Origin of the sequence: Nocardioides sp. JS614 (assembly GCF_000015265.1) — a bacterium.
Lineage (GTDB): Bacteria > Actinomycetota > Actinomycetes > Propionibacteriales > Nocardioidaceae > Nocardioides.
In genome coordinates, this window is the sequence record NC_008699.1 from 4343893 (window position 1) to 4399501 (window position 55609).

The 55609-nt window shown below is 72.5% G+C and carries 56 protein-coding genes (2 of these 56 running past the window's edge); 19 read left to right on the plus strand and 37 right to left on the minus strand.

Annotated features, from left to right (window positions below; all coding sequences use genetic code 11):
• The 6 genes in view from NOCA_RS22275 to NOCA_RS22300 are tightly spaced (at most 4 nt apart) and all read right to left on the minus strand, a layout consistent with a single transcriptional unit that may run on beyond the window.
• On the minus strand, positions 1-80 hold the 5' portion of the coding sequence (locus NOCA_RS22275; protein WP_011757538.1) for an ABC transporter ATP-binding protein. Its footprint begins 646 nt before the window's first position; only the first 80 of its 726 coding nucleotides appear in the window; its start codon is at positions 78-80; its stop codon lies beyond the left edge, outside the window.
• A complete protein-coding gene (locus NOCA_RS22280) occupies positions 77-820 on the minus strand; it encodes an ABC transporter ATP-binding protein (RefSeq protein WP_011757539.1) in 744 nt (247 codons plus the stop codon). Before NOCA_RS22280 ends, NOCA_RS22275 begins: the two co-directional genes overlap by 4 nt.
• Positions 817-1782 carry a branched-chain amino acid ABC transporter permease gene (locus tag NOCA_RS22285; RefSeq protein ID WP_011757540.1) on the minus strand — a complete coding sequence of 322 codons (966 nt, stop codon included), beginning with the start codon at positions 1780-1782 and terminating at the stop codon, positions 817-819. The genes NOCA_RS22280 and NOCA_RS22285 overlap by 4 nt, the downstream gene beginning before the upstream one ends.
• Positions 1779-2642 (minus strand): branched-chain amino acid ABC transporter permease, encoded by an 864-nt coding sequence (locus NOCA_RS22290; protein ID WP_011757541.1) that lies wholly within the window; start codon positions 2640-2642, stop codon positions 1779-1781. The genes NOCA_RS22285 and NOCA_RS22290 overlap by 4 nt, the downstream gene beginning before the upstream one ends.
• The gene (locus NOCA_RS22295; protein WP_011757542.1) at positions 2639-4138 is read right to left on the minus strand and encodes a class I adenylate-forming enzyme family protein; all 1500 of its coding nucleotides are present in this window, start codon (positions 4136-4138) and stop codon (positions 2639-2641) included. The genes NOCA_RS22290 and NOCA_RS22295 overlap by 4 nt, the downstream gene beginning before the upstream one ends.
• 4 nt (positions 4139-4142) lie before the next feature.
• The gene (locus NOCA_RS22300; protein WP_011757543.1) at positions 4143-5318 is read right to left on the minus strand and encodes an ABC transporter substrate-binding protein; all 1176 of its coding nucleotides are present in this window, start codon (positions 5316-5318) and stop codon (positions 4143-4145) included.
• Between the two features lie 244 nt (positions 5319-5562).
• Here NOCA_RS22300 and NOCA_RS22305 point away from each other — a divergent pair, with 244 nt between their 5' ends.
• Genes NOCA_RS22305 through NOCA_RS22345 form a run of 9 tightly spaced genes read left to right on the plus strand, consistent with a single transcriptional unit; the run spans position 5563 to position 14392 of the window.
• Positions 5563-6789, plus strand: a complete 1227-nt coding sequence (locus NOCA_RS22305; RefSeq protein WP_011757544.1) for a beta-ketoacyl-[acyl-carrier-protein] synthase family protein — start codon at positions 5563-5565, stop codon at positions 6787-6789.
• The gene (locus NOCA_RS22310; RefSeq protein WP_011757545.1) at positions 6786-7187 is read left to right on the plus strand and encodes a nuclear transport factor 2 family protein; all 402 of its coding nucleotides are present in this window, start codon (positions 6786-6788) and stop codon (positions 7185-7187) included. Before NOCA_RS22305 ends, NOCA_RS22310 begins: the two co-directional genes overlap by 4 nt.
• 39 nt (positions 7188-7226) lie before the next feature.
• A complete protein-coding gene (locus NOCA_RS22315; protein WP_011757546.1) occupies positions 7227-8159 on the plus strand; it encodes an SDR family oxidoreductase in 933 nt (310 codons plus the stop codon).
• A 46-nt stretch (positions 8160-8205) separates the two neighbouring features.
• Positions 8206-9888 carry an AMP-binding protein gene (locus NOCA_RS22320; protein ID WP_011757547.1) on the plus strand — a complete coding sequence of 561 codons (1683 nt, stop codon included), beginning with the start codon at positions 8206-8208 and terminating at the stop codon, positions 9886-9888.
• Positions 9885-10730 carry a branched-chain amino acid ABC transporter permease gene (locus NOCA_RS22325; protein WP_011757548.1) on the plus strand — a complete coding sequence of 282 codons (846 nt, stop codon included), beginning with the start codon at positions 9885-9887 and terminating at the stop codon, positions 10728-10730. Before NOCA_RS22320 ends, NOCA_RS22325 begins: the two co-directional genes overlap by 4 nt.
• Positions 10727-11785 (plus strand): branched-chain amino acid ABC transporter permease, encoded by a 1059-nt coding sequence (locus tag NOCA_RS22330; protein WP_011757549.1) that lies wholly within the window; start codon positions 10727-10729, stop codon positions 11783-11785. Before NOCA_RS22325 ends, NOCA_RS22330 begins: the two co-directional genes overlap by 4 nt.
• Positions 11782-12546: an ABC transporter ATP-binding protein gene (locus NOCA_RS22335; RefSeq protein ID WP_011757550.1), complete on the plus strand. Its 765-nt coding sequence runs from the start codon at positions 11782-11784 to the stop codon at positions 12544-12546. The genes NOCA_RS22330 and NOCA_RS22335 overlap by 4 nt, the downstream gene beginning before the upstream one ends.
• Positions 12543-13250: an ATP-binding cassette domain-containing protein gene (locus tag NOCA_RS22340; RefSeq protein WP_011757551.1), complete on the plus strand. Its 708-nt coding sequence runs from the start codon at positions 12543-12545 to the stop codon at positions 13248-13250. The genes NOCA_RS22335 and NOCA_RS22340 overlap by 4 nt, the downstream gene beginning before the upstream one ends.
• Positions 13247-14392 (plus strand): CaiB/BaiF CoA transferase family protein, encoded by a 1146-nt coding sequence (locus NOCA_RS22345; protein ID WP_011757552.1) that lies wholly within the window; start codon positions 13247-13249, stop codon positions 14390-14392. The genes NOCA_RS22340 and NOCA_RS22345 overlap by 4 nt, the downstream gene beginning before the upstream one ends.
• A 147-nt stretch (positions 14393-14539) precedes the next feature.
• Here the strand turns inward: NOCA_RS22345 and NOCA_RS22350 are convergent, their stop codons facing one another.
• From NOCA_RS22350 to NOCA_RS22395, 10 genes are all read right to left on the minus strand, one after another.
• Positions 14540-15742 carry an ABC transporter substrate-binding protein gene (locus NOCA_RS22350; RefSeq protein WP_011757553.1) on the minus strand — a complete coding sequence of 401 codons (1203 nt, stop codon included), beginning with the start codon at positions 15740-15742 and terminating at the stop codon, positions 14540-14542.
• An 80-nt stretch (positions 15743-15822) separates the two neighbouring features.
• Entirely contained in the window at positions 15823-16881 is a 1059-nt protein-coding gene (locus NOCA_RS22355) for an acyl-CoA dehydrogenase family protein (protein ID WP_011757554.1), read from the minus strand.
• The gene (locus tag NOCA_RS22360) at positions 16878-17954 is read right to left on the minus strand and encodes a phosphotransferase family protein (RefSeq protein WP_011757555.1); all 1077 of its coding nucleotides are present in this window, start codon (positions 17952-17954) and stop codon (positions 16878-16880) included. Before NOCA_RS22360 ends, NOCA_RS22355 begins: the two co-directional genes overlap by 4 nt.
• Positions 17951-19264: an acyl-CoA dehydrogenase family protein gene (locus NOCA_RS22365; RefSeq protein ID WP_011757556.1), complete on the minus strand. Its 1314-nt coding sequence runs from the start codon at positions 19262-19264 to the stop codon at positions 17951-17953. Before NOCA_RS22365 ends, NOCA_RS22360 begins: the two co-directional genes overlap by 4 nt.
• 51 nt (positions 19265-19315) lie before the next feature.
• The gene (locus NOCA_RS22370; RefSeq protein ID WP_011757557.1) at positions 19316-20464 is read right to left on the minus strand and encodes a thiolase family protein; all 1149 of its coding nucleotides are present in this window, start codon (positions 20462-20464) and stop codon (positions 19316-19318) included.
• A gap of 2 nt (positions 20465-20466) precedes the next feature.
• Entirely contained in the window at positions 20467-20916 is a 450-nt protein-coding gene (locus NOCA_RS22375; protein ID WP_011757558.1) for a Zn-ribbon domain-containing OB-fold protein, read from the minus strand.
• 29 nt (positions 20917-20945) lie between these two features.
• Entirely contained in the window at positions 20946-21776 is an 831-nt protein-coding gene (locus tag NOCA_RS22380) for an SDR family NAD(P)-dependent oxidoreductase (protein ID WP_443189691.1), read from the minus strand.
• Positions 21755-22996, minus strand: coding sequence for an acyl-CoA dehydrogenase family protein (locus NOCA_RS22385; RefSeq protein WP_011757560.1), 1242 nt, complete (start codon positions 22994-22996; stop codon positions 21755-21757). Before NOCA_RS22385 ends, NOCA_RS22380 begins: the two co-directional genes overlap by 22 nt.
• Positions 22993-23460: a MaoC family dehydratase gene (locus NOCA_RS22390; RefSeq protein WP_011757561.1), complete on the minus strand. Its 468-nt coding sequence runs from the start codon at positions 23458-23460 to the stop codon at positions 22993-22995. Before NOCA_RS22390 ends, NOCA_RS22385 begins: the two co-directional genes overlap by 4 nt.
• Positions 23457-25025 (minus strand): acyl-CoA carboxylase subunit beta, encoded by a 1569-nt coding sequence (locus tag NOCA_RS22395; protein WP_011757562.1) that lies wholly within the window; start codon positions 25023-25025, stop codon positions 23457-23459. Before NOCA_RS22395 ends, NOCA_RS22390 begins: the two co-directional genes overlap by 4 nt.
• A gap of 121 nt (positions 25026-25146) precedes the next feature.
• Here NOCA_RS22395 and NOCA_RS22400 point away from each other — a divergent pair, with 121 nt between their 5' ends.
• Genes NOCA_RS22400 through NOCA_RS22415 form a run of 4 tightly spaced genes read left to right on the plus strand, consistent with a single transcriptional unit; the run spans position 25147 to position 29101 of the window.
• On the plus strand, positions 25147-26811 hold the full coding sequence (locus NOCA_RS22400; protein WP_011757563.1) for an AMP-binding protein: 1665 nt from the start codon (positions 25147-25149) through the stop codon (positions 26809-26811).
• Entirely contained in the window at positions 26808-27782 is a 975-nt protein-coding gene (locus NOCA_RS22405; RefSeq protein WP_011757564.1) for an NAD(P)H-dependent flavin oxidoreductase, read from the plus strand. The genes NOCA_RS22400 and NOCA_RS22405 overlap by 4 nt, the downstream gene beginning before the upstream one ends.
• Entirely contained in the window at positions 27775-28572 is a 798-nt protein-coding gene (locus NOCA_RS22410; RefSeq protein WP_011757565.1) for an enoyl-CoA hydratase, read from the plus strand. The genes NOCA_RS22405 and NOCA_RS22410 overlap by 8 nt, the downstream gene beginning before the upstream one ends.
• Complete coding sequence (locus tag NOCA_RS22415) at positions 28562-29101, plus strand: thioesterase family protein (protein WP_011757566.1); 540 nt, start codon at positions 28562-28564, stop codon at positions 29099-29101. The genes NOCA_RS22410 and NOCA_RS22415 overlap by 11 nt, the downstream gene beginning before the upstream one ends.
• Here the strand turns inward: NOCA_RS22415 and NOCA_RS22420 are convergent.
• Positions 29082-29831, minus strand: coding sequence for an enoyl-CoA hydratase/isomerase family protein (locus NOCA_RS22420; RefSeq protein ID WP_011757567.1), 750 nt, complete (start codon positions 29829-29831; stop codon positions 29082-29084). The genes NOCA_RS22415 and NOCA_RS22420 overlap by 20 nt on opposite strands.
• A complete protein-coding gene (locus NOCA_RS22425; protein WP_238383388.1) occupies positions 29831-31036 on the minus strand; it encodes a thiolase family protein in 1206 nt (401 codons plus the stop codon). The genes NOCA_RS22420 and NOCA_RS22425 overlap by 1 nt, the downstream gene beginning before the upstream one ends.
• Before the next feature lie 98 nt (positions 31037-31134).
• Between NOCA_RS22425 and icmF the strand changes: the two genes are divergently transcribed.
• Positions 31135-34266, plus strand: coding sequence for a fused isobutyryl-CoA mutase/GTPase IcmF (icmF, locus tag NOCA_RS22430; RefSeq protein WP_011757569.1), 3132 nt, complete (start codon positions 31135-31137; stop codon positions 34264-34266).
• A gap of 18 nt (positions 34267-34284) precedes the next feature.
• On the opposite strand, the gene NOCA_RS22435 is transcribed toward icmF, so the two are convergent.
• Genes NOCA_RS22435 through NOCA_RS22455 form a run of 5 tightly spaced genes read right to left on the minus strand, consistent with a single transcriptional unit; the run spans position 34285 to position 39423 of the window.
• A complete protein-coding gene (locus NOCA_RS22435) occupies positions 34285-34749 on the minus strand; it encodes a nucleoside deaminase (RefSeq protein ID WP_011757570.1) in 465 nt (154 codons plus the stop codon).
• A gap of 36 nt (positions 34750-34785) precedes the next feature.
• Positions 34786-35685, minus strand: a complete 900-nt coding sequence (locus NOCA_RS22440) for an ABC transporter permease (protein ID WP_011757571.1) — start codon at positions 35683-35685, stop codon at positions 34786-34788.
• Entirely contained in the window at positions 35682-36782 is a 1101-nt protein-coding gene (locus tag NOCA_RS22445) for an ABC transporter permease (RefSeq protein WP_011757572.1), read from the minus strand. The genes NOCA_RS22440 and NOCA_RS22445 overlap by 4 nt, the downstream gene beginning before the upstream one ends.
• Positions 36779-38323, minus strand: a complete 1545-nt coding sequence (locus NOCA_RS22450; RefSeq protein WP_041546826.1) for an ABC transporter ATP-binding protein — start codon at positions 38321-38323, stop codon at positions 36779-36781. Before NOCA_RS22450 ends, NOCA_RS22445 begins: the two co-directional genes overlap by 4 nt.
• 26 nt (positions 38324-38349) lie before the next feature.
• The gene (locus tag NOCA_RS22455; protein WP_011757574.1) at positions 38350-39423 is read right to left on the minus strand and encodes a BMP family protein; all 1074 of its coding nucleotides are present in this window, start codon (positions 39421-39423) and stop codon (positions 38350-38352) included.
• Positions 39424-39567: 144 nt separating this feature from the next.
• Between NOCA_RS22455 and NOCA_RS22460 the strand changes: the two genes are divergently transcribed.
• Positions 39568-41097, plus strand: a complete 1530-nt coding sequence (locus NOCA_RS22460) for a PucR family transcriptional regulator (RefSeq protein WP_011757575.1) — start codon at positions 39568-39570, stop codon at positions 41095-41097.
• Positions 41098-41174: 77 nt separating this feature from the next.
• Entirely contained in the window at positions 41175-41687 is a 513-nt protein-coding gene (locus NOCA_RS22465; RefSeq protein WP_011757576.1) for a thioesterase family protein, read from the plus strand.
• Positions 41688-41786: 99 nt separating this feature from the next.
• Here NOCA_RS22465 and NOCA_RS22470 read toward each other — a convergent pair whose 3' ends face one another.
• The 7 genes from NOCA_RS22470 to NOCA_RS22500 all read right to left on the minus strand — a co-directional run bounded on the left by NOCA_RS22470 (position 41787) and on the right by NOCA_RS22500 (position 48739).
• Positions 41787-42416: a hypothetical protein gene (locus NOCA_RS22470; RefSeq protein ID WP_140404025.1), complete on the minus strand. Its 630-nt coding sequence runs from the start codon at positions 42414-42416 to the stop codon at positions 41787-41789.
• Between the two features lie 61 nt (positions 42417-42477).
• A complete protein-coding gene (locus NOCA_RS22475) occupies positions 42478-43083 on the minus strand; it encodes an LLM class flavin-dependent oxidoreductase (protein WP_011757578.1) in 606 nt (201 codons plus the stop codon).
• Between the two features lie 95 nt (positions 43084-43178).
• A complete protein-coding gene (locus NOCA_RS22480) occupies positions 43179-45770 on the minus strand; it encodes a M12 family metallo-peptidase (protein WP_011757579.1) in 2592 nt (863 codons plus the stop codon).
• Positions 45771-45820: 50 nt separating this feature from the next.
• Entirely contained in the window at positions 45821-46513 is a 693-nt protein-coding gene (locus NOCA_RS22485) for a pyrimidine reductase family protein (RefSeq protein ID WP_011757580.1), read from the minus strand.
• Positions 46510-47016 carry a hypothetical protein gene (locus NOCA_RS22490; RefSeq protein ID WP_011757581.1) on the minus strand — a complete coding sequence of 169 codons (507 nt, stop codon included), beginning with the start codon at positions 47014-47016 and terminating at the stop codon, positions 46510-46512. Before NOCA_RS22490 ends, NOCA_RS22485 begins: the two co-directional genes overlap by 4 nt.
• Positions 47013-47876 carry a dihydropteroate synthase gene (gene folP, locus NOCA_RS22495; RefSeq protein ID WP_011757582.1) on the minus strand — a complete coding sequence of 288 codons (864 nt, stop codon included), beginning with the start codon at positions 47874-47876 and terminating at the stop codon, positions 47013-47015. The genes NOCA_RS22490 and folP overlap by 4 nt, the downstream gene beginning before the upstream one ends.
• Positions 47873-48739 carry a glucosyl-3-phosphoglycerate synthase gene (locus NOCA_RS22500; protein WP_041546827.1) on the minus strand — a complete coding sequence of 289 codons (867 nt, stop codon included), beginning with the start codon at positions 48737-48739 and terminating at the stop codon, positions 47873-47875. The genes folP and NOCA_RS22500 overlap by 4 nt, the downstream gene beginning before the upstream one ends.
• A gap of 66 nt (positions 48740-48805) precedes the next feature.
• Here NOCA_RS22500 and NOCA_RS22505 point away from each other — a divergent pair, with 66 nt between their 5' ends.
• A complete protein-coding gene (locus tag NOCA_RS22505) occupies positions 48806-49423 on the plus strand; it encodes a TetR/AcrR family transcriptional regulator (protein WP_011757584.1) in 618 nt (205 codons plus the stop codon).
• A 3-nt stretch (positions 49424-49426) separates the two neighbouring features.
• Here NOCA_RS22505 and NOCA_RS22510 read toward each other — a convergent pair whose 3' ends face one another.
• The 3 genes from NOCA_RS22510 to galE form a co-directional block, all read right to left on the minus strand.
• Complete coding sequence (locus NOCA_RS22510; RefSeq protein WP_011757585.1) at positions 49427-50257, minus strand: DUF559 domain-containing protein; 831 nt, start codon at positions 50255-50257, stop codon at positions 49427-49429.
• A gap of 152 nt (positions 50258-50409) precedes the next feature.
• Entirely contained in the window at positions 50410-51189 is a 780-nt protein-coding gene (locus tag NOCA_RS22515; RefSeq protein ID WP_011757586.1) for an N-acetylmuramoyl-L-alanine amidase family protein, read from the minus strand.
• Entirely contained in the window at positions 51189-52193 is a 1005-nt protein-coding gene (gene galE / locus NOCA_RS22520; protein ID WP_011757587.1) for a UDP-glucose 4-epimerase GalE, read from the minus strand. The genes NOCA_RS22515 and galE overlap by 1 nt, the downstream gene beginning before the upstream one ends.
• Before the next feature lie 83 nt (positions 52194-52276).
• Here galE and NOCA_RS27690 point away from each other — a divergent pair, with 83 nt between their 5' ends.
• Together NOCA_RS27690 and NOCA_RS22525 are read left to right on the plus strand one after the other, a co-directional pair.
• Positions 52277-52438 carry a hypothetical protein gene (locus NOCA_RS27690; protein WP_158305694.1) on the plus strand — a complete coding sequence of 54 codons (162 nt, stop codon included), beginning with the start codon at positions 52277-52279 and terminating at the stop codon, positions 52436-52438.
• Positions 52439-52531: 93 nt separating this feature from the next.
• Positions 52532-52972 (plus strand): TY-Chap domain-containing protein, encoded by a 441-nt coding sequence (locus NOCA_RS22525; RefSeq protein WP_011757588.1) that lies wholly within the window; start codon positions 52532-52534, stop codon positions 52970-52972.
• A 69-nt stretch (positions 52973-53041) separates the two neighbouring features.
• Here the strand turns inward: NOCA_RS22525 and NOCA_RS22530 are convergent, their stop codons facing one another.
• The 4 genes in view from NOCA_RS22530 to NOCA_RS22545 are tightly spaced (at most 12 nt apart) and all read right to left on the minus strand, a layout consistent with a single transcriptional unit that may run on beyond the window.
• Entirely contained in the window at positions 53042-53707 is a 666-nt protein-coding gene (locus tag NOCA_RS22530; protein ID WP_011757589.1) for a hypothetical protein, read from the minus strand.
• Positions 53697-54164: a hypothetical protein gene (locus NOCA_RS22535; protein ID WP_041546829.1), complete on the minus strand. Its 468-nt coding sequence runs from the start codon at positions 54162-54164 to the stop codon at positions 53697-53699. The genes NOCA_RS22530 and NOCA_RS22535 overlap by 11 nt, the downstream gene beginning before the upstream one ends.
• Positions 54154-54504: a hypothetical protein gene (locus NOCA_RS22540; protein ID WP_140404063.1), complete on the minus strand. Its 351-nt coding sequence runs from the start codon at positions 54502-54504 to the stop codon at positions 54154-54156. The genes NOCA_RS22535 and NOCA_RS22540 overlap by 11 nt, the downstream gene beginning before the upstream one ends.
• 12 nt (positions 54505-54516) lie before the next feature.
• A protein-coding gene (locus NOCA_RS22545; RefSeq protein WP_011757592.1) for a hypothetical protein crosses the window boundary here: on the minus strand, positions 54517-55609 show its 3' portion. The gene runs 122 nt beyond the window's last position; 1093 of the gene's 1215 nt are visible here — the last part of the coding sequence; the start codon falls outside the window, past its right edge; it ends in the stop codon at positions 54517-54519.

Genomic DNA, 55609 nt, shown 5'->3' on the forward strand with positions numbered 1-55609 from the left:
CGGCCGTACCGCACGGCGAGGTCGCGCACGGCGAGTGCTGCGGACGTCCGCCGCTCGACTGCGGCTGTGTCAGCGGTCATGTCAGGTAGTCCTCCACGAGGTCGGGGCGCGCCGCGAGCTCCTCCGGGGTGGCCTCGGCGATCTTGCGACCGGCGTCGAGGACGACGAGCCGGTCGACGAGAGCCCGGGTCCGGCCGATGTCGTGCTCGATCAGGCAGATGGTGGTGCCGGCCGCGTGCACCCGACGGATCATCTCGACGACGTGGTCGCGGTCCTCGGTGGCCAGGCCGGCGAGCGGCTCGTCGAGGAGCAGCACCGTGGGCTCGCGCACCACCGCGATGGCGATGCCGACCAGCTTGCGGGTGGCCAACGAGCAGTCCTTGACCGGGGTCTGCCACGAGTCCGTCAGCCCGAGCATCGCGGCCACCCGGGCGACCCGGTCCGGTGCCCGTCCGCGGGTCGCGAGCTCCATGTTGTCAGCGACGCTCAGGTCACCGAAGCCGCCGACGTTCTGGAACGTCCGCACCAGGCCCCGACGGGCGATCCGGTGCGGCTTGACCCCGTTGATCGGCCGGCCCTGCAGCCGGACGTCGCCCTCGGTGGTCGGCATGAAGCCGCTGGCGACGTTGAACAGCGTGGTCTTCCCGGCGCCGTTCGGGCCGATGATGCCCACGCAGTCCCCGCGCCGGACCGTGAGGTCGATGTCGGCGAGGACCTCGACGCCGCCGAGTCGAACGGTGATGCCGTGCAGCTCGAGGACGGGCTCGACGGAGGGTACGACGGAGGGCTCGACGACCGGGCCGGTGGTGGACGTACTCATGCGGGAATCCTGGGACGGGCGAGGAGGGCACGGGCCCGTCGGGCGAGGCCGGCGATGCCGCCGGGCTCGATCAGCGCGATCAGGGCGAGAGCGCCGCCGACGAAGGCGATCCGTGCCGCCGGCTCGATCTCGAGGTAGAGCGGCAGGATCATCAGCAGCAGGACGCCGGCCAGCGCACCGCCGACCGACCGGATGCCGCCGACGATGAGCAGGCTGAGCAGGAAGATCGACTCGCCGGTCGCCATGGAGTCCGGTCCGATGTAGCCGACCATCGGTGCCCACGCGACACCGACGGCGGCCGCCAGTCCGGAGCTGATGCCGAAGACCACGGTCTTGTAGGCGACCGGGTTGATGCCGAGGCCGCGGGTGGCGTTCTCGTCGTCGCGGATCGCGGTGAGGCGGAGCCCCAGGTGGGAGCTCCGGATCCAGATCACGACCAGCAGCACGAGGACGAAGACGGCGACGAGCCACAGCGAGAAGTAGCGGTAGATGGTGAAGCCGAACGGCATGTCCTCGCCTACTCCCCACGAGACCGTCAGCCCCTCCGTGCCGCCCAGGAGATCCGGTGACTTGGCGACGACGCGCACCATCAGCTCGCCGATCGCGAACGTGACGATCGCGAACGACATCCCGGCCGTCCGCCCGACCACGGGCAGGCCGATCACGGCCGCGAACAGACCGCAACCGACCATGGCCACCAGGCCGGCGATCGGGAGCGGCCAGCCCGCGGTCTGGTTCAGCACGACCGAGGCGTACGCGCCGGCTCCGAAGAACGCCGCGTGACCGGCGGGCAGCAGGTTGAGGTTGCCGACCATGAGGTCGAGGCTCAGCACCAGGGCGCCGTACGCCAGGAAGGTGTTGAACAGGACGACCCGGTTGTCGGGGACGTTGAACGCGAGGACCAGGAGCACCACGGCGCAGGCGAAGGCGAGCGCGGAACGGCGCAGGGCGATGGCTCTCATCCGGCTCGGACCTGCTTCCGGTTGAAGATGCCCTGCGGCATCAGGAGCAGCACGACGATCATCGCCGTGAACGTGTAGACGCTGGTCATCGACGGGTCGGCGTACCGAGCGGTGAACGCCTCGACGAGGCCGAGCAGCAGGGAGGCGACCAGGACGCCCATGGGCGAGCCGAGTCCTCCGATGATCGCGACCACGAACCCGGTCAGCAGGTAGCTCATCCCGATCGTGGGGGTGACCGGCGTGACCGAGGCGATGCAGATACCCGCGATCGCGGCGAGGGCCCCGGCGACCAGGAAGGCGTAGAGGCCTACCCGACGGGCGGAGAGCCCGAGCGTGGACGCGGCGAACCGCTCGTCGCCGGTGGCCCGCAGGGCCAGTCCGACCCAGGTTCGCTTCAGCGCGATCGCGGCGACCACCACGATCGTCGCGGTCAGCAGGATCACGACGATCCGCGCCCAGGCGATCTGGTTGTCGCCGGGCAGCCCGAGGGTGCCCTCGATCCGGGGACCGGTGCGCGGGATGGCCGAGAACATCTGGAGGAAGAGGTTCTCGCTGAACAGCAGCAGGCCGAGCGAGACGGCCAGCCCCTGTAGGTGGTCGCCGATCGTGAAGACGAAGCCGAGGAGGTAGATGACGGCGGAGACGCCGACCGCCACGGCGACGGCCAGCGGGATCGCGAGCGCCGTCGGGAGCAGGACCACGAACCCGATCAGCGAGTACGCGCCGATCGTCACGAACTCGCCGTGGGCGAAGTTCAGGATGTGGGTCACGCCGAAGGTGATCGTCAGGCCCAGGCCGACGAGCGTGTAGAGGCCCGCCTGCATGAGGCCGAGCAGGAGGGTCAGCAGGAGGTCGCTCACCCCGTCGCCTCCAGGACCCGCTTGACCTCGAACCGCTGGAGCTTGCCCATCGAGTTCCGGGGGAGCGCGTCGACGATCGCCAGGTCGCGCGGGACCTTGTACGAGGCGAGGTGCTCGCGGCAGAACACGCGCAGGCCGTCGAGGTCCAGGTCGGCGCCGGTCTCGAGGACCACGACGGCGACGATCTCCTCGCCCCACTGCCGACTCGGGCGGCCGATCACGACGCACTCGTCGACGGCGGGGTGCTGGCCCACGACCTTCTCGACCTCGGCGGCGTAGACGTTCTCCCCGCCGCTGATGATCATGCCGTGCTTGCGGTCGATGATGATCAGGCGACCGGCCTCGTCGAACGTCCCGATGTCGCCCGAGAGGATCCACGGTCCGCGGCGGGTGTTCGCCCCCGCGGTCGCCGGCGAGAGGTAGCCGATCGAGGCCGCGAGGGTGCGGATTCCGACCTCACCCCGCTCGCCCGGCGCGCACGGCTTGCCGTCGTCGTCGAACACGGCGACGTCTGACCCGACGGTGTTGTAGCCGACCGTGCCGCGGCGGACGGTCTCGCGGGTCTTGACCTCCATCGTCGCGAAGCCCGCCTCGGTCCACCCGTAGGTCTCCTGGATGGTCGCGTTCGGGAACATGTCGAATGCCGCCTCGACCAGCTCGACCGCGGCCGCGGCTCCCGAGGTCATGATCGAACGCGCCGCCGGCATCGGCTGCCGGCCACGGGCGACCCACTCGTCGTGGATCATCTGGGTCATCGACGGCACCAGGAACGCGAACGTCGAGCGCTCGGCGAACTCCTCGTAGGCGGTGGCCGCCGAGAACGACGGCATGATCCGGACCTCGCCACCCATCAGCCAGGTGGCCAGCGCGAAGCTCGAGTAGGACATGTGGAACAGCGGGCCGGGGACGAGCGTCCGCTCGTCCCACTGGATCCGCAGCTGCCACCCCCAGCGCATCGTGTTGACCACCCAGTCGTCGTTGCGCACGGCGGCGCCCTTGGGCAGGCCCGTGGTGCCGGACGTGTAGAACACGACGGCCACCCGGCTGCCCCGCTCGGGATCGGCGATCAGGTCGCGGTCGCGGCTGCCCGCCACGACCGTGTCCGCGTCGACCACGCGCACGCCGGCGTCGGCGATCCGCCGCGCGACCTCGACGTACTCGCCGGCGGCCAGGATGGTTCGCGCCTCCGAGTCCGCCAGGATGTGCTGGAGCTCGCGGTCGGCGAGCCGGTTGTTGAGCGGCACCGCGCCGACCCCGCCGCGCTGGCACGCCAGGTAGGCGGCCAGCGCGTCGAGGCTGTTCGGCAGCAGGGTCGCGACCATCGGTCCGTGGACGCCGGCCTCCGTGTCGGAGACCGCGTCAGCCAGGTCGCCGATCCGGTCCCAGAGCTCGGCGAACGAGTACGTCGTCGTCTCCTCGCCGAGCACCGTCGCCGCCACCTGGTCGGGGCGACTGCGGGCGACCATGCCGACCATGTCGGCCAGCGTGTAGTCCATTGGGTCACCGCCCCCCGAACGACACGACCTCGCCTTGCCCGTCCCGGAGGATGCCCAGGCCCATCGGGCTGGTGTTCAACCCGGCATCGTCGAAGGAGAGCTGGACCACGCCGTCGTACGACGAACCGCGGAGCGCGGCCGAGATCGCCTCGACGTCCGTGGTGGTGCCGGCCTTCTCCATCGCCTGGATCAGCATTCCGACGTAGTCGTAGTGGACGAACGGGAAGTAGGTCATCTGGCCGTCCGGGACGTCGTACGCGTCGGTGAACTTGGCGATGAACTGCTCCTGCTCCTCGTCGGCCGGGTACAGCGGGTCGGCACCGAGCACCAGCCAGGTATAGGCGTCGAGCCCGTCCTCGCGGGCGACGCCGGGCTGCGCCGAGATGCCCCGGGTGATGTAGACCTGTGGGAGTCCGGCCTCCGCGGCGGCGTCCATGATCGCCGCAGCCGTGCTGTCGTTGTTGTAGCCGATGAAGATGCCCTGGACGTCGTCGTCGATGCGCTGCACGATCGGCGCGAAGTTGGTCGACGTCGGGTCGTAGAACTCGGTCTGCGAGACGGTGATGCCGTTGTCGGCGAACGACGCGGCGTAGCCCTCGGCGAGCGCCTTCCCGGTGTCGTCGTCGGTCATCAGCATCGCGATGTCCTGCACGTCGCCGAGCTGTTCGGCGGCCGCCGGGATGTAGCCGTCATTGACCATCGTCTGGTCGTTCGGCGACAGCCGGAAGAACGGGCCGTCCTTGCCGGCGTAGGCGTCCATGCCGGTCGAGACCGACAGCATCATCACGTTGCCGGCGCGCTCGACCGCGGTCGCGGCCGGCGGGACTGCGGCGGCCATGTCGGGCCCGAAGACGAACTTGGCGCCGAAGCCGGCGATCAGGTCCTGGGCGAGCGAGGCCGACTTGTTCGGGTCGCTCGCGAGATCCACGGCCTTGTAGTCGATCGTGCAGTCCTTGCCGTCGACCTGGAAGCCCTCCTTGTTGGCGTCCTTGATCGCGAGCTCGATCGCACGCTCGCCGTCACCGCCGAAGGCCGCGGCGGCGCCGGTCTGGCTGAAGATCGAGCCGATCTTGACGACGCAGTCGCCGCCGGAGGCACTGTCGGCGTTGGCGCCGCAGGCGGTCAGGGATCCGAGGACGAACACGCCGGCCACGGCGAGAGAGAAAGGCGATCGAGACACGATGGGCTCCTGCTGAGGCGTTGGTCGTGCGCCGGGCACGCACGGCTGGGACCCAGATCACACCATCAATATGATTCCGACGTCAACTTCAATTCAGTATTGAAGCTGACGTCAACTTCTACTACGGTTCGGGGACCGCTCGGGCCACCGGCACCCCGCCGGCACCACGCGGGCACCAGGTCGGATGTCGGCGCGATGATGGACGGCACCGAGGAACCCCACGACACGGACGGAGACGGACGGCATGAGCCGAGAGCACGCCGGGGTCGCGATCACGGGGATCGGCGCGATCACCCCCGTGGGCGCGAGCCCCGAGGAGTTCACCCGCGCCCTGGATGAGGGCCGCACGGCCATCTCGCCCGCGCCCTGGGCCGACGCCGAGGCGCCCACCTCCTGGGCGGCCATGATCGCCGACTTCGACCCGCTGGACTGGATGGATCCCCGCCTCGTCGACGGCACCGACCGGTTCGCGCAGTACGCGCTGGCCGCGGCCCAGCAGGCCGTCGAGGACCACGGCGAGCCGCTCGAGCCGGGCACCGGCGTGGTGATCGGTACGACGATGGCGGGCGTCACCTCGCTGACTGAGGCGCAGCGCCAGCTGGACCTCGTCGGCCCCGAGGCGGTCCACCGCAAGCTCAACATCCGGGCCTGGCCGAACATGGCCGCGGGCCAGATCGCGATCCGGTACGCCCTGCACGGGCCGCTGCTCACGGTGTCGACCGCCTGCGCGTCGAGCATCGACGCCCTCGGCACCGCCATGGGCATGATCCAGACCGGACGCGCCGACGTCGTGATCGCCGGCGGCACCGAGCGTGGCCTGTGCGAGGTGCTGCACCACTCGCAGGCCAGCTACGGGATGACGAACCCGGTCACCGACCCGATGCTCGCGACGATGCCGTTCGACCGGCGGCGCAGCGGGCTGGTCGAGGGCGAAGGCGCAGCGGTGTTCGTGCTCGAGAGCCTCGAGCGCGCCACCGCACGCGGCGCGCGCATCCACGGCGTGCTGGCCGGCTACGGCTCGCTCTCCGACGGCTCGCACCCCTCCTCCCCCGACCCGAGCGGCGCCTACGAGGCGCAGGCGATGCGGGACGCGCAGCGGATGGCCGGCGTGACCCCGGACGACGTGGTCGGGCTGGTGGCGCACGCGACCAGCACCCCGAAGGGCGACACCGTCGAGATCAGCGCGATCAACCAGGTCTTCGGCGAGCGCGACGACTCGCTCCACGTCACCTCGATCAAGGGCAGCGTCGGCCACACCGGCGCCGCGTCGGGAGGCATGGGACTGGTGCTCGCGCTGCACGCCATCGCGACCGGCCGGCTCGCCCACATCCCGACCACGCACGAGGTCGAGGAGGGCGCCCGCTTCCACATCGTGACGCAGAAGCCCGCGATCGCCGACTTCCGCACCGTCCAGGTCAACGCCTTCGGCTTCGGCGGGCAGAACGCCTCGATCGTGGTGACGCGGCCATGAGCGCGACCGTGGACGGCACCCGCCGGGACGCCGTGGCCCGCTGCGCCGCGCAGTGGTCCCGCTGCTCCCAGGCCGGCGACTTCGACGGCATGCTCGCCCTCACCGCCCCCGGCATGACCGCGTGGCAGACCGGTGGTCAACCGCCCCGGCTGTTCATCGACGCGCTCGCCGACATCCGCGCGATGCGCGAGCGGATGGGGCCGTGGGAATACCTGTACCCGCGCCTGATCGTCGACGAGCGCGGCTTCTGCGAGCAGCACGTCGTCCGGTTCACCCGTCCGGACGGCAGCGTGCGCGACTTCACCGCCTGCGTCGTGGCCGAGGTGGACGAGCGGGGCCTCATCTCCCGGCTCGACGAGTACCTCGACCCCGCCCGCAGCTCGACCTGGGTGGCCTGAGCCACCACGCCCGGAACGTCACCTCCGAAAGGACTTCCCATGCACGGCATCTGCGACGGTCGCGTCGTCATCGTCACTGGCGCGGGGCGCGGCCTGGGCCGCGCCCACGCCCTGGAGTTCGCCCGCCAGGGGGCGCGGGTCGTGGTCAACGACACCGGGGGTGGGGTCGACGGCACCGGTGGCGACCGGGCTGTGGCCGACATCGTGGTCGACGAGATCAGGGCGATGGGTGGCCAGGCGGTCGCGAACTACGCCGACGCCGCCGACTGGGAGGGCTCCGCGACCCTGGTCAGCGACGCCCTCCATGCCTTCGGCCGCCTCGACACACTGGTGAACAACGCGGGCATCCTGCGCGACCGGATGTTCGTGAACATGACCGTCGAGGAGTGGGACGACGCGATCCGCGGACACCTGCGCACGACCTTCGCCTGCTCCAAGCACGCGGTGGCGCACTGGCGAGCAGAGTCCCAGGCTGGCCGCGACGTCGACGCCCGGATCATCAACACCTCCTCACCGTCCGGCCTCTACGGCAACGTCGGCCAGAGCAACTACGGCGCAGCGAAGGCGGGGATCGCGGCCTTCACGATCATCACCGCGACCGAGCTGGCCCGTTACGGCATCACCGTGAACGCCATCGCCCCGGGGGCCCGCACCCGGATGACCGAGAACCTCGCCGTGCTCGACGGTGCCGCCACCGCGGCCGACCACGGGTTCGACGAGATGGCGCCGGAGAACGTCTCCCCCCTGGTCGTCTACCTCGGCAGCAGCCGCTCGGCCCGGATCACCGGCCGGGTCTTCAACGTGTGGGGTGGCCGGGTCAGCGTCGCCGAGGGCTGGGTCGCCGGCCCGGGTGAGGACCAAGGCGGGCGCTGGACGGTCGACGAGCTCGAAGTGGTGCTGCCCACCCTGGTGGGCCAGGCGGCGTCGAACGCCGACACCTGGGGCGTGCGCACGGAGTCGTCGCTCGCCTGACGGATTCGAACTTGACGTCGATGTCAATTCTTCCTAGCGTCCTACTGTGATCCCCGACACCCCCGCCGCGACTGCGCTCGAGCTCCGCTGGGGACCGACGAGCACGTGGCACGTCGGTGCCCACCTCCAGCGGCAGGCGAGCGAGCGACCGGACGCGCCCTACCTCGCGATCGGGGACTCCCCGCTGCACACGTTCGGGCAGGTCGCCACCGACGCCGAGCGCGTCGCAGCCCGGCTCTGGTCCCTCGGCCTGCGCGCCGGCGACCCGGTCCTGTTCTTCCTGCCGACGTCCTGGGCGGCGGTGCACGGGTGGCTCGGCGCCAAGCTCCTCGGTCTGGTCGACGTCCCGCTCAACCACGCCTACCGCGGCGAGTCACTCACCCACGCCGTCCGGCTGTCGGGCGCGCGGGTGATCGTGGTCGCCCTGGAGCTGCTCCCCGAGCTCACCCGCATCCTGGACCGGCTCGACGACCTCGTGGTCGTCGTCGCCGACGGCGCGGCGCCGGCGGACTCCGGCGCGCTCTCCCTCGACGAGCTGCCGACTCCGACGGACTGGGAGGCCGCCAGCCCCGCCCACAGCGCGCTGTCGACAGTGCTGCTCACGTCGGGGACGACCGGGCCGGCCAAGGGCGTGATGATGACCAACGCCCAGACCCACACGATCGCGCGCGAGTGCGCCGAAGGCCTGCGGATGGGCCCGGAGGACGTCTTCTACTGCTTCCACCCGCTCTTCCACATGGCCGGGCGGTTCGGCGCGCTGTACGCCGCGCTCGTCATGGGCGGCCGGGTGACCCTGGACGTCGGATTCACACCCGAGTCATGGATCGACCGGATCCGGGAGTGCGGCGCGACCGTCACGATCGCCCACGGACCGATGATCGAGATGGTGCACGCGACCCCCCGTCGCCCCGACGATGCGACGACGGCACTGCGCGCCGTGCTCGCCGCACCGCTACCGGCGGCGATCGGCGTGGACTTCGAGGAGCGCTTCGGCGTGGTCGCCCTGGAGACCTGGGGCATGACCGAGGTCACCGCCTGCTGCTGGCGTCCGTACGACGCGCCGCTGCGGCTCGGCGCAGCCGGTCGGCCGCTCGACGACCTGGTGGAGATCACCGTCGTCGACCCGGACACCGACGAGCCGCTCCCGGCGGGCCGGGTCGGGGAGATCACGGTCGTGCCGCGGCATCCGTGGCTGATCATGCAGGGCTACCTCGGGATGCCCGAGGCGACCGTGCAGGCGTGGCGCAACCTCCGCTTCCACAGCGGCGACGCCGGCTACCTCGACGAGGACGGCTGGCTGCACTTCGTCGACCGCCTCGGTGACCGGATCCGCCGCAAGGCCGAGAACATCTCCTCCTACGAGATCGAGGTCGCGGCGAGCAGCCACCCCGGGGTCCTCGAGGTGGCGGCCGTCGGTGTGCCGATCAGCCCGTCCGACGACGAGATCAAGCTGTGCGTCTCCACCGAGGCGGGCTTCAACGCCGAGGCGCTCTTCCGGCACCTGGTCGCCGAGCTCCCCCACCACATGGTCCCGCGGTACGTGGAGCGGCTCGAGGCGCTGCCACGCACACCGACCAACAAGATCCGCAAGCGCGAGCTCCGCGAGCGCGGGGTCACCCCGGACACCTGGGACTACAAGGCGGCAGGCCTGTCCATCCGAGCCCTCCGCACGACCACGGATCACGACCTCGCCCGCCACCCAGCACCCGCGAAAGGCACCCCAGCATGAGCGAGCTCCTCGAGTACGTCGTCCAGGGCATCCTGATCGGGTCGGCCTACGGCCTGGTCGCGCTGCCGATCAGCATCGTCTACGCGACCACCCACTCCATCGACGCGGCCGTCGGCAGCCACGCGGTGGTCGCGGCCACCACGGCCGCCGCCGTCGGCGGACCTGTCGGGATCGTGGCCGGCATCGGAGCCGGGCTGGCGACGACCGCGCTCGTCGCGACGACGTACCTGATCCTGCGCAGCCGCGGGGCGGTCGACCCGATCACGATCGTGCTCGCCACGTTCGGCATCGCGTTCGGCCTCCAGGCCCTCGTGCTGCTGTGGCACGGACGCGAGCCCGTCGTCGGGCACTCGTTCCGCTCCAACTGGGACATCGCCGGGATCTCGGTGAACCCCCAGTCGGCGCTCAACATGGCGTTCGGACTGGTCGCGATGACCGTGATCACGCTGGTGCTCGCACGAACACCGCTCGGCCGGTCGCTGCGGGCGTGCGCCGACAACCCCCTCGGCGCCCAGCTGGCCGGGCTCTCGGTCCGCCGGCTGCAGACCACCGCGATCATGCTGGGGGGTGGCCTGGCCTCGGTCGCCGGCGTCCTGCTGTTGTACACCACCGGCGTCAGCTACTCCTCGGGGCTGGCGATCACCCTGACGGCCATCGGCGCCGCGGTGGTCTTCGGGTTCCGGGGCCCGATCCACGGCTTCGTCGGCGGCCTGCTGTTCGGTGTTGTGCAGGCCCTGGTCGCCGGCTACGCCGAGACCGGCGTGGCGGCTGCCATCCCCTACCTGTTCATCTTCCTGGCCCTGACCCTGGGCCGCTCGACCGCATCGGTGGCCCGGGCATGAGCACCGCAGGCCTCCGGCAGCTGGCGCGCCGACAGCGCCCGACCCTCGTCCTCACGGCCGCCGTGATCGTGATCATGATCGCGATCGGCCAGGACCCCGCCCAGGTCGACTCCGCGATCACGATCGCGGTGTTCTCCCTCCTCGCCCTCTCGGTGGCGATCTCCTACGGCCAGGCGGGTGTCCTCTCCGTGGCCCAAGCGGCGTTCGCGGCGATCGGCGCCTACGCGACCGCGATCCTGACGACCCGCTGGGAGCTGCACCCCCTCATCGGGCTCGTCGGCGCGGTCCTCGTCCCGGCGGTCATCGCCTACCCGCTGTCGCGCCTCGTCGGCCGCCTCTCGCACCTGGCGCTCGCGGTCGCCACCCTCGTGTTCGGCGAGATCGTGGTGATCCTGCTCCGTGAGGGCGGTGACTTCACCGGCGGCTACATCGGCATCTCCGGGATCCCGCCGCTCCCCTGGGCGCTGGACCTGAAGAACTACGCGATCTTCGCCTGGGTCCTGGTGATCCTCGTCGTCGGGCTCTACGCCAACCTGGTGTCGAGCAGCCACGGCCGAGGACTTCAGACGATCCGCTGGGACACGCTGCGCGCCCGCGCCGACGGCGTCGACGTGCCCGCGCGGGTGGCCGGCGTCTTCAGCCTCTCCGCCGCGATCGCGGGCCTGGCCGGCTGGCTCTACGCCCATTACCTGACCTTCCTGGCGCCGGAGTCGCTGCCGAGCGCCTTCTCGATCACGGCGATCCTGATGGCCGTCGTCGGCGGCACCCGCTACGTCCTCGGCCCGATCGTCGGCGCGACGATCCTGCTCTACGTCAACAACACGCTGCCGTCCGAGGAGGCGCAGGGCCTGCTGTACGGCGCCGCCCTGGTCGTCGCGCTGCTCGTGGCCCCCCAGGGCGTGCTCGGGCTGCTCGACCAGGCGTGGCACGCCCTGCGTCGACGCGGCTCGGACCCGGCCCCGACCCGACCAGCACCCGACCCCGAGCTCGAGCCCGAGCCGGACCGACCCGCCACGGTGGCGGCGACCAGCGACCAGCAGGAGGTGGCCCGATGAGCCTCGTCGCGACCGATCTCGCCGTGACGTTCGGCGGCGTGAGTGCGCTCGCCGGCGTCGGCATCACCTTGGAGCCGGGCACCATCCATGGGGTGATCGGGCCGAACGGCTCGGGCAAGAGCACGATGTTCAACTGCCTGACCGGCTTCATCCGGCCCGACCGCGGCACGGTGGCGCTGGACCAGCGCGACATCAGCTCGGTGGCGTCCCACCGGCGCATCCAGCTCGGGCTCGCCCGGACGTTCCAGACACCGCGCTTCGATCCGACGACCACGGTGTGGCAGGCCGTGGCCTGCGGCTTCTACCCCTCCTCCGGGCGCGGGCTGCTGTCGTCGCTGGTCTGGGCGCCCTGGGTCGGTCGGGCCGAGCGCCGCACCGCCGAGCGGACCGACGCCCTCCTGGCCGACTTCCGGCTCGAGGACGTCCGCGACGCGACGATCGGCGAGCTGCCGCTCGGCCGGGTGCGACTGGTCGAGGTCGCCCGCGCGATGGCGATGTCGCCGCGCTACCTGCTGCTCGACGAACCGGCGGCCGGACTGGCCACGGACGAGCAGGAGCTGCTCGCGGCCGAGCTCGCACGGCTCTCGGCCGCCGGGGTCGGCGTGCTGATCGTGGAGCACAACTTCGACATGGTCGTCCGGATGTGCGACCGGATCCTCGTCCTCGACCGGGGCACGATCCTGGTCGAGGACACCGCGGCCGCGGTCGCGGCGGACCCGGCCGTGCAACGGGTGTACCTCGGCCTGGAGGAGGTGGCATGAACGCCAACGGACTCTCGTGCACCGGCCTCGACGCCGGCTACGGCCGGATGGTGGTCTGTCGCGGCATCGACCTCGAGGTGGAGCCCGGCGGGCTGCTCGCGATCCTGGGGCCCAACGGCGCCGGGAAGAGCACCCTGCTCCGGGCCCTGGCCGGCATCACCCAGAAGGCCGGGAAGGTGCGCCTCGGCGACGTCGACGTCACCAGCAAGCGCGCGACCGCACGCGCCCGCGCCGGTATCGCCTTCGTCCCCGAGACCCGCGGGAACATCTTCCCTGCGATGACGGTGCGCGAGAACCTCGCCGTCGCCGGCCAGGCCACGCCGGCAGAGCGGCGCCGCGTCCGCGCCACCTTGGTCGAGGACCTCTTCCCCGCTCTCACGACGTACGCCGGCCGGGCCTCCGGCCTGCTCAGCGGCGGCGAGCAGCAGATGCTGGCACTCGCGATGGCGCTGCTCGCCGACCCGAAGGTGATCCTGCTCGACGAGCCGTCCCAGGGTCTCGCGCCCGCGGTGTTGCGCAACATCGAGGAAGCGCTGCTCGCGCTGCGCCCCTCGGGCATCACGGTCGTGCTCGCCGAGCAGAACCAGCACTTCGCGTCCCGGCTGGCCGATCGGGTGCTCCACATCAGCGGCGGCCGCCTGATCTCGCCGGCGGAGGCCTTCGAGGAGGAGACGGCCGACGGAGCCATCGGCGTACTCCCGTGACCCTCCCGGGACCCGGCGCCCTCGCGGGAGTCCGGGTCGTCGACCTCTCCCGCAACGCGCCGGGACCGTACGCGTCGATGCTGCTCGCCCGCCTCGGCGCCGAGGTCGTCACCGTCGCGGGCGGGCGGACCGGCGAGGCGTTGCCCGAGCTCGCGATGGGCAAGCGCCAGATCACCCTCGACCTCCGCAGCGGCGACGGAGTCCGCGCCCTGGAGCGCCTCGTGGCCGAGGCCGACGTGCTGCTCGAGTCCTTCCGCCCAGGCGTGCTGGACCGGCTCGGCGTGGGCTACGAGCACCTCGCCGCGCTCAACCCGCGGCTCGTGTACTGCGCGCTGACCGGCTACGGCCAGCAGGGCCGGTTGCGGGCCGCGGCCGGGCACGACATCAACTACCTGGCGGTCACCGGCGTCCTCGGCTGCCTGGGCCCCGCCGGTGAGCCGGCCGTCCCCCCGATCAACCTGGTGGCGGACATGGGCGGCGGCGGACTGTGGGCGGCGTTCGGCGTCCTCGCCGCCCTGCACGAGCGGTCGCGGACCGGCCGGGGCCGGTTCGTCGACGCCTCGATGGTCGACGGAGTGCTCTCGATGATGGGCACCTGGATGACCGCCTGGGGCACGAGCATCATGCCGGCGCGCGGCGAGGGCCTGATGAGCGGGAAGGCGCCGTTCTACCGCTGCTACCGCTGCGGAGACGGCGAATGGGTGGCGGTCGGTGCGATCGAGCCGCGGTTCTTCCGCGAGCTCTGGAGGGTGGTCGGTCTCCCCGGTGAACCGCCGGACCACCTCGACCCGGCCGGCTGGCCCGACCTCGGTGCGCGGCTGGAAGCGGTCTTCGCCACCCGCGACCGCGACGAGTGGGCCGACCTCGCCTCGGACGAGTGCTGCCTGACCCCCGTCCTCGCCCCCGACGAGGTGCGTCGTCACCCGCACCACCGCGACCGGCTGCCGCAGGGCGCGGACGTGGCCCCGGCGGAGCTCTTCCCCCGGGTCGACTGGCTGAGCGCCAACCCGTGGGTCGCCGACGGGGACGAGACCGAGGCGATCCTGCGCAACGCCGGGCTGGACGAGGACACCCTCGCCCGGGTGGTGAGCGCCCTCGCGTCGGTGCCCCGCCCTGAGCTGGCCTGGCCGCCCGCCCGCTGACCCGCCTGTCGCGCGGCCGCCCCGCGGGTCGCTGCGGGACGCCGCTTCGGCCCCAGCGCGGCAGCATCGCTGACGGCAAAGGCCGGCCCCGGACGCGCCGAGGCCCCGGCGGTGGCACCGCCGGGGCCTCGTCCTGACTGGAGGTGGTCAGGCGTTGGGGTCGTACGTCGCGAACGCACCGTCCTCGACGACCAGGAGGGCCAGGGCGTCGGTGCCCATCCCGTCCCGCTCGTCCTCGGTGTAGCAGACCGACTCGCCGATCGCGTAGGTGTTGAGGTCGCACACGGTCGCCATCGCGTCGCGGAGCTTCTCCCCGGTGATCTCGCCCTCGACCTTCTCGGCGCCGGCGGCCACCACCTGAGCGCCGTTGGCACCCGCGGCCTCGAACGACGTGGCCTCGAACCCGGCCGCCTCGAGCAGGTCCTTGAGCTGCTGCTCGTCCTCGGACGGGTCGTTCCAGTTGTTCATCGCGACCATGTGGACACCCTCGGCGTCGGGGCCGGCGCCGTCGATGAAGCCCTGCTGGGCCAGGCCGATGCCGCCCCACATGTCCACGTCGGAGCCACCCTGGCGGACCGCCCGCGCGATGCCGACGCCGAGCGCGGTCGCACCGGTGACGAGCAGGACGACGTCCGGGTCGGCGTTGCGCAGCTTGGTCGCCTGCGCGGTGAAGTCGGTGTCCGTGACCGCGGCGCTGGTCTCCGCGACGATCTCGAGCCCGGCCTTCTCGACCTGCTCCTCGAGGTACGCGACGCTGGCGTCGCCGTACGCCGACTGCTCGGCGAAGATGCCGATCCGGGTCTTCCCCTCGGCCACCACCTGGTCGAACATCGCCTGCATGGTGACCAGGTCGCTCGGCGCGGACCGGAAGATCCAGGGCCAGAAGTCGTTGGCCTTGTCGGTCACCGAGATCGTGCCGTTGGTGGCCAGGATCGGCGTCTTCAGGCCGGCCGCGATCGGTGCGTAGGCGAGCGTGTTGCCGCCTGCGGTGGTGCCGATGATCACGTCGACCTTGTCCTGGGTGATCAGCTTGCGGGCCTGCTGGGCCGCCTCGGTCGGGTCGGTCTTGTCGTCGGCCTCGAAGATCTCGATCTGCTGGCCGTTGATCCCGCCGTCCTCGTTGATCTGGTCGAGCACGACGCGGGCGCCGTTGCGCTCGCTGATGCCGTACGGCGCCGCGGGGCCGGTCAGGGAGAACAGCAGGCCGACCCGCAGGGGGTCATCGGCGCTGCCGCTGTCAGTGCCGGACGCGCTGCCGGCCTCGCCGTTGCCGCACGCGGCGACACTCAGCATCGATCCGAGAGCGATCGCCGCGACCAGCGCGCGCCGCACCGTCTTGAAACGGGTCATCTCATCCTCACAGGGGTCCAGCACATGCATCGGGTCATGTGGTCTCGGCCACACACGATAGAATGAACTTGACGTCAATATCAAGTAGTGGCGCCAAGACTTTTCAAGACGTCCTCACGATGCCGCTCCGCAGCGCCGTACAGCGCCAGGTCCGACTCGGCCCGGCGTACGTGCAGGTGCGCGGAGTGCTCCCAGGTGAACCCGATCCCACCGTGCAGCTGGACGTTCTCCAACGCGCAGTGCAGGTAGGTCGGGGCGCAGGTCGCGCCGGCCATCGCCACGGCGAGCCGGGCCTCCGGGGCCTCCTCCTGGACCGCCCAGGCGACGTGCTCGACGGCGGACAGGCTGAGGTCGAGATCGATCGCCAGGTCCGCACAGCGGTGCTTGATCGCCTGGAACGAGCCGATGGTGCGACCGAACTGGACCCGCGTGAGCGTGTAGGCGATCGCACTCTCGAGCGCCGCCTCCGCGCCGCCGTGCTGCTCGCAGGCGACGGCCGCGGAGCGCGCCCGGCGCACCCGGTCCACCGCGTCCGCGTCGAGCGGCCGGCCCAGGGGGCGCGCGGGAGCGCCGTCCAAGGTGATCCGGGCGAAGTCGCGCACCAGGTCCATCGAGTCCAGCACCTGCCGGTGCACACCGGCGGCGGCCAGGTCGACCGACCACAGCTGGAGCCCGGGGTCGAGGACCAGCAGCAGGTCCGCGGACATCCCGTCGACGACGTCGTCGAGCCGACCGCTGAGCCGCCGGCGGGCACCGTCGGCGGTGAGCCCAGGGGCGTCCAGCACGGCCGCGGCGACCAGGTCGCCGCTGAGCAGGCCGGGCAGGAGATCACCCACCGCGGCCCGGTCCTCGGACGCGAGGAGCAGCGCCTGCCCGACCACGACCGACCCGAGCACGGGCAGCGGCGCCAGCACCCGGCCGCACTCGCGCTGCACGATGGCAAGGGCGCCGAAGCCGGCACCGGCGCCGCCCAGCCCCTCGGGCACGTCGAGGCCGGCGAAGCCGAGCTCGCCACAGGCCCGGCGCCACAGGTCCCGGTCGACGCGCGCGCCGACCGGGCGGTCGCGTACCTCGGTGCCGGACAGGAAGTCACGGACGACGTCCTGCCAGGTCGCGAGGTCCTCGTCGCGGATGATCACGGCGTCACCCCCAGCAGGCTCAGGGCGCGCTCCCCGAGGGCGGGGACCTGGTCGCCGCGCTCGGCCATCCGCGGATCGCTCGTCTCGCCGCGCAGGTGCCGGTCGTAGAGCTGCTGCATGATCACCGCCGTCTTCCAGCACCCGAAGGCCTCGTACCAGTCCACCGTGGCCCGGTCGATGTCGAGACCGGACCGCTCCGCGTAGCGCGCGACGACCTCGTCCTTGCCGGGCAGCCCCAGGTTCTCGAGCCCCGGAATCGCGAGCGCCGGCGTGCCGTCGTCGCCGGGCCAGTAGTTGAGCATCGTGCCGAGGTCGACGAGCGGGTCGCCGAGCGTCGCCATGTCCCAGTCGAAGACGGACACCACGCGATCGGGGTCTCCGGGGGCGAACTGGCAGTTGTCGGTCTTGAAGTCGTTGTGGACGATCGCGGTGCGACTGGTCGCCGGGAGCCCGGCCACCAGGGCCGTTCCGGCGCGCTCGACCGCCGTGCCCGGCCCCGGCGAGACGGCCTCCCACCGTCCCAGCCAGCCCCGCAGCTGCCGCTCCAGGTAGCCGGCGGGCCGGCCCAGGTCCTGCAGGTCGCAGGTAGCGGGGTCGACCAGGTGCAGGTCGGCCAGGGCGTCGACGACCGCGAGGCCGATCCTGCGCCCGGCATCGGGCGCGGTCGAGAGCTCCGGGGGGACCCGGTCCCACACGACGATGCCGGGGCGGTACTCCGAGACGAAGAACCGCGAGCCGATCACGGACTCGTCCTCGCAGTAGAGCAGCGCGCGCGGCGCACGCGGGTAGGCCCGGTGGAGGCGCGACAGCACGCGGTGCTCCCGGGCCATGTCGTGCGCGCCGGGGGCGAGCTTCCCGAACGGCGGGCGCCGGACCACCAGCTGGGTGTCGCCGAAGGCGACCTGGTAGGTGAGGTTCGCCGAGCCGTTCGGGAACTGGAGCACCGAGAGCGGGCCGTCGAGGTCGGGCAGCTGGGCGCGCAGGTGCGCCGCCAGGGCCGCCCAGTCGAGGTCCTCCCCCGCGCGCACGGGCGCGAGCTCGGGGTGGTCGGTGGCCTCCGTCACGCTCCTCACGGCGTCGGGACCTGCTCGTCGAGCTCCGCCAGCTCGGCCAGCTCGGTCGCGAAGCGGGCACGGGCGGCTTCCTTCGCCGCGATCAGGTGCCCGGTGGGGAACAGCCCGGGGGTCGGCGCGACGCCCTTGAGCAGCTGCTTGGCGACCGCGACCTTGTGCAGCTCGGTCGCGCCGTCGGCGAGGCCCATGTGGTAGCTCTCCAGCACCCACTTGCCGAACGGCATCTCGGTCGAGATGCCGAGCGAGCCGTGCAGCTGGATGGCCCGGCCCGCGACGTCGAGCAGCACCTTCGGCATGGCGGCCTTGACCGCGCTGATGTCGGCGATGACGGCCCGGTAGTCCTGGTAGCGGTCGATCTTCCAGGCGGTCTGCAGCACCAGCAGGCGGAACTGCTCGAGCTGGATCCAGGAGTCGGCGATCATCTCCTGCACGAGCTGGCGGTCGGCGAGGGTGCCGGTGCCGCTGCGTCGGGAGACGGCGCGCTCGAGCATCATGTCGAGCGAGGACCGCACCAGCCCGACCGTGCGCATCGCGTGGTGGATGCGGCCGCCGCCGAGCCGGGTCTGCGCGACCGCGAAGCCCCGGCCACGTTCGCCGAGCAGGTGGTCCCGCGGGATGCGCACGTCCTCGTAGCGCAGGTAGGTGTGGTGGCCCTCGTCCTCGTCGTGGCCCCAGACCCCCACGTCGCGCACGATCGTGATGCCCGGGGTGTCGGCGGGGACGACGAACATCGATGCCCGCCCGTGCCGGTCCGCGTCCGGGTCGGTGACGGCCATGGTGATGAAGAACGACGCGAAGCTCGCGTGCGAGGAGAACCACTTCTCGCCGTTGATCACCCACTCGTCGCCGTCCAGCTCGGCGCGGGTCACGAACGCCGTCGGGTCCGAGCCGCCGGTGGGCTCGGTCATCGAGTAGCAGGACACGATGTCGTTGGCCAGCAGGGGCTCGAGGTAGCGCTCCTTGAGCTCCGGGGTGCCGTAGTGCGCGAGGATCTCGGCATTGCCGGAGTCGGGGGCGTGGCAGCCGAAGACGACCGGGGCACTGTGGCTGCGGCCGAGGATCTCGTTGAGCAGCGCCAGCTTGAGCTGGCCGTAGCCCGGTCCCCCGAGCTCGGGGCCGAGGTGGCAGGCCCACAGCTCCTGGTCGCGGACCTGCTCCTGGAGCGGCTTGATCAGCCGGTTGCGCAGCGGGTCGCGCACGTCCCAGGCGTGCTCGATGACATGGTCGACGGGCTCGACCTCCGCGCGGACGAACTCGTCCACCCAGTCCAGCTGCTTCTGGTAGTCCTCATCGGTCTCGAAGCTCCACACGTCGGTGGCCTCCTCGGTTCGTGACGGCGACGCCGTCGGTGGGTTCAGGGATCAGCGCGTGAGCACGGTGCATGCGGAGATGCCGGGAGCGCCGTACACCTGCGTGAAGCCGACGCTCGGCCCGCCGGGAACCTGGCGCTCCCCCGCCTGGCCGCGGAGCTGGAGCACGACCTCGTGCACCTGACGCAGCCCGGAGGCACCGATCGGCTCCCCGTTCGCGAGCACGCCGCCGTCGGTGTTGACCGGGATCCGGCCACCGATCTCGGTCTCGCCGTCGACCAGCAGCTTCTCCTGCTCGCCGTGCTCGCAGAGCCCGGTCTCGGCCATGTGCATGATCTCCGCGCCGGACTCGGTGTCCTGGATCTGGGCGACCTGGACGTCGGAGGGCGCGACGCCCGCGGCCTCGAAGGCGGCCCGGGAGGCGTCGGTCGTGGCGCTGTCCACCCGGTGCGGCGAGAGCCACGGGCTGTAGACCTCGAACGACCCGAACCGGCGCGAGCGCAGCTCGGCGGAGCTCAGGAAGACCGGCGCCGTGGTCAGCGTCCGGGCCCGCTCGGCGCTCGCGACGATCAGCGCGACCGCGCCCTCGCCCGGCGAGCAGAACATCAGCTTGGTCAGCGGGTCGTTGACCATCGGTGCGTCGGCGATCTGTTCGGCAGCGACCGGCTTCTGCCGCCAGGCCTTCTCGCTCAGGGAGCCGTTGCGGTACGCCTTCTCCGCCACCAGCGAGAGCGCCGACGGGCTCACCCCCCACTCGTGGAGGTAGCGCTGGATCTTGGTGGCGAAGAACTGCGTGGTGACCATGAACCCGGTCTCGCCGTACCAGGAGCCGAGGCCGACGTTCTCGGGCGACTCGTTGAACGCCCCCGGCGGGTGCTTGTCGAAGCCGAGGACCAGCCCGAGGTCGCGCTCGCCGGACTTGATCGCGTTGGCGGCCGAGATCAGCGACGAGCCACCGGTGCCGCAGCCGTTGTAGACGTTGATGAACGGGGCGCCGGTGAGACCGAGCAGGGAGATCAGCGTGTCGGCGTCACCGCACGAGTAGGTGCCACCGAAGGCGAACTGCATGTCCGACCAGGTGACGCCCGCGTCCGCGCACGCCTCGTGGACCGCCGACACCGCCATCTGGCGGCCGGTGACCCCGGGCTGCCGGCCGAACTTGGTCATCCCGATCCCGACGATCGCGACGTCGTTGCTCATGGTCACTTCTCCTGTCCGGCCGCGCCGGTGGGCGCGAACCCGTAGGTGAGGACCCGGGTGCCGTCCTCGTCGGTCCAGGCGGGCACCGCACACAGGGCCACCGGCGTCCCGATGCCGAGCCGCGCCGGGTCGTTCTCCGTGAAGCGCGCCACGACGATCACCTCGCCGAGGTCGACGTAGCCCATCCCGAACGGGACGTACTCGCCGTCGTGCCGGAACGGCGGCTTGGGCTCGAAGTGCTGGACGGTCGCCGACCAGATGGTGCCCTCGCGCGGCAGCACGACCTCGGGCATGCTCGCCCCGCCGCAGCGCGGGCAGCCGTCCTGCCGCGGGAAGGTGGTGGTGCCGCAGTCAGCGCACCGCGAGCCCAGCAGGCTCGGCACGCCACCGTGGCCGGGGTCGTCGGCGTCGGCGGCGAACAGCGAGTCATCGACGAGGCGGGTCGTGGTCATCGGGGCTCCTCGGGAGGTCGGGACGGCGCTCAGGCTGAGCCGAAGCTGACGACACCGCGGCCGCCGTCGACGGGCAGCACCGCGCCCGTCGTGTACGACGAGGCGTCGCTCGCGAAGTAGACGGCGGCCCCGACGACCTCGTCGGGGTCCCCCGCACGTCGCATCGGGTAGTGCGCGAGGTCGCCGGTCAGGGCGTCCATGTCCCAGCCTCGCGACATGTCGGTCAGGAACGGGCCGGCCATGATCGTGTTCACCCGGACCGAGGGGCCGAACGCCTGCGCGAAGCCGGCGGTGAGCACGTTGAGGCCGCCCTTGGCGGCGGCGTAGGGGAGGTCGGTGGTCATCGGGCGCACCGCGGCGCTGCTGCTGATGTTGATGATCGAGCCGCCGGCGCCGGCGGCCATCCGGGTCGCCACCAGGGCGGTGAGCCGGAACGGGCCCTTGAGGTTGACCCCGATCACCTTGTCGAAGAGCTCCTCGGTGACCTGGTCCAGGCCGGGGTACGTCGGCGCCAGGCCCGCGTTGTTGACCAGGACGTCGACCCGGCCGAACTCGGCGTACGCCGCCTCGACGAGCGCGCCCACCTCGTCCCAGTGGCCGACGTGCGCAGCGTGCGGGAACGCCCGGCGGCCGTGCTCGCGCTCGACCTCCTCGGCCAGCGCACGGCAGTCGTCGAGCTTGCGGCTGGAGATGACGACGTCGGCGCCGGCGCGGGCGAAACCGCGCACCATGGCGCGGCCGAGGCCACGGCTGCCGCCGGTCACGAGGGCGACCTTGCCGAGCAGGGGCTGGGCCGGGGAGCCAGTGGTCGGGCTCGAAGCTGGGCTCGAGGTTGAAGTCACCGGGGCAGGTCCTTCCACGGGGTGTCCTTGTCGGCGCGCGGCTCGGCCGGCATGCCGAGCCAGCGCTCGGCGATGATCGTGCGCTGGATCTCGTCGGAGCCGCCGGCGATCCGGTAGCCGGGGGCGCCCAGCACGTGCTCACCCCACACGTAGGTCCCCCAGTCGCCGTGGTCGACGACCAGCCGGGGCCCGAGGATGCGGCGGGCGGCGGCGGTGACGTCGAGCATCCGGCCGACCCACTGCATCATCCGGATCGAGCCGATCGCGCCCATCGGCTCGCCGCTCTCGCGGGCCGCCTGGTCACGGGCCACGGCGACGGCGCCGAGACGCTCGCTGATGACGGCCTTGGCGAGGTCCTGGCGGACGAACGGGTCGTCCAACACGTCCGCCCACTGGGCCGTGGCGAGCAGCTGGCGCCAGTTGCCGCCGACGTGCGCGTTGTTGTTGGCGGCCTGCCGCTCGAAGCCGAGCGTGGTCAGGGCGACCTTCCAGCCCTCGCCGATGTCGCCGATCCGGTGGGAGTCGGGCAGCCGCACGTCGGTGAGGAAGACCTCGCTGAAGCTGCTGCCGCCGGACATCTGCCGCAGCGGGCGGACCTCCACCCCGGGCCAGTCCATCGGGATCATGAACGCGGTCATCCCCGCGTGCTTGGGCTGGGTCGGGTCGCTGCGGCAGATCAGCTCGCCCCAGTCGGCGAACTGCGCTCCGGAGCTCCACACCTTCTGCCCGTTGATGACCCACTCGTCGCCCTCGCGTACGGCGCGGGTGCCGAGCGCGGCGAGGTCGGACCCGGCCGAGGGCTCGGAGAAGAGCTGGCAGCAGATCCGCTCGCCACGGAGGAAGGCCGGGATCAGCTCGGTGCGCATCGCCTCGGTGCCGAACAGCCGGACGGTGGGCGCGATCAGGTGCTGGGTCACCGAGAACGTCTCGTGGGGACGCGGGGTCTCGTAGCGCGCCTCGAGCTCGTCGAAGGCGTCGAGGTGCTCGGCGCCGAGCCCACGGCCGCCGTACTCCGGCTCCCAGGTGATCGCGCCGAAGCCCGCCTCGAGCTTGCGGCGCTGCCAGTCCTTGAGCTCCCCGAGGAGCGCGGACTCCTCCTCGAAGGTCAGGTTGTGGAAGACCGAGACGTCGAGCTCACCCTCGCCCCAGACGATCGTCTCGTCCTCGTCGCGACGCGGGAGCCCGCTCGCCGCGAGGAACGCCTCCGCCTCGGCCCGGAACTCCTCGAGCGGGATCATGCGTCCTCCGGGAAGTAGAAGCGCGCCAGCATCCGGGCGACGCAGGCCGGTTTCGCCGCGCCCTCCAGCTCCACGGTGAGGTCGAGGCCGGCCTGGACCCCGCCGTCCGGGGTCTCGTCCGCCTGCACGAGCACCGCGCTGGCGCGGACCCGGCTGTCGACCGGGACGGGGGTCGGGAAGCGAACCTTGTCGAGGCCGTAGTTGATGCCCATCGAGGCCGTCGGCACGCTGAGCAGCTGGTCGAGGAGTCCGGCGAGGTAGGACAGTGAGAGGTAGCCGTGCGCGATGGTCCGGCCGAACGGGCCGGCCGCGGCTCGCTCCGGGTCGACGTGGATCCACTGGTGGTCGCCGGTCGCGTCGGCGAACAGCTGGATCCGGGCCTGGTCGATCGTGGTCCAGCCGGTGGCCCCCAGGTCGGTGCCGGCGCCGGCGAGCAGCTCGGCGCGGGACGCGAACACGGTCATGCGGCACCCGTCCTGGAGCTCGAGGCCGCCTCGTTCGACGCCTCGACCAGGCGCTTGGCCGGCGCGGCGGCCGCCGAGGGGTGCCACAGCCGCAGCGCTGCCAGCAGCGTCGCCCGGGTGTCCTCGGGGCGGATGATGTCATCGATGATGCCGGCCTCAGCCGCTGCGAACGGCCGAGTGACGGTCTCGCGGTACTCCTCGGCCAGGCGTGCGCGCAGCAGCTCCGGGTCCTCGGCGGCGGCGAGCTCGCGCCGGTGCAAGATGTTCACCGCGCCGCCCGGTCCCATGACGGCGAGCTCGGCGTCCGGGTAGGCCCAGGCGAAGTCGGCCCCGAGCGACTTCGATCCCATCGCGATGAAGGCGCCGCCGTAGGCCTTCCGCGCGACGACGGTGAGCCGGGGGCTGTCGGCGTCGACATAGGCGTCGAGCACCTCGGCGCCCTCCGCGATGATGCCGCCGCTCTCCTGCGCCGCGCCGGGCATGAACCCGGGCACGTCCACGAACGTCACGATCGGGAGGTGGAACCGGCCGCAGAAGCGCACGAACCGGGCGATCTTGCGCGAGCTGGTGATCTCGAGGATCCCGCCCCGCCGGTGCGGCTGCGAGGCGACGATCCCGACCGGCACGCCGCCGAGCCGGGCGAACGCCGTGATCACGCTGGTGCCGTAGTCCGGCATCATCTCGAAGGACTCGGACCCGTCGACGACGGCTCGCACCAGCCGGTGCATGTCGAAGACCTCGCTGCCGCGTCGCGGGACCACGGTCGCGATCTCGCGGGCGTGCTGGGGGGCCGGCTCACAGGGGGCGGTGAGCGGCAGCTCGTCCGCGCTGTTGGTCGGCACGAAGGACAGCAGCTCGCGGACCCGGTCGAAGGCCTCCTCCTCGGTGTCGACCGCGAGGTGGGCGACGCCGCTGCGGATGGTGTGCAGCTCGGCGCCGCCGAGGTCGGCCGAGGAGACCTCCTCGCCGATCGCCGCGCGGACCACGTCCGGTCCGGTCAGGAACATGTGGCTGGTCCCGCGGACCATGATCGTCCAGTCGGTGAGAGCGGGCGAGTACGCCGCGGCCCCGGCGCACGGGCCGAGGATCACCGAGACCTGCGGGACCAGGCCCTTCGCGCGCACGTTGCGCCGGAACATCTGCCCGCACCCGTCGAGCGAGTCGATGCCTTCGTTGATGCGGGCGCCGCCGGAGTCGTTGAGGTAGACGATCGGCATCCGGAGCGAGATCGCGCGGTCCTGGAGGTCGGCCACCTTGAGCGCGAACCCGGAGCCGATCGACCCGCCGCTGTGGGAGAACTCGTGGCTGACGACCGCCACCGGGCGCCCGTCGACGGTCCCGAAGCCGGTGACGACACCGTCGCCGTCGTGGAGCTTGTCCGCGTTCCGGCTGGTGCTCTGGCGCAGCGCGCCGGTGGGCGCGAACGAACCGTCGTCGCAGAGTGCCTGGGCCCGCTCGAGCGCGGTGCGGCGACGGCCCCCGCGCGGCTCGGGGACGGCGTCGGACAACCGCCGCTCGAGCTCGCGCCGCGACGCGCTCGGCCCGGTCTGAAGGTGGTTGGTCACGCCTGCACCGTAGGCTCTTTTGATATTGACGTCAAGTTCAATCTCATCGTACGATGACGATCCGCTCGGGCGGGGCCGAGCGCCGATACTGACGTCGGGGACGAGAGGGACAACGAGCCAGATGAGCACCGAGAACGCCGAGCCGGCCGTCGGCACGCTGCCGGGGCGGGCGCCGCTGACCGAGAGCTACTGGCCCGCCGACACCAGCATCGACCTCGACCGGACGACGGTCGGTGAGCTGCTGCGCCGGGCCGCCGACCAGGTCCCGGACCGGATCGCCCTCGTCGACGGAACCGTCGACCCGGCGGATCGGCGCCGCTGGACGTACGCCGAGCTCCTCGAGATCGCCGAGCAGGTCGCGGACGCCCTGCTCGCCCGCTTCGAGCCCGGGGAGCGGCTCGCGATCTGGGAGATCAACCGGCCGGAGTGGGTGATGCTCCAGCTGGGCGCCGCGCTGGCGGGCGTGGTGGTCGTCACCGTGAACCCGCAGTACCGCATCGACGAGCTGCGCTACGTGCTCGAGCAAGCCGAGGTCTCCGGGATCGCGCACGGCGCCGAGCACCGGGGCGTCTCCATGAACGATCTGGTCGCCCACGCGCTGCCGGCGGTCCCGCGGGTGCGCCACGTGATCCGCTTCGACGACTGGGAGCGGTTCCTGGCCAGCGGCACCGGGCGCCGGGAGTTCCCCGACGTCTCCCCCGACGACGACTGCATGATCATCTACACCTCCGGCACGACCGGCTTCGCGAAGGGCGCGCTGCTGCACCACCTCGGCGTCGTCAACGCCTCGAGCCTCTCGGCCCAGCGGGCGAACTTCCGCGACGGGGACTGCTGGATCAACCCGATCCCGCTCTTCCACACCGGCGGCGGCGTGCTCGGCAGCATCGGCACCCTGGCCCGGCGCGGCCGGCAGGTCGTCGTGCCGCAGTTCGAGCCCGGCCTGGTCCTGGACCTGATCGAGAACGAGGGCGGCAACCTGATCGTCACCGTGCCGACCATCCTGATCGCGCTGCTGGACCACCCGGACCGGCCCTCACGCGACCTCTCGAGCATGCGGACGATCATGTGCGGCGGCGCCAAGGTGCCCGAGGACCTGGTCCGGCGGACGAACGAGATCGTCGGCTGCGACTTCTCCATCCTCTTCGGACAGGCCGAGATGCACGGCGTGCTCACGCAGTCGCTGCCGACGGACTCTCCGCAGGACCAGGCCACCACGCTGGGCATCCCGCTCGTGCACGTCGAGGTCAAGGTCGCCGACCCCGTCACCGGGGAGCCGGTGCCGATCGGCCAGCCCGGCGAGATCTGCGCCCGCGGCTACCAGACGATGCGCGAGTACTTCCGGATGGACGAGGCGACGGCGGCGACCATCGACCGCGACGGCTGGCTGCGCAGCGGCGACGTCGGGACGATGGACGAGCGCGGCTACCTGCAGATCGCCGGGCGGATCAAGGACATCATCATCCGCGGCGGGGAGAACATCCATCCGCTCGAGATCGAGGAGCTGCTGATCCACCACCCGGGGATCGCCGAGGTCGCGGTGATCGGGATCCCCGACTCGCACTGGGGCGAGCAGGTCGCGGCGGTGGTGCGGGCCAACGGCGCGCCGCCGACCGCCGAGGAGCTCCACGCGTACTGCCGCGCGTCCCTCGCGCCGTTCAAGACCCCGAAGCTGTGGTACTTCGTCGACGAGTTCCCGATGACGCCGTCCGGCAAGATCCGGAAGGTGGAGCTCCGCTCGGGTGTCGCCCACGGCAGCCTGGGCGACCCGCTCGTCGCCGCCCGATGACGCTGCGGACCCGGCTCACCGACCTGGCCGGCGTCGAGGTCCCGATCGTCCAGGGCGGGATGCAGTGGGTGGCCCGCGCCGAGCTCGTCTCCGCCGTCGCGAACTCGGGCGCGCTGGGCTTCCTGTCCGCCCTGACGTTCCCCACTCCCGAGGACCTGGCCACCGAGATCGCGCGCTGCCGGGAGCTGACCGACCGGCCGTTCGGCGTGAACCTGACCGTGCTGCCGAGCATCGAGCCGCGGCCGTACGCCGAGTACCGCCAGGCGATCGCCGAGTCGGGCGTGCGGATCGTCGAGACGGCGGGCGCCGACCCGACCGAGCACATCGAGGACCTGGGCCGCAGCGGGGTCCAGGTGATCCACAAGTGCACGAGCGTCCGGCACGCCCTCAAGGCCGAGCGTGCCGGGGCGGCCGCGGTCACCATCGACGGCTTCGAGTGCGCCGGCCATCCCGGTGAGGACGACGTACCGGCCCTCGTGCTGCTGCCGGCGACCGCTCGGGCGGTGAGGATCCCCGTCATCGCGTGCGGCGGCCTGGCCGACGGCGCCGGGCTCCTGGCCGCCCTGGCCCTCGGCGCCGACGGCGTCTGCATGGGCACCCGGTTCATGTGCACGCGGGAGGCGCCCGTGCACGAGCGCGTCAAGGCGGCGATCGTGGCCGCCAGCGAGCGCGACACCGAGCTGCTGTTCCGGCCGCTGCGCAACACCTCCCGGGTCGCGTCGAACACCGTGGCCCGTGAGGTCGTGACACGTCTCGACGGCGGCGGGAGCTTCGCCGACGTCGCCGACCTGGTCGCCGGACGGCGCGGCCGAGCCGTCTTCGAGACCGGCGATCTCGAGGCGGGCGTCTGGTCGGTCGGTGTCTCCCAGGGCCTCATCCACGACGTGCCGACGGTCGCGGAGCTCGTGCGCCGCATCGTCGATGAGGCCCGCCGCCTCGCCCACCGGACCCGGGAGCTGCTCCATGCGTGACCCGGCCGGGCCGGTCGTGCTGGTCGAGCACGAGGGGCCGGTCGCCGTCGTGACCCTCAACCGTCCCGAGCGCGGCAACGCCATCAACGGGGCGCTCCTGGTCGCGCTGCGAGCGGCCCTGGCCGAGCTGGACGACGACGCCGGGGTGCGCGCGATCGTGCTCACCGGAGCCGGCGGTGCCTTCTGCACCGGGATGGACCTCGACGACCTCGACGACCTGATGTCGTTGCCGGACCTGGTGCCTCCGGCGCAGAGCGGCCCGACCGGGCCCTGGCCGCCGCTGATGACTCCGCTGGTGGGAGCCGTCAACGGGGCCGCGGTGACCGGCGGCCTCGAGGTGGCCCTCGCGTGCGACGTCTTGATCGGCTCGGAGCGGGCCCGCTTCGCCGACACCCATGCGCGCGTCGGGATCGTCCCCGGGTGGGGCCTGACCGTGCGGCTGCCCCTCGCGGTCGGGATCCGGGCCGCCCGCGCGATGAGCCTCACCGGCGGGTACGTCGATGCCGGGGCCGCGCTGCGGATCGGACTGCTCCACGAGGCGGTTCCGACCGACGAGCTGCTCCCGCGCGCGATCCGGGTCGCGCGCGACATCGCGGAGAACGATCCGGCCGCCCTCGCGACCTACCGGGCGATCTACGCCGATCTCGAGGCCGGGTTGGTCGGCGACGGCTACCGCGCCGAGGCCGCGTACATGCGCCGGCACCTGGCGAGCAGCTACCGGCCGGGCACCGCCCGAGAGCGCCGCGACGAGGTCATCGGCCGCGGCCGGAAGGAGATCCGTGCGACCTGATCGAATCGCCAGCGGCTTCGCCGTACCCGCCTTCGACGACGTGGCCGCGCTGCCGGAGCTGCTGCGCATCGAGGTCCCGGCGCGGTTCCAGGACGCCAACGGCCACATGAGTGCGACCCGGTACCTCACGACGTCGGTCGCGGGCGTCGAGGAGGCACTCGACCGTCTCGGCATCCCGCGCGACTGGCCCACCCGGGCCGGGCTCGGGGTGTTCACCGTCGACCAGCACCTGCACTTCCTCAGCGAGGTGACGGTGGGCTCGACGCTCACCTTCCACTGCCGGATGCTGTCGCGCGCGGAGCGCTCGGGCCAGCTCGTCGGCTACCTGCTCGACCACGACCGCCGGTCGATCTGCTTCGTGATCGAGGCGTCCTTCGTGCACGTGCGGATGGACACCCGCCGGGCAGCGGTCTGGCCGGCCATCGTCGCGACCGCGCTCGACGGCTGGGTGGCTGAGCACGCCGCGTTGCCGTGGCCGGTCGGCACGTCGCCGTGCCTGGGTGGCCGGGCTACGCGAGGAAACGGCTGAGCAGCCGGTCCGCCTCCGGCGTCTGCACGGCCCGGGTGATGGTCCGGGTCTCGTCGGCGCCACTGGCGCCCCGGTCACGCACCCACGCGTCGCGCACCAGGCGCCGCGTCTGCCCGAGCGCGTACGCCGGGCCCGCGGCCATCCGCGCGGCCAGCTCGGCCGCGGCGGCAGCCGGGTCGTCGGCGACCTGCCCGACCAGGCCCCACGCGAGCGCCTCGTCGGCAGTGACGACGCGCTGAGCGAGCAGCATCTCGAGCGCGCGTTGCTGCCCGACGGCGCGCGGCAGCAGCCAGGACACGCCGCAGTCGGGCGAGAGCCCGACCGCCGCGTAGGCCGCGACGAACTTCGTGGCCGGCTCGGCGACCACCACGTCGCAGCTCAGCATCACGGCGAGGCCGGCGCCGGCGACCGCTCCCTGCACCGCGGCGACGACGGGCTTGGCGCAGGAGTGGAGCCGGACGAGGACGCCGTCGAGGACCGTGGCCAGCGCCTCGACCCGGGCGCCGCGGTCGTCGTCCCCGAGCATCCACGCCACGTCGCCGCCGGCGCAGAAGCGCGGTCCGGCGCCGGTCAGCAGCAGCACCCGAACGGCGTCGTCGGCCACTGCGGTGTCGACGGCGTCGCCGAGGGCGAGCGCGGTGTCCATGTCGATCGCGTTGGCGGCGTCGGGACGGTCGAGGACCAGGTGGGCGACGCCGTCGGTGAGCTCGTAGCGCACGGTCCCGCTCATCACACTCTCCGGAAGAGTGCGGCGAGGGCCTGCCCGCCGCCGATGCACATCGTCACGATGCCGAGCTCGAGATCGCGGCGGACCAGGTCCTTGGCGACTCGCAGCGTCAGGTTCGCGCCGGTCGCGCCGACCGGGTGGCCGAGCGCGATGGCACCGCCGTACGGGTTGACCCGCTCGGGGTCGAGGCCGGCGTCGCGCACGCATGCCACCGCCTGCGCGGCGAAGGCCTCGTTCAGCTCGATGATCCCGATGTCGCCCGGCGTCGTACCCGTCTGTTCGAAGAGCGAGCGCAGCGCGAGGACCGGGGCGTAGCCCATCAGCTCGGGTTCCAGGGCTGCTGTCGCCACCGACACCAGCTCTACCAGCGGCGTGAGGCCGCGGTCGGCGGCCACGCGGCTGCTCGCCACCACCACCGCGGCGCCGCCGTCGTTGATCCCGGAGGCGTTGCCGGCCGTCACGGTGCCGCCCTCGGCGAACGCGGGACGGAGCCGGGCCAGGGTCTCGACGGTGGTGTCGGGCTTGGGGTGCTCGTCCTCGCTGGCGGTGAACGGCCGGCGGCCGCCGACCTCGACCGGGACGATCTCCTCGGCGAACGCGGCCCGTGCCTCGGGGGTCGCCGCCCGCCGCTGCGACTCCGCCGCGAACTCGTCCTGCTCCGCGCGGGTCACGCCGTACTTCTCGGCGACCCGCTCGGCCGTGACGCCCATGTGGATGCCGTGGAACGGGTCGGTCAGCATCATCACGGTGCCGTCGACGAGCGCGCGGTCGCCCAGCTTGTAGCCGGCGCGCGCGCCGAAGTCGTAGAACGGCATCCGGGTCATCGACTCGTCCCCGCCGGCGAGCGCGAGCTCCGCGGCGCCCCAGCGGATCTGCATGGCCGCCGACCACACGGCCTGGAGGCCGGAGCCGCACAGGCGGTTGACGGTGTACGCCGGGGTCCGGTCGGGGAGCCCCGCGGCCAGGGCGACACGGCGCGCGTTGTAGGCGTCCGGCCCGACCTGGCCGATGCAGCCCATGATGACCTCGTCGATCGCCTCGGCCTCGACGCCGGCGCGGCGGAGTGCCTCGCGGGCCGCCGTCGCGCCGAGCTCGTGGGCGGGAACGTCCCTCAACATCCCGCCGAAGCTGCCGATCGGGGTCCGCGCCCCGTCCACCACCACGATCGCGTCATCACGGGTCTCGGCCCGGGTCACAGCACTGGTCACGGGGACACAGTAGGGAATTACTAGGGCGCCCTACTACTTTTTACTAGGACGTCCTACTATCTGGACCGCCACCCTCTTCCTCGAAGCCCAGGAGCGTCATGTCCGCCCTGCACGTCCCGCAGCACCCGGTCCGCCTGGTGACCGCATCCAGCCTCTTCGACGGCCACGACGCGGCCATCAACATCATGCGGCGGATCTTCCAGTCGCAGGGCTGCGAGGTCATCCACCTCGGCCACAACCGCTCGGTTCAGGAGGTCGTCGACGCCGCGATCGAGGAGGACGTCCAGGGCGTCGCGGTGTCGTCGTACCAGGGTGGCCACGTCGAGTACTTCGAGTACCTCGTCGAGCTGCTGCGCGCGCAGGGCGCCGGTCACATCCGGGTCGTGGGGGGTGGCGGCGGCGTCATCGTGCGCGACGAGATCGACCGGCTCCGCGCCAGCGGCGTCACGATCTTCTCGCCGGAGGACGGCCAGCGGATGGGCCTGCCCGGGATGATCAACTCCGTGGTCGCCTCGTGCGACGTGGACCTGTGGGCCGACCGCCAGGTCGGCGCCGACCAGCTGCTCAGCGGCGACCGGTTCGCGGTCGCGCGCGCGATCACCGCGGCCGAGGAGGGGCGCCTGCCCGAGGAGCTGCTGGCCGCGGTGCGGAGCGCCGCCGGCGCCCGGACCGTCCCGGTCCTCGGCATCACCGGCACCGGCGGCTCGGGCAAGTCCTCGCTGACCGACGAGCTCGTGCGTCGCTTCCGGGTCGACCAGCAGAACAAGCTGCGGGTGGCGGTCGTCGCCGTCGACCCGACCCGGCGCAAGGGCGGCGGCGCCCTGCTCGGCGACCGGATCCGGATGAACTCCCTCGACGGCGACCGGATCTTCTTCCGCTCCCTCGCCACCCGCGGCGCCCACGAGCTGCCCGAGCATCTGCCCGACGTGATCGAGGTGCTCAAGGCCGGTGGCTTCGACCTGGTGATCGTCGAGACCCCCGGCATCGGCCAGGGCGATGCCGGGGTCGTGCCGTTCGTCGACGCCTCGCTGTACGTGATGACGCCGGAGTTCGGTGCGGCCTCCCAGCTGGAGAAGATCGACATGCTCGACTTCGCCGACGTCGTGGCGATCAACAAGTTCGAGCGCCGCGGGGCCGCGGACGCACTGCGCGACGTCGGGCGCCAGCTGGTCCGCAACCGTGAGGCGTTCGGCAAGGGGCCCGACCAGATGCCCGTGTACGGGACGTCGGCGGCCACATTCAACGACGACGGCGTGACCGCCCTGTACCAGCAGCTCCGCGACCTGCTGGCCGACCGCGGGCTGCCGGTCGCCGAGGGCGTGCTCGAGCACGTCGACGTGCGGCACTCGACCCGCATCCAGCAGGTGCTCCCGGGTGAGCGGGTCCGCTACCTCGCGGAGGTGAGCACCACCGTCCGGGACTACCACGCGCGGACCACTGTCCTGGCGGACGCGGCGCGACGGGTGCAGCGGCTCGAGGCCGTCGCGGCCGAGCTTCCTGGCAACGACGACGTCGCCGGGCTGCTCGTGAAGGCACGCGGCGAGCTGCCCGAGGAGGTCGCCGGCCAGCTGGCCGACTGGCCCGCGGTGGTCGAGGAGTACGCCGCCGTCGAAGGCCGCACCTCCTTGTCGGGCAACGTGATCCCGCGGGTCGCGCTGCCGGCGTACGTCGACCAGGGCGAGCTGGTCCGCTTCTGGCGGCGGGAGAACCTGCCGGGCCGGTTCCCGTTCACCGCCGGGGTGTTCCCGTTCAAGCGCGAGGGCGAGGACCCGGCCCGGATGTTCGCGGGCGAGGGCGACCCGGCCCGCACCAACCGGCGCTTCAAGCTGCTGTCCGCGGACCAGCCGGCGACCCGGCTCTCGACCGCGTTCGACTCGGTGACGCTCTACGGCCGCGACCCCGACGAGCGCCCGGACGTCTACGGCAAGGTCGGCACCTCGGGGGTGAGCGTGGCGACGCTGGACGACATGGTGCAGCTCTACGACGGCTTCGACCTGCTCGCGCCGACCACGTCGGTGAGCATGACGATCAACGGGCCCGCGCCGACCGTCCTGGCGTTCTTCCTCAACACCGTCCTCGACCAGGCCCGCGAGCGCGGCATCGACCCGGCGGAGGCGCTGCGCACGGTGCGGGGCACCGTGCAGGCCGACATCCTCAAGGAGGACCAGGGGCAGAACACCTGCCTGTTCTCCACCGAGTTCTCGCTGCGCTGCATGGCCGACATCCAGGAGTGGTTCATCGAGCACGGGGTCCGGAACTTCTACTCGGTCTCGATCTCCGGCTACCACATCGCCGAGGCGGGGGCGAACCCGATCAGCCAGCTCGCGTTCACCCTCGCCAACGGGTTCACCTACGTCGAGTCCTACCTGGCGCGCGGCATGGACATCGACGACTTCGCGCCCAACCTCTCGTTCTTCTTCTCCAACGGCATGGACCCCGAGTACTCCGTCATCGGCCGGGTCGCCCGGCGGATCTGGGCGGTGGCGATGAAGGAGAAGTACGGCGCGAACGAGCGGTCCCAGAAGCTCAAGTACCACGTGCAGACGTCCGGTCGGTCGCTGCACGCGCAGGAGATGGACTTCAACGACATCCGCACCACGCTGCAGGCGCTGATCGCGATCTACGACAACGCCAACAGCCTGCACACCAACGCCTACGACGAGGCCGTGACCACGCCGTCCGAGGAGTCCGTGCGCCGCGCGCTGGCGATCCAGCTGATCATCAACCGCGAGTGGGGCCTGGCGATGAACGAGAACCCGCTCCAGGGCTCGTTCATCATCGACCAGCTCACCGACCTGGTCGAGGAGGCGGTGCTGGCCGAGTTCGACCGCATCTCCGAGCGCGGTGGCGTGCTGGGCGCGATGGAGACGGGCTACCAGCGCGGCCGGATCCAGGACGAGTCGATGCTCTACGAGCACCGCAAGCACGACGGCTCGCTGCCGATCATCGGCGTCAACACGTTCCGCGCACCTGACGCCACCACGCACGAGGGCCCGATCGCGCTCGCGCGGGCGACCGAGGCGGAGAAGCGCTCACAGCTCGACCGGGTCCGCCGGTTCCAGGCCGAGCACCGCGAGGAGGCACAGGCCGCACTGGCGCGCCTGCGTCAGGCGGCCACGTCCGGCGAGAACGTCTTCGCCGTACTCATGGACGCGGCCCGCGTCTGCTCGCTCGGCCAGGTGACCGACGCGTTCTGCGAGGTGGGCGGCCAGTATCGTCGCAACGTGTGAAGCCCGACCCGCTGCGGGCTACGAGACCGACGAGTCGTCCTCGACCCCGATGTCCTCGTTCCACAGCGTCGGGTGCTCGGCGATGAAGGTGGCCATCATCTCGACACAGCCCAGGTCGTCCAGAACGACCACCTCCACCCCTCGGGAGGCCAGCAGCTCCTCACCGCCGAGGAAGTTGCGGTTCTCGCCGACGACCACGCGCGGGATGCCGTAGAGCAAGATCGCGCCGGTGCACATGTCGCAGGGCGACAGGGTCGTCACCATCGTCGAGCGCGCGTAGACGCTCGCCGGCAGTCGGCCGATGTTCTCCAGGCAGTCGGTCTCACCATGCCGGATCGCGCTGCCGAGCTGGACCCGACGGTTGTGGCCGCCACCCAAGACCTCGCCGTCGTGGATGAGGACGGCGCCGATCGGGATCCCGCCCTCCGCGAGTCCGCGGCGGGCCTCCTCGACGGCCAGGACGAGCATCTCTTCGTCGGTCATTGACGTCTCCTTCTGGAAGTGACGGGGCGGGCGAGGTCACCCACGGCGGTAGGCCTTGAGGTAGGAGCCCGGGTAGCGCACACTGCGTCCCCCGATCGCGAGGGCGGCGATCACCGCGAGGTAGGGAAGCGCGAGCATCAACTCACCCGGCACGGAGCCGAACGCCGGCGTGATCGCGAGCTGGAGCTGCAGGGCGTTCGTACCGGCGAAGACCAGCGCCCCCAGAACCGCCGGCCACACCCGCCAGCGGGCGAAGATGACCAGGGCGATGCAGACCCAGCCACGGCCGCTGATGACGTCCAGCGTGAAGCTGCCGAGCACGGCGAGGGTGAGGAACGCTCCGCCGACGGCCATCAGCGCGCCACCCACGACCAGCGCGGCGTACTGCGTCCGCGCCACCGAGATGCCGGCGACGTCGGCCGCCTCGAAGTTCTCCCCGACCGCATGCAGCCGTGCGCCGAGCCCGGTCGAGCTCAGGACCCACCAGGCAAGCGGGGCAAGCACCAGGAAGCCGGCGTAGGTCAGCCAATGCTGGTCGACCACCTCAGCCCCCCGGAAGAGGACGTGGAACTTGTCGTCGAGGGTCGGTCGCTCACCGGCGTACAACAGCCGGAAGGTGAAGTCACAGGCAGCGATCAATAGGAGGGTCAGGCCGAGCCCGGCCACGTGCTGGTTGAGGCCGAGGGTGACCGCGAACAGGCCCATCAATGCGCCGGCCAGGAGGCCGGCCGCGATAGCCGCCATCAGGCCGACCCAGACAGACCCGGTCCGCAGCGCCGCCAGGAAGCCGACGAAGGCGCCCAGGTACATCGTGCCCTCGATACCCAGGTTGAGGACGCCGCTGCGCTCGACGATGACCTCGCCGATGCCGGCCCAGACGAGCGGCGTCGCGATGGTGAGCATGGCCCCGATCAGGGCCAAGACGTTGAGGCTCATCGGGCCGACTCCCGTTCCGGAGTGCGTGCCGGAGCGGGCGGTGTCGCCGACCCACGCCACTGGACCCGGTAGCGGCGCCAGGTCATCGCCGACAGCACCGCCAGCAGCAACAGCGCGCTGAACATCGCGCCGAGCTGGGCGGGCACCTGCAGCACCAGCGACACGTTCTGCGCGCCCACGGACAGGTCGCCGAGCAGGAACGCGACCAGGAACACCCCGAGTGCACCGAGGCCGCCGAGGGTGGCGACGATGACACCCGTGTAGCCGTAGCTGTTGCTGATGCCCCCGGTCAACTGGTGCTGGACGCCCATCACCTGCGACGCGCCGCCGATCCCGGCGATGCCGCCGGACACGAGCGCGCACCGGAACTGCAGGCGACCGACCGCGATCCCGCTGAACTCCGCGGCCCGGGGAGCCTGGCCGGCTGCCCGGATCCGGATCCCGGTGGCGGTGCGGGTCAGCACGATCCCCACCGCCACGACGACCAGTACGGCGACCCCGAAGCCCCAGTGCAGCCGGCTTCCGGGAACCAGCGCGGGCAGGTCGTAGGACGGGCCGAGCCGGTCGGAGTCGGTGAACCCGCTCTCGGAGTTGCGCCACGGCCCGTTGAGCAGCCCCTGGACCAGGAGCAGCGCGACCGGGTTGAGCAACAGCGTGGTGACGACCTCGTCGATCCCGGCCCGCCGCTTGAGCCAGGCGGGCACCACGGCCCACACGAGCCCCCCTGCGGCCCCGGCGGCGAAGCCCAGCGGCAGCGCCACCGCGGCGGGCAGGTCGGGCAAGCCGGTGCCGATCGCGGTGGTTCCGATCGCGCCGAGGAGGAACTGCCCTTCGGCACCGATGTTCCAGTACCCGGCTCGGAACGCGAGCGCGACCGCGACGCCCGTGAACAACAGCGGGGTGGCGGTGAGCAGCACCTCGTACAGCCCGGTGGTCGAGGTCAGCGGAGTGACGAGGTACCGCTCGAAGGCGGCCGGCGGATTCGCGTCGGACAGCCGGATCGGGATCGCGGTCAGTGCAACGGTGATCAGGACGCCGACCGCGACCGCGACGGGTGGGAGCCACCGCGGCTCGCGCCCACGCAGGACCAGCCTCATGCCGGGATCCCTCCCGCCATCATCACGCCTACCCGCTCCGCCGAAGCGTCCGCCGAGGCCACCTCACCGACGACCTCGCCCCGCAGCAGCACCACCATCCGGTCACTGAGACTGCGCAGCTCGTCGAGATCCTCGGAGACCAGCAGCACCCCACCTCCACGCGCTCGCAGGGCGCGCAGCTGGCTGTGCACGTAGCGGTACGCGCCGATGTCGAGCCCCCGTGTCGGTTGAGAGGCGACCAGGACCCGAGGCTCCCGCGAGAGCGCGCGAGCCAGCAGCACCTTCTGCATGTTGCCGCCGGACAGCGAGGCGATCGAGTCGCTCGGCCGGGCGCGGATGTCGAAGCGCTCGATCAGGTCCTCGGCGTGGCGACGCACCGCGCGCCGGTCGAGCAGACCACGGTGGGTATAGCCGCTCAGGTCCTCGAGGACCAGGTTCTGCTCGACGCTGAGCTGGGGGACCACGCTGCCGCGCCGGTCCTCGGTGAGCCGGCCCAGGCCGGCTCGGAGCCGGCTCGCGACGTCGGCGGAGGTGACGTCCGTCCCGGCGACCACGACCCTCCCGGCGGAGACCGGCTCGGTACCGGCGAGCACGGAGACCAGCTCGGTCTGACCGTTGCCCGAGACGCCCGCGACCCCGACGATCTCGCCCGCCCCTACCCGGATGCTCACCTCGCGCAGCACGTCTCGTCCGCTGCGGGTCAGGGTCAGTCCCTCGATGTCGAGGACGGTCGGCCGGACCTCGCGGCTCCCTCGCTCGACGACCGGCCCGACCGCCAGCCCGAGGGCCGCCTCGGTGTCCGGCTCGTCGACAGCGGCCTGGCCCGTCGCGCCGATCATCAACGCGGCGAGCTCGGCGTCACCCACTTCTCCCGTCACCCGAGTGCCGACCAGCCGGCCGTGGCGCAGCACCACCACCCGGTCCGAGATCTCGGCGACCTCACGAAGCTTGTGCGAGACCAGCAGTACCCCGAGCCCGGCTGCCGTGAGCCGTCGTATCGTGTCGAAGAGGGCGCGGACGTCCTGGGGGGTCAGCACCGCGGTCGGCTCGTCGAGGATCACCACCCGGCAGTCGTGGAAGAGGGCCTTGACGATCTCGACCCGCTGCCGCTCGCCGATCGAGAGGGTGGAGACGACGCGGTCGGGGTCGAGGCTGACCCCGATCCGGTCCATCGCATCGCAGACCCGCTGCCGGGTGGCGGCGCGGTCGACGCGGCCGAGACCAAGCCCGGAGAGCGCGACGTTCTCGGCGACGGTCATCGTCTCGACCAGAGAGAACTCCTGGGTGACCATTCCGATGCCGGCGGCCATCGCGTCGCGTGGCGAGCCGATCTCGAGCCGTCGGCCGTCCATGCGCACGGTGCCGGCGTCCGGACGGATCAGCCCGTAGACCATCTTCATCAGGGTCGACTTGCCGGCGCCGTTCTCGCCCAGCATGGCGACGACCTCGCCCGGGGCGACGCTCAGGGAGATGGCGTTGTTCGCGACCAGCTCCCCGAATCGCTTGGTCAGGCCGTCGAGCTCGAGCAGCGGGCCCCTCAACGGCCCACTGCTCGCCCCTGGTCCGCTCACTTCGCGGAGACGTCGATCGACTTCGCCGGCGCGCTCTCGTCCACAGGTGTCTCGAAGGTGCCGTCCTCCATGGCGGCGCGCATGTCCTCGACGCGAGCGGCCAGGTCGTCGGGGACCCCGCCGACGATGTCGGTGTTGATGTCGGCGATGGACGAGCCACCGGCCGCCATGAAGGAGTACTTGCCGAGGTCGACTCCTTCGGGACCGTTCTCGATCTGGTCGACCACCGCGTCGACCGTCGGCCGGACGTCCCAGATCAGGGACGTCACGACGTGCTCGGGCGACTCGGCCTTCTGGTCGACCATCATTCCGATGACCGGGATGTCGGCCTCCTCCGCGGCGGCGATAACTCCGTCGCGCTCGGCGAAGAGGACGTCGGCTCCGGCCGAGATGTGGGCCTGCGCGGCCTGCTTGGCCGCGGCCGGGTCGAAGAAGCTGTTGATGAACGACACCTTGACCGTCGCGTCGGGGTTGGTCTCCTTCACACCGAGGACGAAGGCGTTGACGATCCGGTTCACCTCCGGAATCGGCATGGCGCCGACCACCCCGATCGTTCCACTCTCGGTCAGACCGCCGGCCAGCATGCCCGCCAGGTAGGCGGGGTCTTGGAGCCAGTTGTCGAAGACGCTCATGTTCGGCTCCACCGGCTCGCCACCGGATCCGAAGGCGAACGGGATGTCCGGGAACTCGGCAGCTACCTTGCGGACCGCCTCCTCGGCGGCGAACGCGTCCCCGATGATCGCGTCCGGCTTCTCGTTGGTGGCGATGTCGCGCAGCGACCGCTCCATGGCGTCGGAGGTGCTGAGGTCGTCGACGTGCTTGTACTCGATCAGCCCGTCCGCGGCCGCGGACTCAAGCGCCGCGTGGATGGCGCCGTCCCAGGGCTCCTCGAGCGGGGTGGCGAACACGCCGTACACCAGGGGCAGGTCGCCACCGGCGCTGTCGGAGCCTTCGTCGCCCGTGGTCCCTCCGCAGGCGGCAGTGAGGGCGAGGACGGCCACGGTGACCAGCAGGCCGGCTCCAGTGCGGAGCTGCGACGGGCGACGGTCTCGAACGGGGTGCGCGAGCATGAGGACCTCCGGCGTGGTGCGGGTGATGCAGGGCAGTCAAACGGCCCACCCGCGGCCGTCACAAGGGGCATTTCGTCATTTCGTGTCCCCCCGTACTGGTCAGAATGTGCTGCACGCCCGGACCGCCGGCGGCATGATTCGTCCGTGGCGCCGACCGTTCAGGACCTGCTCGACCTCCCGGTGCTGCGGCGCGCCCGGCCCGAGGTGGCCGTCGGCAGCCGCCTGGACGAACGGGAGGTGCGCTGGGTGCACACCTCCGAGATCTATGAGATCTCACCGTTGCTCAAGGGCGGCGAGGTGCTCTTGACCACCGGGCTCGGCCTGGTGGGCGTCGGGGCGGGAGCGGTGGCGGCGTACGTCGAGGCGCTGGCTCGCCAAGGCGTCGCGGCGTTGGTGCTCGAGGTCGGCCGGACGTTCACCCACCCGCCCGAGGCGCTGGTGGCAGCGGCCCGGGCGCATGACCTGCCTCTCGTGCTGCTCCACGGAGTGGTCCCGTTCATCGATGTCACGGAGACGGTCTACCCGATGCTGATCGGCGGTGAGGTCGAGCAGCTGCGCGAGCTCGAGCGGGCCTCGACCAGGTTGCACGAGGCGCTCACCACGGGGGCTGGGCCGGGTGAGCTGCTGGCGCTGGTCGGTGACATCTGCGGCTCGCCGGCCGGGCTGTACACCTCGGCCGGTGACCTGCTGGGCGGGGAAGACGTGCGCTCCCGGGAGGGTGGGACGCTCGAGTTCGACGTGGGTCGGAGTCCTTGGGCGGTGCTCGCCCTGCCAGCGTCGCAACGCTCGACCCACACCGGCGTGAGGCGGTTGGCCGAGTTGTGCGCGACCATGATCGACATCCGCCTGGGCGCCATGTTCCGAGCCGGCCACCGCCCCGGGGCCGACGCCGACCTGGTCCGCATGCTGGCGGCGGGACAGTACCTCTCCAGCGCGGACATCGAGGTGCAATCACGCGCCGCCGGACTCGTCGTGCGCCCGGGTTGGCGAGCCGTCGGCCTCGCGGTGGACCTGCGCCTGCCAAGCTCGCTGCGCCCCGGTCTCAACGCCACCATCGAGGCCGCGCGGTCGGTGTTCGGAGTGTCCGCGGTGGCCGAGCTGGACCGCGAGTTCGTCGTGGCGACCACGGTACGGCCAGCGGAGCTGCGCTCGCGCCTGTCCTCGTTCGTCGACGCCTTGGAGCGCGAGCTGCACGCCGCCGTGGGCACAGCGGCGATCCGGGTCTCGGCGGGCCATCCGGTTGGAGACGCCGCGGGTTTGGCTCGATCGCTGCCGGCCGCCCTCGACGCGCTCCACCTGGCCCGCCGGCTCGGCCTGGGGTCACGGACGGTGCTCGCCAGCGACCTGGGGGTCTTCCACCTGCTCTCGAGCGCCACCGCGGACGTCGAGCTCGAGCGGTTCGTCCAGGAGCAACTCGGCGCGTTGCTCGAGCACGATGCGCGGCACGGCTCGGACCTCGTCCAGACCCTGGACGCATACCTGGAGGCGGGCCTGGGCAAGACGGCGGCGGCCCAGGCACTCGGGATCCGCAGGCAGACCCTGTATGCACGCTTGGAGCGGATCAGCAGGCTGCTCGGCGGCCTGGACATCGAGGCGCGTCAGGCGCGCACAGCGCTCGACCTCGCACTGGTGAGCTGGCGCCTGAGGACCTCGGCCGTCACCGGCCGGCCCTGACATCGCGCCGACACGCAACCCGAGCCCGTCGTCCCCGCCGCGCAGCGCCCGTCCGCCCGGCAGTATCGTCGGCCCGCGTGAGCACCCCGCCCTCCCACACCCACCCGACCTATGACCAGCTCGTCGGCCTGCCGGCGTACTCCGAGCAGCCGGTGCCGGTGGCCTTCGAGGACGTCAACGGGCACCTCAACGTGCGCCACTACACCGGCATCGCCAGCGAGGGTCTCGACGAGTCACTGGTCGAGCTGGGGATCCCCCAGAACTGGCCGGCCGCGGATGGGCACGCCTGCTTCTCCGCCGAGCACCACCTGACCTACCTCACCGAGCTGCGCACCGGCGACCGGATGTCCGCGCGGGTGCGGCTGCTGGGCCGCTCCGAGCGGGCGGCGCACGCGCTGGTCTACCTGCTCGACGACACCCACCAGCAGCTCAGCTACGTGATGGAGGAGATCTTCCTCCACATCCTGATGGAGACCCGGCGCACCGCGCCCTGGCCCGACGACGTGGCCGCCAACCTGGACAAGCGGATCGCGGAGGACGCCGACCTGCCCTGGGGGCCCGTGACGTCGGGGTGCCTGGCGCTGCGCTGAGCCCGACCAGCGGTGCCCAGGCAACCGAACCAGCCCCACCAACGGTTGCCGGCACACCGCCCACCCGGTCCCGCGTCGGCGGCAGCCGGCCGGACGGGCTCAGCGCTGTCGGGACTGCCGCTGGGGCGAGGCCGCGTGGATCGCGGTCCCGGCGAACCCGAGGAGCAGCAGCAGGATCGTCGCCTTCGACAGGTACTCCGGCAAGGCGCCCGAGACCGGGAACGACAGCGCGTGCAGGATCAGCATGACCGGCACCCAGCGCGGGACGGTCCGGGCGCGCAGGAGGGCCAGGCCGAGCAGCAGCTCACCGAGGTACAGGCCGGCGATCCAGGTATAGAGGAACACCGCCAGACCGGCGTCGTGCGCGATGTGGTCGACGTTGCTGCCGCGCAGCGCGTCGCTGATGACCAACGAGCGGAAGAACGCCATCAGCATCGCGAACCCCGCGGTGCCGATGAACCCGATCTCGAGCACGATCCCGCTGATCATCCCGAGGACCCAGCCGCGCCGGTCGAACAATGACAGGACCGCCGGCAGGCCCAGGGTCAGGCCGATCGAGGAGATGAAGAAGATCACCGCGGCGGCCAGCCACCGCCCGCCCTGCTGCTCCACGATCCGCAGCGCGTCGGAGGTGTCCTCGGATGCGGGCAGCAGGAACGCGCCCAGGCAGAGCGCCAGGGCGCCGGTCACCAGCAGCGCCGCCGAGACCGGCAGCCAGTCCATCCGCACGAGCACACGGTAGGGCCTGCGGACCCCGGTGGCTCCCGAACGTCCACAGCGGCCCCGGCAATCACCCGATCAGGTGAGCGATCCGATGCACCTGGTCCACGTCCGAGCCGGTCGGGATCAGCTGCACCTCGTCCGCGCCGAGGTCCGCGATCCGGCGCAGCACCTCCCGCAGCTGGTCCGGCGTACCCGCGAAGCCCGCGGTCGCGGCCATGGCGTCGACGATCTCGACCGGGATCCAGTTCAGGTAGTGGCGCAGGTGCCGGCGCACCTGCTCGCGCGCGGTCCCGTCGCCGTCGTCGAGCGCGCACCAGAACGACGTCGTCACGCGCGGCGCCGGCCGCCCCGCCTCGCGCCACGCGTCCCGGGTCAGCGCGAAGACCCGCTCCATCTCCGCGAGGTCGACGTCGAGCGACATCCCGGCGAGGCCGTCGGCCCACGCCGCGGCGCTGCGGATCGTGCGCGGTCCCAGCGTCCCGACGAGCAGCTCCGGCCCGCCGGGACGGACCGGAGGCGGCCCGACGGGTCGTACGGCGTCCACCACCCGCTCACCCGCCCACACCCGGCGCAGCACCGCGACCCGGCCGGCCAGCTCGGCCATCGTCCGGGTGCCGAGCTCCGCCCCGGCCGCCCGGTAGTCCTCCTCGCGCCCGCCGACCCCGAGCCCCACCGTGAGCCGGCCACCGCAGAGCCGGGGCGATAGTCCCTGACGATTGCGGGCCGTTCCGGCGCGAACGACCGCACAATCGTCAGGGACTATCCCAGTTAGCGGATCCGGAAGGAGCGGTCGCTGAGGTCGAAGAAGTAGTTGCCGACCGCCTCGATCTTCAGCCACGCCTTGCCGGTGCGGACGTTGGGGATGCGGACCCGGGCCCGGCCGTCGTTGGCGGTCGTGGCGAGCACGTTGTCCCAGGTCCGGCCGTTGTCGGTGGACAGCACGATCCGGATCCTCTTGGCGAGCTTCTTGGTGCCGTTGACCTTCCAGGTGATCGCCTTCTTCTTGCCACCGTCGACCTTGCCGCCCTTGGCGAACGAGGTGACCAGGAACGGCCCGGCGCTGCTGGCGACCCGGAGCGTGACCTGGTCGGAGCCGACGCCGCCGCCGCCCACGATCTGGTCGCGCGCGGTCAGCCGGAAGTGCAGCGCACCCTGGTACGCCGAGGTGGGCAGGAACTCCGAGTAGCAGTCGCGCGGCCGCGGCCGCACCGGGACGTAGTCGTCGAGGTTGTCCGGCAGCGGCGGCACCCGTGGGCAGGTGCCGGTCTCGGCGTTGGTGTTGCCGGCCAGGATCTGCGCGAGGTCGGGGAAGGTGCGCGTCCGACCGGCCGCCGTCGCGACGTTCTCCCCCGGCGAGTGGTATTGGAGCGTCCCGTCGTCGGTGACGTTCGCGAACGTCCCGAACACCCGGAACAGCGGCCCCCACTTCTTGGTGTTGCTGACCAGCGCGGTGCCGGCGTGGCCGGACGCGTCGTCGTTCTGCTCCCACACGTAGACGAGCGGGTCGCCGTCGGGGTCGGTGCCCGACCCGGTGAGGGTGAACGGCGTGCGGGTCGGGATGGTCTTGTTCGCCGGCGCCGTCACGATCGGGTTGCGGTTGTCGGTCGGGTTGATCGCGAACCCGTGGTTGCCGGGCTCACCGCCCTTCGCGGTCTCGCCGACGAACGCAGTCACGCCCGCCGACGAGGTGGTGACCTGCAGGTCGTTCATGTCCGCACGGTCGCTGTCCGCGGTGTACGGGTCGGCGTCGCCGGCGAAGATGACCTGGAAGCCGGTGTCGTCGGGTGCGGTCAGCGGCGCGGGGTACGTCGAGCCGCCGGCGTACGGGTCGTAACCCCACCCGGTGACCGTGACGTTCTCGCCGGTCAGGCCCTCGACGGCCGTCTCGATGTTCGCCGCGGTGTACGTCGAGCCGCGGGTCAGCGTGACCGGCGCCCCGCCGCCCGGGTAGCCGATCATGATCGACTCGCCGTCGGTGTCGAAGCCGGTGAGCGAGACGTTCTGCACCTCGACCGGCGCGGGCGCCGTACCGCTGGTGTAGGCGTTCACCTCGTCCAGGGTGCGCTGGGAGAAGTACGGGTCGGTGTGCGGCTGCAGGTCGTCCTGCAGGCAGATGCCGGCGTAGGCCATCACCGAGGAGCCGGAGCCCGGCTCGACCGAGGTGCCGGCGTTGCGGTTGCCGCCCGAGCAGGCGTACTGCACGCCGTTGAACGTGTGGTTGCCGCCGAACTGGTGACCCATCTCGTGGGCGACGTAGTCGATCGCCATGAAGTCGCCGGTCGGGTCGGGCAGGCCGGTGCAGCCCAGGCCCTTCTCGATGCTGCCGACGACGCCGAGGCCGGCGATGCCGCCGCCGTTGACGCCGAGCATCAGGTGCCCGATGTCGTAGTTCGAGGCGCCGATGATCTGCCCGAGCACGACCTGGTTGCGAACCAGGCCCGGGACGTCGCAGTACTCCAGCTGGCCCGGGACGTAGTCCGGCGACTCCGGGTCGCCCGACGGCGGGTCGAAGCACGGGTGCGCGCCGCACGGTCCGTTCGGCCCGGACGCCTTCGCCTCGGTGTCGAGGTTGAGCTCGTCGGTGCCGTCGACCAGGATCATGTTGATCGCGAGGTCGTCGTTGTAGATCTGGTTGACGCGGTTCATCAGCGTGACCTTCTCGGCCGTCACGTTGGCGCTGCCGAAGTACGTCGCGTACGTCGGGTCGCTGACCAGCGCGAGCCGGTAGACCCGCTGCTGGACGGTGTCGTCCGCGGCCCGGCGTTGCGTGGCCCGCCGCTCGATCGCCCGCTGCACGTCCGGCAGCTCCCGCTCGGCGACCCGCTCGGTCTCCTGGGGCAGGCTGCCGCCGTAGTAGCTGAGGTGCTCGGTGGTGCCGCGCCGGTTGTACGCGGGGTCGACGTACCACGCCGTCTGCCCGCCGGACCGCACCGAGGCGTGGAAGCCCATCGGGGTCACGTCCATCGCGATGGTGGTGCCGGGGTGGTCGAGCGACCGGCCGGCCCAGGTGGCGATCTCGGGGTGGGCGGCGGCCAGCCCGGCCTGCATCAGCTGGGTCCGCTGGACGGCGAACCGCTCGGTGCCGCCCGCAGGGGTCGGGACCGCGAAGACGGTCGAGCCGGCCGCGCCGGCCCGCGGGGCGCCACGCAGCGCCGCGCGCACCAGGCCGGTGTCGACGCGGACCGCGGCGTACTGGTCCGGATCGACCCGCACCCGCGGCCCGGTCGGCTCGAAGCCCTTCAGCGGCCGGTAGATCGCGTCGTTCGGCGCGGCGGTCGCCGACGACCAGGCCAGGGGCAGCACCGCTGCGGCCAGGGCCAGGGCGAAGAGAGCGGCGAGGATCCGGAACGGGCGCGGCATGGGGTCTCCCTCGGTGAGCCGCACCCCTCAACAGGTGCGGTGCCAGCAGCCTAAAGGACCGCGGGGACTCCGGTGAGCCAGCGGGCGAGCAGCGTGCCCTCGGCCTCGAGCAGCAGGTGCAGTCGGAGGGGTACGTCGAGGGGCGGGCCCTGGGTGATCCGCGGATGCTCGCCGGCCACCAGCCGGGGCACGGTGGTCGTGCAGAGCTCGTCGGCGACGCCGGCGGCGAGCAGGTCGCGCAGCAGGTGCGGGCCGCCCTCGCAGAGCTGGTTGGCCCAGCCGCGGTCGGCGAGCACCTGCTTGAGCAGCGGCAGGTCGACCCGGTGCGAGCCGAGCACCAGCACCTGGTCGGCGCCGAGCACCTCGCGGGCCCGGTCCACCCGCTCGGCGGCCTCGCAGGTCGCCATCAGCACCGCGCCCGCCGGCGCGTCCTGGAGCTGCTCGGGCACGTCGCCGCGGCGGCTCACGATCACCAGCGGCCGGTCGGCCACGTGGTAGCCCTCGGCCCGGGCCGTCCCGGCGCCGACGACGATCACGTCGGCGGCCGCGCGGAGGTGGTCGAAGACCTGCTTGTCCACGGCGTTGTTGATCGAGCCGCTGGTGCCGGTCTCGCCGGTGGCGGCCCCGTCGACGGTGCCGACCATGTTGACCCGCAGCCACGGCGTGCGCGGCACGGCGTACAGCTCCGCCAGGCCGGCCTCCTCGGTGGCGGCTCCGCTGTCGGGACCGACGAGCACCCTCACGGCTGCCACCTGAGCACCCAGTACTGCACCCCGAACGGGTCGTCGTCGTAGTCCACCTGCGCCGGCCCGAGGTCGCCGAGCCCGGCCAGCCGCTCGATGCCGGCGACGCTGGCCCACAGCTCGGCGGCGAGGCCGGCGTCCACCTCGGGCCGCCCGGCCCGCAGCGAGGCCCCCAGCGCCGCGTCGAACGCGGCGGCCCGCTCGTCGAGGAACCCGGGTGCCTTCTCGGTGCGCTTGGCGCTGCCGTTGCCGACCACCAGCACCCGGGCCGGCGGTGCGTCGGCAACCGTCCCGGCGCCCGTTCCGGTTGCTGGTGCACCGCCGGCCTGCGTCAGCAGCGCCCGGCCCACCCGCTCCCCCTGCGGGTCGGCGAGGACGACCGGGTCGGCGCCGAGCCAGCGCACGGCCGCCACGCAGGCGGCCCGCAGCTCGGGGACCGGGTCCTCGAGGCCGGCGTACTCCGGCAGCAGCGCGAGCACGCCGGGGACCAGGACCACTCTCATTGCAGCCCCCGGATGGCGAGGCGGGGCGGGCGGCGACCGGCGATCGTGTCGACCATGTCGACGGTCTGGCGGGTCTCGACGACCTCGTGCACGCGGTAGATCCGGGCGCCGGCGAGGGCACAGACGGCGGTGGCGGCCAGGGTGCCGGTCAGCCGCTCCCCGACCGGCAGGTCGAGGCTCTCGCCGACGAAGTCCTTGTTGGAGAGCGACACCAGGACGGGGTACCCGGTCGCGACCATCTCACCGAGCCGGCGGGTGACCTCGAGGGAGTGGAAGGTGTTCTTGCCGAAGTCGTGGGCCGGGTCGATGACGACCGAGGCGGGGTCGACGCCGGCGGCGATCGCGCGCTCGGCGTACGCGACGGTGTCGGCGATCGCGGCGGCGACCACGTCGTCGTACTCCATCCGGTAGGGACGGGTCCGCGGGGTGACCCCGCCGGTGTGGGTGCACACGATCGCGGCGCCCGCCTCGGCGGCCGCGTCGGCGAGCTCGGGGTCCGCGCCGCCCCAGGCGTCGTTGATCAGGTCGGCGCCGGCCGCGCAGACGGCGCTGCCGACCTCGGCGCGCCAGGTGTCGACCGAGATCACGAGGTCCGGGTACGACGCGCGCACCCGGGCCACGAAGTCGACGACCCGGGCCTTCTCCTCGGCCTCGGAGATCTCGACGCCGGGCGCGGCCTTGATGCCGCCGATGTCGACGATCTCGGCGCCCTCGCCGGCGACCAGCGCGACCCGCTCGAAGGCCTTGTCCTCCGCCCAGGTCGCGCCCTTGTCGTAGAACGAGTCCGGGGTGCGGTTGACGATCGCCATCATCAACGTGGCGGTGTCGGGGAAGGTGTGGCGGCCGAGCTTGAGGGTCATCGCACGCCCACCGCCGGCGGTCGCTCGTCGGCCGGCCCGGCCGCGGTGGGGGTGCCGACCCGGGCCAGGGCGGCCGCGAGGATCTGGGTGGCCATCCCGCTGAGGTCGCGCAGCGACTGGTGCCGGTGGGCGCGGGTGCCGAGGTCGACCTGGGCGAGCGCGTCCAGCCCGCGGGTGCGCAGGGTGTCGACGAGGGCGGCGAGCTCCACGGCGTACCCGGTCGGCACGCTGAGCTGCTCGAACAGGTCGCGTCGTACCGCCCACTCGCCCGCGAGCGGCTGGTGCAGGCCCGCGAGCTCGGGGAACAACAGCCGGATCAGCGGCCGCGCGACCAGCTCGGTGACCCGGCCGCCCTCGAACGGGACCGCGGCGTCGCCGGAGAGCATCGGCCGCTCGTAGAAGCCCTTGACCAGCGCGACCTCGGGGCGGGTGAGCAGCGGGCCGAGCAGGCCGGGCACGAAGTGGGTGTCCCAGTCGAGCAGGTCGGCGTCCATGAACACGAGCACGTCGCCGGTGGTCACGAACTGCGCCTTCCACATCGCCTCGCCCTTGCCGGGGACACTGCCCAGGTCGGGGCGGATCTCGGCGGATCGGTGCACGACGGCGCCGGCGTCGGTGGCGACCTCGTAGGTGTCGTCGGTGGAGTCGGAGTCGATGACGACGATCTCGTCGAGCAGCGCGACCGTGTCGACCAGCGCCTCGCGCACCCGGGTGACGACGTCGCCGACGGTCGCGGCCTCGTTGCGGGCGGGGACCACGAGGCTCACGGTGTGGCTCGTGCGGCCTGCCCGCTTGGCGGCCATCAGGTCCCCGAGGGTCCAGTCGTCCCAGTGGTGGGTGTTCCTCTCGCCCCAGGCCGACACGTCGTCGAGAGTAGCGACCGTCGGCGATCCCACCCCGGCGGGCCCTTTTGTGATGTTCAATCAGCCATGTCCACACCACAGGGGGAGATCCGCCGGGGCCGTGGCCGGCCCCGGACCCCCGGAGCCGAGAAGAGGATCATCGACGCCGCGCTCGAGGAGTACGGCGAACACGGCTGGGCGGGCTTCACGATGGACGGGGTCGCGCGTCGGGCCGGTGTCGGCAAGTCCACCGTCTACCTGCGCTGGCAGGACAAGGACAGCCTGCTCACCGACGCGGTGAGCAGCCGCAGCGGGGACATCGGCGACGTCGACACCGGCAGCCTGCGCGGCGACCTGCACGACCTGGCCGCGAACCTGTTCCGCCACTACCGCGACCCGGCCGGCTGGGCCGCGCTGCGGGTGCTGGTCGACGCCGCGGGGGCGCCGCACCGGCTCGGCAGGTTCGTGGAGACGGTCGCCGACGTGCAGGTCGGGTTCGTCGACCAGATCGCGGCCCGAGCGGTCGAGCGCGGCGAGGTGCCGGCCGACCTGCCGGCCCGGGAGATCGGGCAGTGCGTCTACGGCTCGGTCACGATCCAGACCCTGAGCGCGCGCCTCGAGGGCCGGGAGTTCGACGACGCCGAGATCGAGGAGCGGGCCACGACCCTGGTCGACGTCGTGCTCCAGCAGGTCGTCGCCCCCTGAGCGTCAACCAACCAGGTCGACGAGCACCTCCCGCACGTACGCCGGGTCGAACATGACGTCCTCCCAGGTGAACCGCACGACGCGGTAGCCGAGCCGCACGAACGCGGTGTACCGATGGACGTCGCGCCGCAGGCTCGCCCGGTCGGCGTGGAACTCGAACGACTCGGCCTCGATGACCAAGCGCCGTCCGACGTCCATGAGATCCACCCGCCCCACGTCGGCCACCCACTGCTGTGGCTCGACTTCTAGACCCGGTACGTCGAGCGCGATCGCCCGGAGCACCGACTCGAACGGGTTGTCCGCCCGTGGATCCGCGGCCTCCACGACCCGGACCGCGCGCCGCCTGCCGGTGCGCGGTGCCCGGAGTGCCGCGGCGACCAGGTCGGCTCGGTCGATCCCGGACCGGAGGGCCGAGTCGGCCACGCTGAGCGCGACGTCGAACGGGTAGGCGCGGGCACAGTCGACGACCGTCCGCAGCGGGTCGGTGACGCCGCGGCTGACGTCCAGCAGATCCAGGTCGGCCCAGTGCACCTCGAGGTCGTCGGCCTCGAGGTGGCAGCTGCGCCGGGGGACGGTCACGCATGGCCTCTCGGGCGGTGCCTTGATCTTCCACCCCCAATCCTGTGCCGCGCTCAGGTGCGACACGACACCGCCGACCCGCGCGGCCGCCACCCGCGCGATGTCGGCGTCGGGCAGCCGGTAGCGGCCGTGTCGCTCGCGGACCACCGTCTGATCGGCGAGCGCGGCACGCAGCCGGCGGCGGCTGGTGCAGCGCAGCAGCTCCTGGGCGGTGGCCACCCCGCCCAGCATGGTCAGCGCCTCGGGTGCGTCCATGACCGGGCTCCTACCCGCCGCCGGCCGGGTGCCCGCGGTTGTCCACAGGACGGTTCGCGGGGCAGTTCGGGCGGCATCGCCGTACCGGCCCGCTCACCCGGAGGGGTGTCCAGGCGAACTGCCCCGGGATCGGTCCGGCGCCGGGCGCGGGGTCAGCGGAGGAAGGCGCGGATCGCGGCGGTGAGGGCGCGGGCGTACGTCGCGCGGCCGGCGGGGGTGGTCATCCGGTGGGCGTCGCGCGGGTTGCGCATGTTGCCGAGCTCGACCATCACGGTGGGCACGTCGGAGAGGTTGAGGGTGCCGAGGTCGGCGCGGAAGTCCAGGCCGTCGCCGCCGGCGATGTAGTTGGCGACCGGCACCCGGTGGCGGCGCAGCGCCGCGCGGGTGTCGACGGCGAGCCGCTTGGAGGACCGGTAGATGTCGTGGGTCCACGGGCGCCGGTCGGTCGGGGCGATCACGTGGAAGCCGCGGGCGCCGGCGGCGTACGACCCGTCGCCGTGCACGCTGACCTTGAGGTCGGCCCCGACCCGGTTGCCGGCCCGGCCGCGCCGGTCCACGCACGGCCCCCACCGGTCCTGCCGGTTGCTGCTGCGGGTCAGCTTCACCTGCGCGCCGAGCCGCTCGAGCCGGGCCTGCAGCAGCCGGGTCACCCGCCAGGCCATGGTCGCCTCGGGGTAGCCGCCGTTGGTCGCGGTGCCGGTGGTGTTGCAGTCCTTCTCGAAGCCGCCCGCCGGCACCTGCCGGCTGATCTTGCGCGGGAAGTTGTGGTTGCCGAGCTGGTGGCCCGGGTCCAGCACCACCACGCGGCCCGCCAGCGGCGTCGCGGCCCGGCCGGACGGGCCCGACAGGCCGGTGACGTCGGCCCGCCCGGCGTACGCCGGGGTGGCGGCTCCGAGCAGGAGGACCGCCACCAGCAGGACGAGGGCGCGCATCACTCGTAGCCCAGGATCTCCTGGCGCTTCGCGCCCCACGCCAGCGCCGAGGCGATCGCGTCCTCGAGGGAGAGCTCGGTGCGCCAGTCGAGCAGCCGCCCGGAGCGGTCGACGTTCGCGAACGCCCCCACCGCGTCGCCGGGGCGTGGCGGCGCCTCCCGGACCGGCACCTCCTGGCCGAACACGTTCTGGAACGCGGTGACCAGCTCGCGCACGGTCACCCCGGAGCCGGTGCCGACGTTGATGATCACGCTGGGCTCGCCGGCGGCGTCGATCACCTCGTCGAACCGCTCGACCGCGCGGACGTGCGCGCGGGCCAGGTCCCAGACGTGGATGTAGTCGCGGATGCCGGTGCCGTCGCGGGTGGGGTGGTCGGTGCCGGTGATCGTGAAGGCGTCCTTCTGCCCGCGCGCGGCCATCACCAGCTGGCCGAGCACGTGCGAGGGCTCCTTGGCGTAGATGCCGGACTCCAGGTCCGGGTCGGAGCCGATCGGGTTGAAGTAGCGCAGGATGATCGCCCGCAGGTCGGTCGCCGCCGACATGTCCTGGAGCACCTCCTCCATCATCCGCTTGGTCCGGGCGTACGGCGAGGCCGGCTCGAGCCGGTCGCCCTCGGAGACCTCGAAGTCGTCCTTGAGGGCGTAGATCGACGCGGAGGAGGAGAACAGCACCCGGCCCTTGCCGAGGGTGTTGAGCTCGTCGAAGAGCTCCAGGGACTTGGCGACGTTGTCCCGGTAGTACTCGTAGGGCTTCTCGACCGACTCGGGCACCACGATCCGGGCGGCCATGTGGATGGTGGCGTCGATGTCGGGGTGCTCGTCGAAGACCCGGCGGACCAGGGCCCGGTCGGCGATGTCGCCCTCGTAGAAGATCCGGTCGCGCACGAACGCCAGGGGGCCGGTGAGCAGCGAGTCGAGGATCACCGGCGTGTGGCCGGCCTCCTCGAGCGCCTTGGCGGTGGTCGAGCCGATGTAGCCGGCGCCGCCGGTGACGAGAACCTTCATGGCGCCCACCTTAGGGCGTGCACCGGTCTGGACCGGAGCGGTGGCGACCTCAGTCGTCGGCGGTTCGAGCCGATACAAGGCACATGACGAAGCCCATGCCGGAGTCGTGGCGGCGCACCGACCACGACGCACCGGACCGCCTGGCCCTGGTCGGGTCGTGGTGCGACGTCATCGAGCTGCACCCTGAGGCGCGGCGCGCCTGGATGTTCGAGCCGACCTGGTCCCCGGAAGACCCGGTCGCCTGAGGGCCGCGCCCCCTCGGGGTGCCAGCCATCCCCGGGACATGGGGGCCTGGGGGTGGCCCCGGGCGTGCGGCCCTGGGAGGTAGCGTCCCCCGCATGGCGACCACCTGGGCCGACGTCACGGCCCGGCTCGACCAGGAGCTCGCGGGGCTCGGCGACGGCGAGTTCCTGGTGGTCGGCGAGCCGGCGGCCGAGCCCGGCCCGCCGCGCGGGCTGCTGCGGCGGCGGGCCCCGGCGCCGCCCCGCCGCTACGTGCAGGTCCGGGTGGCCGGGGCGTGGGGGTACGCCGAGTGCGTGGGCGCGACCCGGTTCGGCGGCGAGTGGCCGGCGACGCCCGCGCAGCACGACGCGCTGCGGGCGCTCGGCTGGCTGGCCCCCGGCGACGCGGACCCGACCGGCACCGCGCCGGCGTACCCCAACTATTGGCGGACCGTGCCCGTCGCCGAGCTGCCCGCGCTGGCGTCCCTCGGCGCCCGGTCGCTGGAGGTGCTGGGCACCGACCCCGCCGCCGTCCGGGTCGACCGCGCCCGAGCCTGACACCGGGAACGATAGTCCCTGACGTTTGCGCGGTTTGGGAGCGCTCCCAGACCCCGCAAACGTCAGGGACTATCGCAAATTGTCGGCAAGGGCGGGGAGGAGGGCGGAGAGGAGCCGGAAGACGGCGGTGCTGGTCGTGGGCAGCAGGAGGTCGCCGCCGGGGTCGGGGAGGTGGACGTGGATCCCGGCCGGTCCGTCGACGGCGGTGAGGTCCTGCTCGTGGTCGCCGGCGCGGACCTCGAGCCGCCACGCGAGCCCGGCCCCGGCCACCCCGATCGCGGCCAGCGCGGCCTGCCGCACCGCCGGATCCGGGTCGGTGAGGTGGTCGCGGGTCCACGCGTCCAGCGGCACCGGGGACCGCGCGTGGTCGACCCGGTGCGGCCCGATCCGGGTGAGCCGGACCAGACTGGCGGCGAGGAAGTCCGGAGGCTGCAGAACCAGCTGCCGCTCCTCATCGCGTACGGCGAGCAGCAGCGTGCACCCGTCGGGGCGGACCCACCCGCGGTGGACCAGGCGGGCGTCGCGGCCGGCGACGGTCAGGGTCAGCCGGGCCATCGCCCCGTGGACGACCTCGAGCGCGACCCGCCACCGCTCGTCCGCGAGGACGGCGGCCAGCGCCGGCACCACCTCGGCGGCCGGAGCCGGTCGGCCCGGCGCGGTCGCGGCCACGAGCGCGGCGAACCCGGCGTCGTCGAGCCGGAGCACGCCGGAGCCGGGGTCGAGGTCAACGCGCACCGGTGCCCCCGAGCGGGTCCGGCCGCCAGCTGGCCGCGGCGGTGGCGAGCAGGTCGGCGAGCTCGTCGTACCGGCCGGTGGCCACGGTCGCGGTCAGGGTGTGGCCGACGCCGTCGACCAGGGTGACCCACTGCTCCAGGGTGAGCGCCTCGCCGCGCGGGCCGGCGTGGTGGGCGAGCCGGCGGCCCCCCGGCCGCCCACCGACCGACAGCCGCTCCAGGTCGACGAGCAGGTAGTCCTCCAGCGCCCGGGCGAGGATCTCGTCGCTGCCGGCCTGCCAGTCGCGGAAGGACAGCCCGCCGACCGGCACGGCGGTGACCACCAGGTTGGCGCGGAACGCCGGCGGGTCGGCGCCCGCCGGCTCCCGGACCACCAGGAGGGCGCCCTCGGCGGGCCGGTCGTGGACCTCCCACCCGGCCGGCACGTCGAGGAGCCCGGCCCCGCCCTCACCCGGCATGCGCCCGCCCCCGGGCCCGGCTCTCGCGGCACCACCCCGGCTCGAGGAACCCCGGCACCGGGATCGGGAGCACCAGGAAGGCACCCAGGAGCAGCAGGCACACGCCGATCGCCGCCCCCACCGCCACCACGAGCGCGCCGTCCTCGCGCCAGGCCACGACGGCACCCAGCACCAGGACGAGCGCGATCAGGGGGCGGACGACGAGCACCGAGCGCCGGGTCCAGTCGCCCTGGAGGCCGCGCGCCCAGGCCCGGGCGGCCGGGGTGCGGCCGCGCCGCTGCCAGAGGTTCCAGGCGGCCAGGCCCACCCCGGCGAGCAGCATCAGCACCGGCGTCACCACGTGCACTCCTCCTCAGTCCCAGAACGTGACGGCGTCGACGACGTCGCCGCCGGTGTCGCCGGCCCAGTCGCCCACGTCGCCCGCGGCGTCGCCGACCCAGTCGACGGTGGCCTCGGTGGCGTCGCCGACCGCGCCCATCACCTCCTGGCCGACCTCGCTGCCGACGAACCCGCCGACCGCGCCACCGACCAGGCCGCCGGCGACGCCGCCGATGGCGGTGCCGATGCCGGGGCAGATCGCGGTGCCGATCGCGCCGCCGGCCCAGGCGCCGGCCTCGGCGCCCGCCCAGGCGCCCGCGGCGGTGGACACACCCATCGCGCCGGCGCGGCCGGCCTTGTTCGCGTCGCTCAGCGACGGGTCGTCGGCGTCGGCCTGCCACTGGTTCCAGGCCGCGAAGCCGCCGGTGAGCGCGGTGCCGGCGTACCCGCCGACCTTGCCGGCCCGGCCCCACCAGTCCCGCGCGCCCGCGGTGTAGGGGCGGGCGTGGAAGCTGTCGCCGGACGCGCCGGCCCGCAGCCGGCCCCAGAAGTCGAGCCCGGCGGGGCTCGCGAACCGGCCCGCGACCCGCGGCTGGAAGATCCCGTAGCGGCTGGAGACCAGGTAGCCGGTCGCCGCGCCGAACCCGAGGCCGCCCAGGCCGAGCAGGTAGGCCCCGATGTCGTCGCCGTCGGCGAAGTCGGCGGGCAGCAGGCCGAGCCGCTCGAGCAGGTCCTCGAGGAAGCCGTCGCCGGTCGTCCGGTCCAGGCCGTCGCGCAGGTGGTCGTGCGCCTCGGTCTCCTTGGTGCGCGCCGCCTCGGCGATGCCGACCGCCTCGTTCCAGGCCTCGGCCCGGGTGGTGAACGCGTCGGCCTGGCCCTGGCTCATGACCTCCGGCGCGACCGGGCGGTGTACGTCGGTGCCGGTGACGCTCACGCCGCCCGCGGCGGCCACGGCCCGGGCGTGGGCCATCCGGTCCCGAACGACGGTGAGCTCGCCGGCGAAGTCGCCCAGCGCGGACCGCATCGCCTCGAGCCGCTCGCCGAGCCCGGCCAGGTCCGTGATGGTCGCGTCGACCCGGGCCTCGAACGCGGCGCCCGCCTGGCCGCGCCACGAGCTCGCCAGCGAG

What these genes read in the sequence shown, in the direction of transcription:
- NOCA_RS22420 (WP_011757567.1), bottom strand. Translation starts at nt 29,831, where the DNA reads ATGAGCGGGACCGTGCGCTACGAGCTCACCGACGGCGTCGCCCACCTG.
- NOCA_RS22370 (WP_011757557.1), bottom strand. Translation starts at nt 20,464, where the DNA reads ATGAGCAACGACGTCGCGATCGTCGGGATCGGGATGACCAAGTTCGGC.
- NOCA_RS22305 (WP_011757544.1), top strand. Translation starts at nt 5,563, where the DNA reads ATGAGCCGAGAGCACGCCGGGGTCGCGATCACGGGGATCGGCGCGATC.
- NOCA_RS22280 (WP_011757539.1), bottom strand. Translation starts at nt 820, where the DNA reads ATGAGTACGTCCACCACCGGCCCGGTCGTCGAGCCCTCCGTCGTACCC.
- NOCA_RS22400 (WP_011757563.1), top strand. Translation starts at nt 25,147, where the DNA reads ATGAGCACCGAGAACGCCGAGCCGGCCGTCGGCACGCTGCCGGGGCGG.
- NOCA_RS22315 (WP_011757546.1), top strand. Translation starts at nt 7,227, where the DNA reads ATGCACGGCATCTGCGACGGTCGCGTCGTCATCGTCACTGGCGCGGGG.
- NOCA_RS22480 (WP_011757579.1), bottom strand. Translation starts at nt 45,770, where the DNA reads ATGCCGCGCCCGTTCCGGATCCTCGCCGCTCTCTTCGCCCTGGCCCTG.
- NOCA_RS22510 (WP_011757585.1), bottom strand. Translation starts at nt 50,257, where the DNA reads ATGGACGCACCCGAGGCGCTGACCATGCTGGGCGGGGTGGCCACCGCC.
- NOCA_RS22390 (WP_011757561.1), bottom strand. Translation starts at nt 23,460, where the DNA reads ATGACCGTGTTCGCGTCCCGCGCCGAGCTGCTCGCCGGCGCCGGCACC.
- NOCA_RS22335 (WP_011757550.1), top strand. Translation starts at nt 11,782, where the DNA reads ATGAGCCTCGTCGCGACCGATCTCGCCGTGACGTTCGGCGGCGTGAGT.
- NOCA_RS22515 (WP_011757586.1), bottom strand. Translation starts at nt 51,189, where the DNA reads ATGCGCGCCCTCGTCCTGCTGGTGGCGGTCCTCCTGCTCGGAGCCGCC.
- NOCA_RS22285 (WP_011757540.1), bottom strand. Translation starts at nt 1,782, where the DNA reads ATGAGAGCCATCGCCCTGCGCCGTTCCGCGCTCGCCTTCGCCTGCGCC.
- NOCA_RS22410 (WP_011757565.1), top strand. Translation starts at nt 27,775, where the DNA reads ATGCGTGACCCGGCCGGGCCGGTCGTGCTGGTCGAGCACGAGGGGCCG.
- NOCA_RS22490 (WP_011757581.1), bottom strand. Translation starts at nt 47,016, where the DNA reads ATGAGAGTGGTCCTGGTCCCCGGCGTGCTCGCGCTGCTGCCGGAGTAC.
- NOCA_RS22455 (WP_011757574.1), bottom strand. Translation starts at nt 39,423, where the DNA reads ATGCTCGCGCACCCCGTTCGAGACCGTCGCCCGTCGCAGCTCCGCACT.
- NOCA_RS22325 (WP_011757548.1), top strand. Translation starts at nt 9,885, where the DNA reads ATGAGCGAGCTCCTCGAGTACGTCGTCCAGGGCATCCTGATCGGGTCG.
- NOCA_RS22350 (WP_011757553.1), bottom strand. Translation starts at nt 15,742, where the DNA reads ATGACCCGTTTCAAGACGGTGCGGCGCGCGCTGGTCGCGGCGATCGCT.
- folP (WP_011757582.1), bottom strand. Translation starts at nt 47,876, where the DNA reads ATGACCCTCAAGCTCGGCCGCCACACCTTCCCCGACACCGCCACGTTG.
- icmF (WP_011757569.1), top strand. Translation starts at nt 31,135, where the DNA reads ATGTCCGCCCTGCACGTCCCGCAGCACCCGGTCCGCCTGGTGACCGCA.
- NOCA_RS22295 (WP_011757542.1), bottom strand. Translation starts at nt 4,138, where the DNA reads ATGGACTACACGCTGGCCGACATGGTCGGCATGGTCGCCCGCAGTCGC.
- NOCA_RS22405 (WP_011757564.1), top strand. Translation starts at nt 26,808, where the DNA reads ATGACGCTGCGGACCCGGCTCACCGACCTGGCCGGCGTCGAGGTCCCG.
- NOCA_RS22310 (WP_011757545.1), top strand. Translation starts at nt 6,786, where the DNA reads ATGAGCGCGACCGTGGACGGCACCCGCCGGGACGCCGTGGCCCGCTGC.
- NOCA_RS27690 (WP_158305694.1), top strand. Translation starts at nt 52,277, where the DNA reads ATGACGAAGCCCATGCCGGAGTCGTGGCGGCGCACCGACCACGACGCA.
- galE (WP_011757587.1), bottom strand. Translation starts at nt 52,193, where the DNA reads ATGAAGGTTCTCGTCACCGGCGGCGCCGGCTACATCGGCTCGACCACC.
- NOCA_RS22445 (WP_011757572.1), bottom strand. Translation starts at nt 36,782, where the DNA reads ATGAGGCTGGTCCTGCGTGGGCGCGAGCCGCGGTGGCTCCCACCCGTC.
- NOCA_RS22435 (WP_011757570.1), bottom strand. Translation starts at nt 34,749, where the DNA reads ATGACCGACGAAGAGATGCTCGTCCTGGCCGTCGAGGAGGCCCGCCGC.
- NOCA_RS22440 (WP_011757571.1), bottom strand. Translation starts at nt 35,685, where the DNA reads ATGAGCCTCAACGTCTTGGCCCTGATCGGGGCCATGCTCACCATCGCG.
- NOCA_RS22385 (WP_011757560.1), bottom strand. Translation starts at nt 22,996, where the DNA reads ATGATCCCGCTCGAGGAGTTCCGGGCCGAGGCGGAGGCGTTCCTCGCG.
- NOCA_RS22525 (WP_011757588.1), top strand. Translation starts at nt 52,532, where the DNA reads ATGGCGACCACCTGGGCCGACGTCACGGCCCGGCTCGACCAGGAGCTC.
- NOCA_RS22535 (WP_041546829.1), bottom strand. Translation starts at nt 54,164, where the DNA reads ATGCCGGGTGAGGGCGGGGCCGGGCTCCTCGACGTGCCGGCCGGGTGG.
- NOCA_RS22330 (WP_011757549.1), top strand. Translation starts at nt 10,727, where the DNA reads ATGAGCACCGCAGGCCTCCGGCAGCTGGCGCGCCGACAGCGCCCGACC.
- NOCA_RS22505 (WP_011757584.1), top strand. Translation starts at nt 48,806, where the DNA reads ATGTCCACACCACAGGGGGAGATCCGCCGGGGCCGTGGCCGGCCCCGG.
- NOCA_RS22340 (WP_011757551.1), top strand. Translation starts at nt 12,543, where the DNA reads ATGAACGCCAACGGACTCTCGTGCACCGGCCTCGACGCCGGCTACGGC.
- NOCA_RS22375 (WP_011757558.1), bottom strand. Translation starts at nt 20,916, where the DNA reads ATGACCACGACCCGCCTCGTCGATGACTCGCTGTTCGCCGCCGACGCC.